General features: G+C 67.3%; 52 protein-coding genes, 2 tRNA genes and 2 rRNA genes (2 of these 56 running past the window's edge). 31 read left to right on the plus strand and 25 right to left on the minus strand.

Going from position 1 to position 55,088, the window contains the following annotated elements; genetic code table 11:
* The 5 genes from SI859A1_RS19755 to SI859A1_RS19775 form a co-directional block, all read left to right on the plus strand.
* A 23S ribosomal RNA gene (locus SI859A1_RS19755) occupies positions 1 to 2,784 on the plus strand; it begins 38 nt to the left of the window's first position.
* An 88-nt stretch (positions 2,785 to 2,872) separates the two neighbouring features.
* Positions 2,873 to 2,987: ribosomal RNA gene (gene rrf / locus SI859A1_RS19760) — 5S ribosomal RNA — on the plus strand.
* 258 nt (positions 2,988 to 3,245) lie between these two features.
* Entirely contained in the window at positions 3,246 to 3,455 is a 210-nt protein-coding gene (locus SI859A1_RS21540) for a YMGG-like glycine zipper-containing protein (protein ID WP_040326072.1), read from the plus strand.
* 210 nt (positions 3,456 to 3,665) lie between these two features.
* Positions 3,666 to 5,333, plus strand: a complete 1,668-nt coding sequence (locus SI859A1_RS19770) for a long-chain-fatty-acid--CoA ligase (protein WP_040326073.1) — start codon at positions 3,666 to 3,668, stop codon at positions 5,331 to 5,333.
* A 249-nt stretch (positions 5,334 to 5,582) separates the two neighbouring features.
* Positions 5,583 to 5,659: transfer RNA gene (locus SI859A1_RS19775), tRNA-Met, on the plus strand.
* 181 nt (positions 5,660 to 5,840) lie between these two features.
* On the opposite strand, the gene SI859A1_RS19780 is transcribed toward SI859A1_RS19775, so the two are convergent.
* Complete coding sequence (locus tag SI859A1_RS19780) at positions 5,841 to 6,671, minus strand: helix-turn-helix domain-containing protein (protein ID WP_040326074.1); 831 nt, start codon at positions 6,669 to 6,671, stop codon at positions 5,841 to 5,843.
* A gap of 132 nt (positions 6,672 to 6,803) precedes the next feature.
* Between SI859A1_RS19780 and SI859A1_RS19785 the strand changes: the two genes are divergently transcribed.
* Together SI859A1_RS19785 and SI859A1_RS19790 are read left to right on the plus strand one after the other, a co-directional pair.
* Positions 6,804 to 7,205 carry a hypothetical protein gene (locus SI859A1_RS19785; protein WP_040326075.1) on the plus strand — a complete coding sequence of 134 codons (402 nt, stop codon included), beginning with the start codon at positions 6,804 to 6,806 and terminating at the stop codon, positions 7,203 to 7,205.
* A gap of 20 nt (positions 7,206 to 7,225) precedes the next feature.
* Positions 7,226 to 7,567 (plus strand): DUF1330 domain-containing protein, encoded by a 342-nt coding sequence (locus SI859A1_RS19790; protein ID WP_040326076.1) that lies wholly within the window; start codon positions 7,226 to 7,228, stop codon positions 7,565 to 7,567.
* Positions 7,568 to 7,742: 175 nt separating this feature from the next.
* On the opposite strand, the gene SI859A1_RS19795 is transcribed toward SI859A1_RS19790, so the two are convergent.
* Positions 7,743 to 8,117 carry a hypothetical protein gene (locus SI859A1_RS19795; RefSeq protein WP_040326077.1) on the minus strand — a complete coding sequence of 125 codons (375 nt, stop codon included), beginning with the start codon at positions 8,115 to 8,117 and terminating at the stop codon, positions 7,743 to 7,745.
* A 214-nt stretch (positions 8,118 to 8,331) separates the two neighbouring features.
* Positions 8,332 to 8,406 (minus strand) — tRNA-Gly (locus SI859A1_RS19800).
* Positions 8,407 to 8,858: 452 nt separating this feature from the next.
* Between SI859A1_RS19800 and SI859A1_RS19805 the strand changes: the two genes are divergently transcribed.
* From SI859A1_RS19805 to SI859A1_RS19820, 4 genes are all read left to right on the plus strand, one after another.
* On the plus strand, positions 8,859 to 9,377 hold the full coding sequence (locus SI859A1_RS19805; protein ID WP_009211428.1) for a prolyl-tRNA synthetase associated domain-containing protein: 519 nt from the start codon (positions 8,859 to 8,861) through the stop codon (positions 9,375 to 9,377).
* Positions 9,374 to 10,438: a thioredoxin gene (trxA, locus tag SI859A1_RS19810; protein WP_009211429.1), complete on the plus strand. Its 1,065-nt coding sequence runs from the start codon at positions 9,374 to 9,376 to the stop codon at positions 10,436 to 10,438. The genes SI859A1_RS19805 and trxA overlap by 4 nt, the downstream gene beginning before the upstream one ends.
* 146 nt (positions 10,439 to 10,584) lie before the next feature.
* Positions 10,585 to 11,271 (plus strand): LON peptidase substrate-binding domain-containing protein, encoded by a 687-nt coding sequence (locus SI859A1_RS19815; RefSeq protein WP_009211430.1) that lies wholly within the window; start codon positions 10,585 to 10,587, stop codon positions 11,269 to 11,271.
* A 95-nt stretch (positions 11,272 to 11,366) separates the two neighbouring features.
* Complete coding sequence (locus SI859A1_RS19820) at positions 11,367 to 11,567, plus strand: Trm112 family protein (RefSeq protein ID WP_024351947.1); 201 nt, start codon at positions 11,367 to 11,369, stop codon at positions 11,565 to 11,567.
* Between the two features lie 80 nt (positions 11,568 to 11,647).
* Here the strand turns inward: SI859A1_RS19820 and SI859A1_RS19825 are convergent, their stop codons facing one another.
* The 9 genes from SI859A1_RS19825 to SI859A1_RS19860 all read right to left on the minus strand — a co-directional run bounded on the left by SI859A1_RS19825 (position 11,648) and on the right by SI859A1_RS19860 (position 19,797).
* Entirely contained in the window at positions 11,648 to 11,959 is a 312-nt protein-coding gene (locus SI859A1_RS19825) for a hypothetical protein (protein ID WP_040326078.1), read from the minus strand.
* A 187-nt stretch (positions 11,960 to 12,146) separates the two neighbouring features.
* Positions 12,147 to 12,311 (minus strand): hypothetical protein, encoded by a 165-nt coding sequence (locus SI859A1_RS21700; protein ID WP_154653377.1) that lies wholly within the window; start codon positions 12,309 to 12,311, stop codon positions 12,147 to 12,149.
* Positions 12,311 to 14,047: a sulfate adenylyltransferase subunit CysN gene (gene cysN, locus SI859A1_RS19830; protein ID WP_009211432.1), complete on the minus strand. Its 1,737-nt coding sequence runs from the start codon at positions 14,045 to 14,047 to the stop codon at positions 12,311 to 12,313. Before cysN ends, SI859A1_RS21700 begins: the two co-directional genes overlap by 1 nt.
* A gap of 1 nt (position 14,048) precedes the next feature.
* Entirely contained in the window at positions 14,049 to 14,951 is a 903-nt protein-coding gene (cysD, locus tag SI859A1_RS19835; RefSeq protein ID WP_009211433.1) for a sulfate adenylyltransferase subunit CysD, read from the minus strand.
* Positions 14,948 to 15,736, minus strand: coding sequence for a phosphoadenylyl-sulfate reductase (locus tag SI859A1_RS19840; RefSeq protein ID WP_009211434.1), 789 nt, complete (start codon positions 15,734 to 15,736; stop codon positions 14,948 to 14,950). Before SI859A1_RS19840 ends, cysD begins: the two co-directional genes overlap by 4 nt.
* A 4-nt stretch (positions 15,737 to 15,740) precedes the next feature.
* The gene (locus SI859A1_RS19845) at positions 15,741 to 16,244 is read right to left on the minus strand and encodes a DUF934 domain-containing protein (RefSeq protein WP_040326079.1); all 504 of its coding nucleotides are present in this window, start codon (positions 16,242 to 16,244) and stop codon (positions 15,741 to 15,743) included.
* Positions 16,241 to 17,929, minus strand: a complete 1,689-nt coding sequence (locus SI859A1_RS19850; RefSeq protein WP_009211435.1) for a nitrite/sulfite reductase — start codon at positions 17,927 to 17,929, stop codon at positions 16,241 to 16,243. The genes SI859A1_RS19845 and SI859A1_RS19850 overlap by 4 nt, the downstream gene beginning before the upstream one ends.
* A gap of 72 nt (positions 17,930 to 18,001) precedes the next feature.
* Positions 18,002 to 18,352, minus strand: coding sequence for a DUF2849 domain-containing protein (locus SI859A1_RS19855; protein ID WP_050767639.1), 351 nt, complete (start codon positions 18,350 to 18,352; stop codon positions 18,002 to 18,004).
* A gap of 194 nt (positions 18,353 to 18,546) precedes the next feature.
* Positions 18,547 to 19,797, minus strand: a complete 1,251-nt coding sequence (locus SI859A1_RS19860; RefSeq protein ID WP_040326080.1) for a ubiquinone biosynthesis hydroxylase — start codon at positions 19,795 to 19,797, stop codon at positions 18,547 to 18,549.
* A gap of 140 nt (positions 19,798 to 19,937) precedes the next feature.
* Here SI859A1_RS19860 and tesB point away from each other — a divergent pair, with 140 nt between their 5' ends.
* The 4 genes from tesB to SI859A1_RS19880 all read left to right on the plus strand — a co-directional run bounded on the left by tesB (position 19,938) and on the right by SI859A1_RS19880 (position 24,419).
* Positions 19,938 to 20,804, plus strand: coding sequence for an acyl-CoA thioesterase II (tesB, locus tag SI859A1_RS19865; protein WP_009211437.1), 867 nt, complete (start codon positions 19,938 to 19,940; stop codon positions 20,802 to 20,804).
* A gap of 239 nt (positions 20,805 to 21,043) precedes the next feature.
* Complete coding sequence (locus tag SI859A1_RS19870; RefSeq protein WP_029703667.1) at positions 21,044 to 21,382, plus strand: P-II family nitrogen regulator; 339 nt, start codon at positions 21,044 to 21,046, stop codon at positions 21,380 to 21,382.
* A 17-nt stretch (positions 21,383 to 21,399) separates the two neighbouring features.
* Positions 21,400 to 22,770: an ammonium transporter AmtB gene (locus SI859A1_RS19875; RefSeq protein WP_009211439.1), complete on the plus strand. Its 1,371-nt coding sequence runs from the start codon at positions 21,400 to 21,402 to the stop codon at positions 22,768 to 22,770.
* Positions 22,771 to 23,054: 284 nt separating this feature from the next.
* The gene (locus SI859A1_RS19880) at positions 23,055 to 24,419 is read left to right on the plus strand and encodes an ammonium transporter (protein ID WP_009211440.1); all 1,365 of its coding nucleotides are present in this window, start codon (positions 23,055 to 23,057) and stop codon (positions 24,417 to 24,419) included.
* Positions 24,420 to 24,504: 85 nt separating this feature from the next.
* On the opposite strand, the gene SI859A1_RS19885 is transcribed toward SI859A1_RS19880, so the two are convergent.
* Entirely contained in the window at positions 24,505 to 24,774 is a 270-nt protein-coding gene (locus SI859A1_RS19885; RefSeq protein ID WP_040326081.1) for a GNAT family N-acetyltransferase, read from the minus strand.
* Positions 24,775 to 24,983: 209 nt separating this feature from the next.
* On the opposite strand from SI859A1_RS19885, the gene SI859A1_RS19890 reads away from it, so the two are divergent.
* From SI859A1_RS19890 to SI859A1_RS19905, 4 genes are all read left to right on the plus strand, one after another.
* Positions 24,984 to 27,839, plus strand: a complete 2,856-nt coding sequence (locus tag SI859A1_RS19890) for a DNA translocase FtsK (RefSeq protein ID WP_009211442.1) — start codon at positions 24,984 to 24,986, stop codon at positions 27,837 to 27,839.
* A gap of 166 nt (positions 27,840 to 28,005) precedes the next feature.
* Positions 28,006 to 28,650 carry an outer-membrane lipoprotein carrier protein LolA gene (locus SI859A1_RS19895; protein ID WP_009211443.1) on the plus strand — a complete coding sequence of 215 codons (645 nt, stop codon included), beginning with the start codon at positions 28,006 to 28,008 and terminating at the stop codon, positions 28,648 to 28,650.
* 267 nt (positions 28,651 to 28,917) lie between these two features.
* On the plus strand, positions 28,918 to 29,556 hold the full coding sequence (locus tag SI859A1_RS19900) for a hypothetical protein (protein WP_009211444.1): 639 nt from the start codon (positions 28,918 to 28,920) through the stop codon (positions 29,554 to 29,556).
* 174 nt (positions 29,557 to 29,730) lie between these two features.
* Positions 29,731 to 30,537, plus strand: a complete 807-nt coding sequence (locus SI859A1_RS19905; protein ID WP_009211445.1) for an exodeoxyribonuclease III — start codon at positions 29,731 to 29,733, stop codon at positions 30,535 to 30,537.
* Between the two features lie 32 nt (positions 30,538 to 30,569).
* On the opposite strand, the gene SI859A1_RS19910 is transcribed toward SI859A1_RS19905, so the two are convergent.
* Entirely contained in the window at positions 30,570 to 31,025 is a 456-nt protein-coding gene (locus SI859A1_RS19910) for a cyclic nucleotide-binding domain-containing protein (protein ID WP_009211446.1), read from the minus strand.
* 227 nt (positions 31,026 to 31,252) lie between these two features.
* Entirely contained in the window at positions 31,253 to 31,936 is a 684-nt protein-coding gene (locus SI859A1_RS19915) for a response regulator transcription factor (RefSeq protein WP_009211447.1), read from the minus strand.
* 112 nt (positions 31,937 to 32,048) lie between these two features.
* On the opposite strand from SI859A1_RS19915, the gene SI859A1_RS19920 reads away from it, so the two are divergent.
* Together SI859A1_RS19920 and SI859A1_RS19925 are read left to right on the plus strand one after the other, a co-directional pair.
* Positions 32,049 to 32,582 carry a L,D-transpeptidase family protein gene (locus SI859A1_RS19920; RefSeq protein WP_040326810.1) on the plus strand — a complete coding sequence of 178 codons (534 nt, stop codon included), beginning with the start codon at positions 32,049 to 32,051 and terminating at the stop codon, positions 32,580 to 32,582.
* Between the two features lie 133 nt (positions 32,583 to 32,715).
* Complete coding sequence (locus tag SI859A1_RS19925) at positions 32,716 to 35,040, plus strand: FdhF/YdeP family oxidoreductase (RefSeq protein ID WP_040326811.1); 2,325 nt, start codon at positions 32,716 to 32,718, stop codon at positions 35,038 to 35,040.
* Between the two features lie 63 nt (positions 35,041 to 35,103).
* Here the strand turns inward: SI859A1_RS19925 and SI859A1_RS19930 are convergent, their stop codons facing one another.
* From SI859A1_RS19930 to tsaD, 6 genes are all read right to left on the minus strand, one after another.
* On the minus strand, positions 35,104 to 35,769 hold the full coding sequence (locus SI859A1_RS19930) for a class I SAM-dependent methyltransferase (RefSeq protein ID WP_009211450.1): 666 nt from the start codon (positions 35,767 to 35,769) through the stop codon (positions 35,104 to 35,106).
* A 76-nt stretch (positions 35,770 to 35,845) separates the two neighbouring features.
* The gene (locus SI859A1_RS19935) at positions 35,846 to 36,070 is read right to left on the minus strand and encodes a DUF3072 domain-containing protein (RefSeq protein WP_040326082.1); all 225 of its coding nucleotides are present in this window, start codon (positions 36,068 to 36,070) and stop codon (positions 35,846 to 35,848) included.
* A gap of 86 nt (positions 36,071 to 36,156) precedes the next feature.
* Positions 36,157 to 36,594 (minus strand): EVE domain-containing protein, encoded by a 438-nt coding sequence (locus SI859A1_RS19940; protein ID WP_009211451.1) that lies wholly within the window; start codon positions 36,592 to 36,594, stop codon positions 36,157 to 36,159.
* 8 nt (positions 36,595 to 36,602) lie between these two features.
* Positions 36,603 to 36,896, minus strand: coding sequence for a YciI-like protein (locus tag SI859A1_RS19945; RefSeq protein WP_040326083.1), 294 nt, complete (start codon positions 36,894 to 36,896; stop codon positions 36,603 to 36,605).
* 63 nt (positions 36,897 to 36,959) lie between these two features.
* Entirely contained in the window at positions 36,960 to 37,940 is a 981-nt protein-coding gene (locus SI859A1_RS19950) for an NAD(P)H-dependent glycerol-3-phosphate dehydrogenase (protein WP_009211452.1), read from the minus strand.
* Complete coding sequence (gene tsaD / locus SI859A1_RS19955; protein ID WP_040326812.1) at positions 37,937 to 39,013, minus strand: tRNA (adenosine(37)-N6)-threonylcarbamoyltransferase complex transferase subunit TsaD; 1,077 nt, start codon at positions 39,011 to 39,013, stop codon at positions 37,937 to 37,939. Before tsaD ends, SI859A1_RS19950 begins: the two co-directional genes overlap by 4 nt.
* A 209-nt stretch (positions 39,014 to 39,222) precedes the next feature.
* Here tsaD and hemC point away from each other — a divergent pair, with 209 nt between their 5' ends.
* Complete coding sequence (gene hemC / locus SI859A1_RS19960; RefSeq protein ID WP_009211454.1) at positions 39,223 to 40,158, plus strand: hydroxymethylbilane synthase; 936 nt, start codon at positions 39,223 to 39,225, stop codon at positions 40,156 to 40,158.
* Positions 40,159 to 40,174: 16 nt separating this feature from the next.
* Positions 40,175 to 40,873 carry a uroporphyrinogen-III synthase gene (locus SI859A1_RS20560; protein WP_050767641.1) on the plus strand — a complete coding sequence of 233 codons (699 nt, stop codon included), beginning with the start codon at positions 40,175 to 40,177 and terminating at the stop codon, positions 40,871 to 40,873.
* On the opposite strand, the gene SI859A1_RS19970 is transcribed toward SI859A1_RS20560, so the two are convergent.
* Positions 40,870 to 42,006: a hypothetical protein gene (locus SI859A1_RS19970; RefSeq protein ID WP_060567685.1), complete on the minus strand. Its 1,137-nt coding sequence runs from the start codon at positions 42,004 to 42,006 to the stop codon at positions 40,870 to 40,872. The genes SI859A1_RS20560 and SI859A1_RS19970 overlap by 4 nt on opposite strands.
* A 13-nt stretch (positions 42,007 to 42,019) precedes the next feature.
* Between SI859A1_RS19970 and SI859A1_RS20565 the strand changes: the two genes are divergently transcribed.
* From SI859A1_RS20565 to SI859A1_RS20000, 6 genes are all read left to right on the plus strand, one after another.
* Entirely contained in the window at positions 42,020 to 43,150 is a 1,131-nt protein-coding gene (locus tag SI859A1_RS20565; protein WP_050767644.1) for a COG4223 family protein, read from the plus strand.
* A 9-nt stretch (positions 43,151 to 43,159) separates the two neighbouring features.
* Positions 43,160 to 44,785 carry a heme biosynthesis protein HemY gene (locus SI859A1_RS19980; protein WP_009211457.1) on the plus strand — a complete coding sequence of 542 codons (1,626 nt, stop codon included), beginning with the start codon at positions 43,160 to 43,162 and terminating at the stop codon, positions 44,783 to 44,785.
* A gap of 38 nt (positions 44,786 to 44,823) precedes the next feature.
* Positions 44,824 to 45,291: a tellurite resistance TerB family protein gene (locus tag SI859A1_RS19985; RefSeq protein ID WP_009211458.1), complete on the plus strand. Its 468-nt coding sequence runs from the start codon at positions 44,824 to 44,826 to the stop codon at positions 45,289 to 45,291.
* A 4-nt stretch (positions 45,292 to 45,295) separates the two neighbouring features.
* Positions 45,296 to 46,084 carry a glutamine amidotransferase gene (locus tag SI859A1_RS19990; RefSeq protein WP_009211459.1) on the plus strand — a complete coding sequence of 263 codons (789 nt, stop codon included), beginning with the start codon at positions 45,296 to 45,298 and terminating at the stop codon, positions 46,082 to 46,084.
* A 185-nt stretch (positions 46,085 to 46,269) separates the two neighbouring features.
* Positions 46,270 to 47,469 carry an alpha/beta hydrolase family protein gene (locus tag SI859A1_RS19995; protein WP_009211460.1) on the plus strand — a complete coding sequence of 400 codons (1,200 nt, stop codon included), beginning with the start codon at positions 46,270 to 46,272 and terminating at the stop codon, positions 47,467 to 47,469.
* Complete coding sequence (locus SI859A1_RS20000) at positions 47,466 to 48,053, plus strand: protein-S-isoprenylcysteine O-methyltransferase (RefSeq protein WP_009211461.1); 588 nt, start codon at positions 47,466 to 47,468, stop codon at positions 48,051 to 48,053. Before SI859A1_RS19995 ends, SI859A1_RS20000 begins: the two co-directional genes overlap by 4 nt.
* A gap of 42 nt (positions 48,054 to 48,095) precedes the next feature.
* Here the strand turns inward: SI859A1_RS20000 and SI859A1_RS20005 are convergent, their stop codons facing one another.
* The 3 genes from SI859A1_RS20005 to SI859A1_RS20015 form a co-directional block, all read right to left on the minus strand.
* Positions 48,096 to 49,328: a multidrug effflux MFS transporter gene (locus SI859A1_RS20005; RefSeq protein WP_009211462.1), complete on the minus strand. Its 1,233-nt coding sequence runs from the start codon at positions 49,326 to 49,328 to the stop codon at positions 48,096 to 48,098.
* 155 nt (positions 49,329 to 49,483) lie between these two features.
* Complete coding sequence (locus tag SI859A1_RS20570) at positions 49,484 to 50,002, minus strand: MarR family winged helix-turn-helix transcriptional regulator (protein ID WP_009211463.1); 519 nt, start codon at positions 50,000 to 50,002, stop codon at positions 49,484 to 49,486.
* A gap of 109 nt (positions 50,003 to 50,111) precedes the next feature.
* Complete coding sequence (locus SI859A1_RS20015) at positions 50,112 to 51,311, minus strand: IS256 family transposase (protein WP_009207891.1); 1,200 nt, start codon at positions 51,309 to 51,311, stop codon at positions 50,112 to 50,114.
* Between the two features lie 314 nt (positions 51,312 to 51,625).
* Between SI859A1_RS20015 and SI859A1_RS20020 the strand changes: the two genes are divergently transcribed.
* Together SI859A1_RS20020 and SI859A1_RS20025 are read left to right on the plus strand one after the other, a co-directional pair.
* Positions 51,626 to 53,683, plus strand: a complete 2,058-nt coding sequence (locus SI859A1_RS20020) for a M3 family metallopeptidase (RefSeq protein WP_009211464.1) — start codon at positions 51,626 to 51,628, stop codon at positions 53,681 to 53,683.
* 146 nt (positions 53,684 to 53,829) lie between these two features.
* Positions 53,830 to 55,088: the 5' portion of an alkaline phosphatase D family protein gene (locus tag SI859A1_RS20025; protein ID WP_040326085.1), read on the plus strand. The gene runs 325 nt beyond the window's last position; only the first 1,259 of its 1,584 coding nucleotides appear in the window; it begins with the start codon at positions 53,830 to 53,832; the stop codon falls past the right edge of the window.

Genomic DNA, 55,088 nt, shown 5'->3' on the forward strand with positions numbered 1-55,088 from the left:
ATGCACAGGCGATGAAGGACGTGATACGCTGCGATAAGCCATGGGGAGCTGCGAATAAGCTTTGATCCGTGGATTTCCGAATGGGGCAACCCACCTTTGACGCCTGTTAAGTTCAAGCGGTTGGCAAGACTTCGTGTTTTGCGAACCGTTTGGATTAACAGGTGTCTATAAAAGGTATCTAGCTCTGAATACATAGGGGTTAGAAGCGAACTCGGGGAACTGAAACATCTAAGTACCCGAAGGAAAGGACATCAACCGAGACTCCGTCAGTAGCGGCGAGCGAACGCGGACCAGGCCAGTGGCCATCGAGAGAAGAAGCGGAACAGGTTGGAAAGCCTGGCAAGAGTGGGTGATAGCCCCGTACGCATAATGTCTCCGATGGTCCTCGAGTAGGGCGGGACACGTGAAATCCTGTCTGAAATTAGGGGGACCACCCTCTAAGCCTAAGTACTCGTGCATGACCGATAGCGAACCAGTACCGTGAGGGAAAGGTGAAAAGCACCCCGACAAGGGGAGTGAAATAGTACCTGAAACCGAATGCCTACAAACAGATGGAGCTCAAGGTTCGTCCTGGGTGACATCGTACCTTTTGTATAATGGGTCAGCGACTTAGTCTGGCGAGCAAGCTTAAGCCGATAGGTGGAGGCGTAGCGAAAGCGAGTCTGAACAGGGCGTTCAGTTCGTCGGATTAGACCCGAAACCGAGTGATCTAGCCATGAGCAGGTTGAAGGTGCGGTAACACGCACTGAAGGACCGAACCCATATCTGTTGCAATAGATCGGGATGACTTGTGGCTAGGGGTGAAAGGCCAATCAAACTCGGAAATAGCTGGTTCTCCGCGAAATCTATTTAGGTAGAGCGTCGGATGAACACTCCAGGGGGTAGAGCACTGAATGGGCTAGGGGGTCTCACCGACTTACCAAACCTAATCAAACTCCGAATACCTGGAAGTGCTATCCGGCAGACACACGGCGGGTGCTAACGTCCGTCGTGGAGAGGGAAACAACCCTGACCACCATCTAAGGTCCCCAAGTTATGGCTAAGTGGGAAAGGATGTGAAGATTCCAAAACAACCAGGATGTTGGCTTAGAAGCAGCCATCATTTAAAGAAAGCGTAACAGCTCACTGGTCTAATCAAGAGTCTTTGCGCCGAAAATGTACCGGGGCTCAAGCCATACACCGAAGCTGTGGGCTCGTCTTTGACGAGCGGTAGCGGAGCGTTCCGTAGGCCTGTGAAGGCGGACCCGTGAGGGCTGCTGGAGGTATCGGAAGTGCGAATGCTGACATGAGTAACGATAAAGGGAGTGAGAGACTCCCTCGCCGAAAGTCCAAGGGTTCCTGCTTAAAGTTAATCTGAGCAGGGTTAGCCGGCCCCTAAGGCGAGGCCGAAAGGCGTAGTCGATGGGAACCACGTTAATAATCGTGGGCCTGGTGGAGAGTGACGGATCTCGTGTATCGTACGGTCTTATTGGATTGATCGTGCGGTGAAGAGGTTCCAGGAAATAGCCCCACCGTATAGACCGTACCCGAAACCGACACAGGTGGACTGGTAGAGTATACCAAGGCGCTTGAGAGAACTATGTTGAAGGAACTCGGCAAATTGCACGCGTAACTTCGGAAGAAGCGTGACCCCCATTTACGCAAGTGGGTGGGGGTGGCACAGACCAGGGGGTAGCGACTGTTTATCAAAAACACAGGGCTCTGCGAAGTCGCAAGACGACGTATAGGGTCTGACGCCTGCCCGGTGCTGGAAGGTTAAGAGGAGGGGTGCAAGCTCTGAATCGAAGCCCCAGTAAACGGCGGCCGTAACTATAACGGTCCTAAGGTAGCGAAATTCCTTGTCGGGTAAGTTCCGACCTGCACGAATGGCGTAACGACTTCCCCGCTGTCTCCAACATAGACTCAGTGAAATTGAATTCCCCGTGAAGATGCGGGGTTCCTGCGGTCAGACGGAAAGACCCCGTGCACCTTTACTATAGCTTTACACTGGCATTCGTGTCGGCATGTGTAGGATAGGTGGTAGGCTTTGAAGCGTGGGCGCCAGCTCGCGTGGAGCCATCCTTGAAATACCACCCTTATCGTCATGGATGTCTAACCGCGGTCCGTTATCCGGATCCGGGACAGTGTATGGTGGGTAGTTTGACTGGGGCGGTCGCCTCCTAAAGAGTAACGGAGGCGCGCGATGGTGGGCTCAGACCGGTCGGAAATCGGTCGTCGAGTGCAATGGCATAAGCCCGCCTGACTGCGAGACAGACAAGTCGAGCAGAGACGAAAGTCGGTCATAGTGATCCGGTGGTCCCGCGTGGAAGGGCCATCGCTCAACGGATAAAAGGTACGCCGGGGATAACAGGCTGATGACCCCCAAGAGTCCATATCGACGGGGTTGTTTGGCACCTCGATGTCGGCTCATCGCATCCTGGGGCTGGAGCAGGTCCCAAGGGTTTGGCTGTTCGCCAATTAAAGCGGTACGTGAGCTGGGTTCAGAACGTCGTGAGACAGTTCGGTCCCTATCTGCCGTGGGTGCAGGAGAATTGACAGGATCTGACCCTAGTACGAGAGGACCGGGTTGGACGTACCTCTGGTGGACCTGTTGTGGCGCCAGCCGCAGTGCAGGGTAGCTATGTACGGTCGGGATAACCGCTGAAGGCATCTAAGCGGGAAACCCACCTGAAAACGAGTTCTCCCTATCAGAGCCGTGGTAGACCACCACGTTGATAGGCCGGGTGTGGACGTGCGGCAACGCATGAAGCTTACCGGTACTAATCGCTCGATCGGCTTGATCATTCTCATTCGTCAATGCCCACCCCCAAAAGGGTGCGCAACACAAACACAATGCCCTCTCAAGACCAGCTTCCAACTTGCCATTTGCCGACCTGGTGGTTCTAGCGGGGCGGCCGCACCCGATCCCATTCCGAACTCGGCCGTGAAACGCCCCAGCGCCCATGATACTTCGTCTCAAGACGCGGGAAAGTCGGTCGCCGCCAGGTCTGCAAATCGCAAGTTGCTACAAGAGACCCTTCTTCACACCGCACCACACAAAGCCCCTCGCGCCCCCCAGCCGAGGGGCTTTTTGCGTTCGGGGGCGCGGAGTAAGGGTCGCAATATGCTGCGACCCTGACAGATCCGTGATTCGTCGGCAGCACCAAAAGCCGTGCCACGTTCTTGCCGCATCATTCTGTCGGCTTAGTTCTTTCGGGATACCGCATTCGCGACGAATGGCGGGCCTTCGCAGGGAGAATTGCGGCATGAACACCAAGCTCTACACCGTCACCGTCGTCATGGCCGTGATGCTCGCGGCAGCCGGCTGCAGCCGGACCCAGAAGACCATCGGCGGCGCGGCGGTCGGCGGCGTCGGCGGCGCCGTCATCGGCAATGCGGTGGGCGGAACCGGCGGTGCGGTCATCGGCGGCATCGGCGGAGCGGTCGCCGGCGGCGCGGTCGGCCGGAACCTCTAGTCGGGTTACCCCGACCGTCCAGAGCGATCCGGCCCCCTTGCCGGCCGGGTCGCCATCGGTGCGCGGCCGCCTCCGGTTGGCGACTGCGATCGCCGGGCATTTCCGCCTTCGGAGAAAGGCCGCCGAATTTCCGTTGACGTAAACGGTAGAGCGTTCCGTTTCTCCCCAGTCTGCGCTATCGGTATGGGCGGACAACGGGAGGTGTCGAGAATGCAGAAACCCTGGTTGCAGATCTATCCGGAGGGCGTTCCGGCCGAGCTGCCGGATTTCCCCTATCATTCCCTCGGCGAACTGCTGAGCGAAGCGTTCATCCAGCACAAGGATCAGCCGGCGTTCCACTTCATGGGCGCCACCATGCGGTTCAAGGAGCTGGACGAGCAGTCACGCCATTTCGCCGCCTTCCTGCAGTCGCTAGGACTGCAGAAGGGTGACCGGGTCGCGCTGATGATGCCGAACCTGTTCCAGTATCCGGTGGCGGTTGCGGGCGTCCTGCGGGCCGGGCTGATCGTGGTCAACACCAACCCGCTCTACACGCCCCGGGAGCTGTCGCATCAGCTGCGCGATTCCGGCGCCAAGGCGATCGTCATTCTCGAGAACATGGCCTCGACCCTCGAGGCCTGCCGGGCCGAAACGCCGGTCGAGCATGTCATCGTGACGCCGATGGGCGACATGCTGCCGACATTGAAGCGGCACCTGGTCAATTTCGTCGTGCGCAAGGTCCGCAAGATGGTGCCGGCCTACAAGCTGGACGGCGCCATCGCCTTTCGCGACGCCATGGCGCGGGGCAGGGCGGCAAGCTTCACCGCGGTCGCCTCGGAGCGCGACGAGCCGGCGGTGCTGCAGTATACCGGCGGCACGACGGGCGTTTCCAAGGGCGCGACGCTGACCCACGGCAACATCATCGCCAATGTCCTGCAGTCGGAAGCCTGGCACGCGCCGGCGCTGAAGAACATGCCGGCGAACGAGCAGATCACGACGGTCTGTGCGCTGCCGCTCTACCATATCTTCGGTTTCACCGTGAACATGATGCTGTCGATGCGCACCGGCGGCTGCAACATCCTGATTCCCAATCCGCGCGACATTCCCGCGACGCTGAAGGAGCTGAAAAAGTATCGCTTCCACTCCTTCCCGGCGGTCAACACGCTGTTCGGCGCCCTGGCGCGGCATCCCGACGCCAAGAGTGTCGACTGGTCGCATCTGCGCCTGTCGGTGGGCGGCGGCATGGCCGTCCAGGCGGCGACGGCGGAGCTGTGGCGCAGGCAGACCGGATGTTCGATCTGCGAGGGCTACGGCCTGTCGGAAACCGCGCCGTCGGCCTGCTGCAATCCGACCGATTCCACCGAATACAGCGGCACGATCGGCGTTCCGATTCCCTCGACCGAGTTGAAGATCCTCGACGAGGAGGGCGGCGAGGTGCCGATGGGCGAACGCGGTGAGATCGCCATTCGCGGTCCGCAGGTCATGGTCGGCTATTGGAACCGTCCCGATGAGACCGCGAGGGTGATGACCGCCGACGGCTTCTTCCGCACCGGCGATATCGGCGTGATGGACGAGACGGGCCGCTTCAGGATCGTCGATCGCAAGAAGGACATGATCAACGTCTCCGGCTTCAACGTCTATCCGAACGAGATCGAGGAGATCGTCACGCGGATGCCCGGCGTCGTGGAAGCGGCGGCGATCGCGATCCCGGACGAGAATTCCGGCGAGGCGGTGAAGCTGTTCGTCGTAGCGAGCGATCCGGAGCTGACGGCGGACAAGGTCAAAGCGTTCTGCCGGGACAATCTGACCGGCTACAAGCGGCCGCGCGAGGTCGAGTTCCGCGACGAGCTGCCCAAGAGCGGCGTCGGCAAGGTGCTGCGGCGCGAATTGCGCAACTGAGCCGCCGCGACTGAACCATCGGCGGCAGCGGCGGCGGTGACTTCGGCCCGAGGGCAGGTGGCGACGCTTCTCAAGCGACGCCACCTCTGCTAGCCTTTCGGGCCTGACAGGAGGGATCGGCCCGCGAGCGTCGCGTGAGCCGGAGAGGTTTCGTTTTCTCGAAATTCCACGAGATTTCCTCTTCACATTCATCCGCCTGTCGCATATATGGAGGTCACCGGCGACGCGGAACGCGCCGCACGGCAATGGCGCGGGGTGGAGCAGCCCGGTAGCTCGTCAGGCTCATAACCTGAAGGTCACAGGTTCAAATCCTGTCCCCGCAACCAAGTTTCAAACACTCCCGCGAGCCTCGGCTCCGGGAGTGTTTGTCGTTTGAGGCCTGCTTTGGCCCGCTACCCCGTCGTTCCTGGCCCCTTGATCCGTAGGCGATCGTCCGACGTGCCCTGAACCGGCCTCGCTCGCCCGGTCCGCCTTGCAGTCCCCGCCGTGACCACCCCACAGACCAATCTATTCCCGCGGCCCGGATGGGGCGTCCTCGACGCTGCCGGCGAGTGTCGCCATGGCGTCGGCCGTCTGCCCGTTCGCTGGGAAGAAGCTTTCGATGGCGATTCCGGCCAGGGTGACGTCGGTGGCCGTGCCGAACACCGTGGTAGTGCTCAGGAATGTCAGCGGCCCGTGCGGGCTGGTAATGATCAGCGGCACGGCCACCACCGTTTCGGGCGGTTCCGGGTTCGGTGACATGTCGACCGCAATAGGCGCCGGATAGGAGTCGAGCTCCTTCAGGAGGGCGGCCAGTGCCGGGTCGGCCGACAGGGCGACGTCGCGGGCGAGCCGCCGCAGAAGATGCCTGCGCCATTCGGCGAAATTCACGATCCGCGGGGCGAGCCCCTCCGGATGCAGGCCGAGGCGCAGGACATTGACCTCGCCGACGAGGAGGTGCTCCGCGACCCCGGCCGTCAGGACCTCGATCGCAGCATTGGCTGAGAGCAGCGTCCAGTGACGGTCTACGGCCAGGGCCGGATGGGGCGCGTGGCCGGCCAGGATCCGGTCGATAATTTCTCTGGCGGCGGTCAGTTCGGCGTCCGCCAGATCGTGCTGCGGGAAGATCGGCGCAAAGCCGGCCGCAAGGAGAAGGGCGTTGCGCGCCTCCAGCGGCATGTCGAGATGGTCCGCAAGGCGCAGGAGCATCGCACGGCTCGGCGCCGACCGACCCGATTCCAGAAAGCTGAGATGGCGTTGGGAAATGCCGGCGTCGAGGGCGAGGGCCAACTGGCTGAAGCGCCGCTGCTGGCGCCATTGGCGCAGGAGATCTCCAGCGGATTGTCGTGCGCGTGTCATGGCCGTGTCTCCATCGCCCCGGCTGTCCTCCGCAATGACCTCGGACGTAATCGACAGAGGTCCCTTGCGCGATGAGGATCGCCGGCAGCCGCCCGGCGGATCGGGCCGCATCGCTCAGGAAAGGCTGAACCGATGGAACGCAACCCGCGCATTCCCACCCTCCGCACCCTGCTGACCCTCGATGCGGTCACCTGCACCCTGATGGGCGGTCTCCTCCTGGCCGCCTCCGGCCCGCTCGCCGGCATGACGCAGATTCCCGCCGGCTTTCTTTCGGGCGCCGGCATGCTCCTTCTCCCGGTCGCCGCCTTCATGGTCGCCGTCGCCCGGCTTCGACCGATACCGGGCTGGGCGGCTCGCATGGTCGTTCTCGGCAATGCCCCGTGGGTCGTCGCGAGCGTGGCCCTGCCGGCAAGCGGCGTTCTCGCGCCCAATCTCCCTGGCTGGGTCTGTCTCCTCGCCCAGGCCGTCGTCGTGGCTCTGCTCGCCGTTCTCGAGTTCGAGGCGGCGCAGCGGTTCGGCCGGGCACTGGCGTGAAAACGAACAGGGAGGCCGTCATGCCCGCCTACGCCATCGCCCATCTGCGCAATGTCACGCTGAACCAGGGGATTGTCGACTATCTTGAGCGGATCGACGCCACGCTGGTGCCGTTTGGAGGCCGGTTCCTCATCCATGGTGGCGCGAAGGAGCTTTGCGAGGGAGAGGTGACGGACGACATCGTCATCCTCGCCTTTCCGGGCATGGGCCTGGCGCGAGCTTGGTACAATTCGCCGGACTATCAGGCCATCAGGCCCCTGCGGATGCGGGGCGCGGAGGGCGAGATCTTCCTGATCGAAGGTGTCGGCGACGATCACCGGGCGACCGACATCCTGCCCGCAGAGAAGGCCGACAGGGTCTGACCCGTTCGTGCGGCTGGCGGTCGTCGCCATGGCTTGCCGACCGGGGGGAGTTGCCGGGAACGCCCTTCCGGCCCGCTCGGCGCGATCATGTTCGGAGTGTCGGCTTGATCCAAAAGGCCACCCGGCGGGGTGGGCGGAGCATCACCCCGCCGCTTCGCCGGGCGACAACGTCGGTCTAGCAATTGGCAGCGATGCCGTCGGCGTCCTCGGCGGCACGCGCCGTCCGGCAGGCGGCGCTGCGGGTGGCGTTGTTCAGCCCCTCCCTCGCGTCGTCGAGAGCCTTGCTGCCGGCCTCGCGGGCCTGGTCTATCGCCGGTCCGGCGGCCTCGGACAGGTCTTCCAGCGCCGAGCGGGCCGCTTCGCCGGTCTGACGCCCGGCCTCGCCGATTGCCTCCATGGCTTCGCCGGTCTCGCGTTCGGTCGTCGACGGCGCGGGAGCCGGCTCGCTGGTGGTGGACACGGCTGGATCGGCGGCGTCGGTTTCGGTTTCGTCGCTGCAGGCCGACAGGGCCAGAAGGGCCGTCAGGGCGATGGGAACGAGCTTGTTCATGATGGAAACTCCTTTGCCCTGCCATCTAGGCGGCCGGTGCAGGAGGTCACGGGGCGTTGCGGAGAATGCGGCCGGCGCTCGTGCGGCCGGAGAAATGCCGCTTCGCGGCGGGTAGGTTCGCACGACACGCCGAAACAGACGCGGTCACGCGCGAACGAAGCCGGCCAGAACCGTATCGCGATCAACGCAGTCAGAAATGTCGAGATGGGAAAATTGGAGCGGGCGATGGGATTCGAACCCACGACCCCAACCTTGGCAAGGTTGTGCTCTACCCCTGAGCTACGCCCGCCCGCTCCGTGCGGCGCCTGAGCGCCGCGGACGAGCGGTGTATGCCCCAATCGCCGGTGGATTGCAACAGCGAAATGACGGGAATCGAACGGGATTTTCGTGGCGTGCCGCGCGGGCCGGAACGCGCGAGATTCCGGGTGTTTGGTAAGGGATCCGGCGGGGTGCCGAAGCCAGGGGGTGCGAGCGCGCGGCGGTCGGGAAGGGTCGTGAGGTACGACGGGCGCTGCAGGAGGGCGGAAAGGGCCGCGGCCGGACCGAGCTCGGAAGCAGGACGGAGACGACGATCCTCTTCAGGGATCTTTCGGACTGGACCCGAGGTGAGCCGCTCATGCGATGTCGTGCATCCGGTGCTGTGGTGATGTCCGACGGCGTAGCGGTTAGCGCCAGGTCTTCGCAAGCGGGCGCAGGTGCGGTAACGCGGCGCTGTGCGCCAATCGCAAGGGGAGACGCCTGATGAAGGACCGCGACGCTCTGATGGCCTATCTCGACGGGCTCGGCATCGCCACCACGACCGTGGCACATCCGCCGCTGCACACGGTGGAGGAGAGCCAGGCGCTGCGCGGCACGATCGCCGGCGGGCATACCAAGAACCTGTTCCTGAAGGACAAGAAGGGGACGATCTTCCTGGTCGTCGCCGAAGAGAGCCGGACGGTCGATCTGAAAAGCCTGCACAAGCGCATCGGCGCGTCGGGGCGGCTGTCCTTTGCCAGCGCGGAGCAGATGCGCGCGCTGCTTGGCGTCGAGCCGGGATCGGTGACCGCCTTCGGCGTCGTCAACGATCGCGACGGCACGGTCCGCCTCGTGCTTGATGAAGGCCTTCTGATGCACGATATGGTGAACTGCCATCCCATGACCAACGAAGCGACGACGACGATCGCGACGGCGGACCTGATGGCGTTCTTCCAATCAACGGGGCACGAGCCGCTTGTCATCGGGCTCGAGGCGCCGGCCGGCGACGGACAGGCAGAATGAGCGACAATCCCTACGCCCCCTACGGCGGCAATTCCTATGGCGGCTACGGCCAGCAGTCGACCACGCCGGCGGTGCCGTCCGCCGCCGCGCCGCGCCAGCTAGCGGCCCCGGCGGCACCCGCCGCTCCAACGACCACGCTGCAGGGTTTCGGCGACGCCTCCGCCCCGGCGGCGGCCGACCTCGTCAAGGACACGACGACGGCGCAGTTCCCGGCCGACGTCATCCAGGAATCGCGCAACCAGCCGGTGCTCGTCGATTTCTGGGCGCCCTGGTGCGGTCCCTGCAAGCAGCTGACGCCAATCCTGGAGCGCGCCGTCGCAGCCGCCGGCGGCAAGGTGAAGCTGGTCAAGATGAATATCGACGACCATCCGTCGATCGCCGGCCAGCTCGGCGTGCAGTCGATCCCGGCGGTGTTCGCCTTTGTCGGCGGGCAGCCGGTGGATGGCTTCATGGGCGCGCTGCCCGAGAGCGAGATCAAGGCCTTCATCGAGCGCGTCACCAAGGGCCAGGGCGGCGGCGGCAACGATCCGGTGGCCCAGGCGATGGAGCAGGCGAACCAGCTTCTGGCCGATGGCGACGCGGGCGGTGCGGCGCAGATCTTCGGCGCCGTCCTGCAGCACGAGCCGGGCCATGCCGGCGCCACGGGCGGCCTGGCCGAATGCTATCTGGCGACCGGCGACGCGGCCCGCGCCAAGGCGCTGATCGACCAGTACGACGCCGCCGGCGAGGGGACGACCGAGGACCCGGCCGTGGAAGCGGTGCGCACCAAGCTGAAACTCGCCGAGGAGATCGCCCAGCTCGGCGATCCGGTGCTGCTGCAGCAGCGCATCGAGAGCGATCCGGACGACCACCGGGCGCGCTACGACCTGGCGCTGATCGCCCAGGCCAAGGGCGACCGCCAGACGGCGGCGGGGCACCTTCTGGAGATCATCCGCCGCGATCGCAGCTTCGACGACGATGCGGCCCGCACCAAGCTCCTGGAGTTCTTCCAGGCCTGGGGGCCGACCGATTCGGCGACCAAGGACGCGCGGCGGCGCCTGTCGGGCCTCCTGTTCTCCTGACATCCTGCCCCGGACCGCGCCAGAAAGCGCGGTCCGGTCCGGCTTTGCGGGGTGAGGCAGGGCGCGCCGTGCCTGCCGCCTTCTGCCGCATCCCTTGAGATCGCCGGCGACCGATCCAACTTCGGTGTCTGACACGGAGACATCGTTTGGTTCACGCTGGCAATATCAACTACCGGACCGCTTCGGACCTGCCGGACACGGTCCCGGTGTTCCCGCTCTCGGGAGCCCTGCTCCTGCCGGGCGGTCAACTGCCGCTCAACATCTTCGAGCCGCGCTATCTGGAGATGATCGACGACGCCATGGCGGGCGCGCGCATCATCGGCATGATCCAGCCCAGCCTCGGCGGCGGCGCGCGTCCCGACGGCGAACCCGAACTCTGCCAGGTCGGCTGTTTCGGCCGGATCACCTCGCTGACCGAATCGGGCGACGGCCGCTACATCCTCAATCTGCATGGCGTGGTGCGCTTCCGGACCCTGGAAGAGCTGGACACGCGCGCGCCCTATCGATGCTTCCGGGTCAAGCCGTTCCTCGGTGATCTCGATTTCGGCAAGGGCGCGGAAGAGGTGAACCGCGACGCGCTCCTGAAGGCGTTCCGGCAGTACCTTGACGCCAACCAGCTCGAGGCCGACTGGGAAAGCGTCACCCGGGCGTCGAACGAGACGCTGGTCAATGCGCTCTGCATGATGTCGCCCTATGGTGCGGCCGAGAAGCAGGCGCTGCTGGAAGCGCCGGATCTGAAGACGCGGGCCGAGACGCTGATCGCGATCACCGAGATTTCGCTGGCCCGCGATGGTGACGGCGGCGACGGTTCGCCGCCGCACACGCTGCAATAGGCGGGTCATGCCCGGCGGACGGCGATTGCAGCCGGTTGGCCGGCGGGCGATAAGATGCGCAACCGCCGCCGCAACGCCGCGCTGAAGGACACGCCATGACCGAGACGAGCCCCCGGCACCAGGCCGGCCAGCCGGACCCCAAGCTGCTCGAGCTGCTGGTCTGCCCGCTGACCAAGACGACGCTCAGCTACGACCGGGAGCGCAACGAGCTGGTGTCGGAGGCGGCGCGGCTCGCATATCCGATCCGCGACGGCATCCCGATCATGCTGCCGTCCGAGGCGCGCACCCTCGACTGAGCCGCGTTGATCTTTGACGACATGAAAAAGGGCCGGTCGCTGATGCGCCGGCCCTTCGTGCATTGTCTGGATATGCGCGCTTACTGCTGCTTGGTCTCGGGCGCCGGCGTGGCCTCTTGGGCCTGCGTCAGCACATCGTTCTGCGCCATGACGAGGGCGCGGATGCAGCCTTCCTCGTCCTTGGAGGTCTGGGCGGCGCGCGCCGTCTCGACGTGATCCTCGGCCGTCTCGGTCTTCAGGCCGGCCTGGTCGGCCTGGCCGATCAGCGATTCGATCTGGGGCAGGGCCTCGGCGCAGGTCGGGGTCTTCTGCGGCGCGGTCTGGGCTTCCTGGGCGAAGGCGCCGCCGGCGCCGAATGCGAGAACCGTGGCGGCGAGAAGGGTGGTCTTCATGAGGTCACTCCGTCGATGCGGATCGAAGGCTCCGATCCGTCCATGGCCAGAACCTCGGCGCGGTGGATGGCGGAGACGTGACTGCGAGGTGCTCATTCAGGGACGATTTTCGGGCAGGGGCCATGCTGCGGCCATCTCCCCGCCGTGCCGGTTAACGGCCTGGGCGGGGAGGATCGCGCTCATCCGGTCAGCCGAGCCAGTCCAGCACGAAGGCGGCGCAGACCGCGATCGAGGCGACCAGCAGCATCAGCTCGATCAGCGGCAGCCGACGCCGCACCCGCCGCGAGCGGCGAATGTCGTCGCTCGGGTTGCCGCGATCGTCCGTGCAGGGTCCGATCGTGCCTGCCGCCATCAAATGCCGGCTCCGTCGCCCACCGTGGTCGGGTCGGCGCCGTTCTTTCCGGGCAGATCACCGCCGCCGGTCAGGAGCGCCAGGAACGGCCGCAGCACGAAGTCGATCGCCGCCAGGAGAATGGCCAAACCGATTCCCAGCCCGAACAGCAGCGCGAGGATGCCGATCACCACCGCACCGGCCGCCCGGTAGCGGATCAGCCTGCCATGGCCCTTGCGATGCTCGCCCTCGGCGGCGCCGAACCACATGGCCTGCGCCCGGGCGAAGGCTGAGAGCGGCGCCTCGGTCGGAACGGCCTGGGTGACCTCGTCCGAAGCGGAGACCGTGCGCACGATGCCGAGCGCCATGGTCTCGTTGGTCAACGAATCGATCAGGATGAAGGAGCCGAGCTCGCGGTTTTCCTCGTAGGTCGTCGCCATCACCGGCCGGTCGAAGCCGAGGGTGATCTGGCCGATCTCGTTCATCAGGAGAACATTGGCCGCACCGGATTCGAAGGTGTGGATGTCGATGGCGTTGTCGAGGCTGCGCACCGAGGCGGGCGTCGTCGAGGTGGCGAGGCGCGCCACGTAGCGGCCGCCCGAAATCAGGGGCCGGTCGGCCATCCAGAGGATGTCGGCGGTCACGGTCTTCTGGGCCGCGATCGTGTCGGAGGGCCCGACGAGGACATCGCCGCGCGAGACATCCACTTCGCCGGCAAGGGTCAGGGTGACGGCCTCGCCGGCTTCGGCGCTGGCGACTTCGCCGTCGGGACCCCAGACCGCCTTGACGGTGGTGGTGCGGCGGCCGGGCATGACGGCGATCGCGTCGCCGGGGGCGACACGCCCGCCGACGATGGTGCCGGCAAAGCCGCGGAAGTCGAGATTTGGACGGTTGACCCATTGCACCGGCAGGCGGAAGGGCGCCGCGCCGGCGTCGAAGGTCTCCGGCGTTGCCGTTTCCAGGCGCTGCAGCAGCGTCTGGCCGTCATACCAGGGCATGTTCGGCGACGGGGCGGCGATGTTGTCGCCATTCTTGGCCGACAGCGGCACATAGGAGACGTCGGCGAAGCCGAGCTGCGGCAGGATCGCCTCGTAGTCGCGCCGGATCGCCTCGTAGCGTTCCTGGCTGAAATCGACGAGGTCCATCTTGTTGATGGCGATCACGACGCTCTTGATGCCGACGAGCGAGGTGATGAAGGAGTGCCGCCGCGTCTGCGGCAGGATGCCCTTGCGCGCATCGACGAGGATGACGGCGAGCTCGGCCTGCGAGGCGCCGGTCGCCATGTTGCGGGTGTACTGCTCGTGGCCCGGCGTGTCGGCGATGATGAAGGCGCGGTTGCCGGTCGAGAAATAGCGATAGGCGACATCGATGGTGATGCCCTGCTCGCGCTCGGCCGAGAGGCCGTCAACCAGCAGCGCGAAGTCGAGATCCTCGCCGGTCGTGCCGAACTTGCGGGAATCGCGCTTCAGCGTGTCCATCTGGTCGTCGAAGACCGCATTGGTCTCGAAGAGCAGGCGGCCGATCAGGGTCGACTTGCCGTCGTCCACCGAGCCGCAGGTGATGAAGCGCAGGAGGGATTCGGCCGGCGCCAGCACGGGCTGCATGGCGGCCTGGGGATCGACCACGGCCACGTCGCCATCGTCGGACGCGGGGCCCGCGAAGCGTTCGTCCTCGGCGATCACGGCGGGATTCGCATGGCCGGTGAGGGCGGTGTCGACCGCATCCTCGCGGGGGCGTTTCTGCACGGCGATGGTCATGTCAGAAATAGCCTTCCTGCTTCTTCTCTTCCATCGAGGCGCCGGAATCCTGGTCGATGACCCGGCCCTGGCGCTCGGAGGTGCGGGAGCCCCGCATTTCTAAGATGACGTCCTTGAGATCGGCCGCTTCGGATTCCACCGCGCCGGTCAGCGGGTAGCAGCCAAGGGTGCGGAAGCGGACCATCATGTTCTCGACGGTCTCGCCCGGGCGCAGTTCCATGCGCTCGTCGTCACGCATGATCAGCGCGCCGTCGCGGCGCACGATCGGCCGGGTCTTGGCGAAATAGAGTGGCACCACCGGGATGTTCTCCAGGGCGATGTAGTCCCACACATCCTGCTCGGTCCAGTTGGACAGCGGGAAGACGCGGAAGCTCTCGCCCTTCTTCTTGCGGGTGTTGAACAGCCGCCAGGGCTCCGGCCGCTGGTTCTTGGCGTCCCAGCGATGCTCGGCCGAACGCAGCGAGAAGATGCGCTCCTTGGCGCGGGACTTCTCCTCGTCGCGGCGCGCGCCGCCGAAGGCCGCATCGAACTGGTACTTGTCGAGGGCCTGCTTCAGCGCCTGGGTCTTCATCACCTCGGTGTGCACGCGGCTGCCCGAGGCGAACGGGCTGATGCCGTCGCGCACGCCGTCCTGATTGGTGTGGACGATGAGGTCGAGGCCCAGCTCGCGCGCCCGGCGGTCGCGGAACTCGATCATCTCGCGAAACTTCCAGGTCGTGTCGACATGAAGCAGCGGGAAGGGCGGCTTGCCGGGGGCGAAGGCCTTCATGGCGAGATGCAGCATGACGGCCGAATCCTTGCCGATCGAATACATCATCACCGGGTTGTCGGCGGTCGCCGCAACCTCGCGAATGATGAAGATCGACTCGGCCTCGAGCCGCTGCAGATGGGTCATGTGCTTCATTGCGGGAGCCTTTCGAAGGCCGCGTCCCCTTCGGCGGGACGGTTGTTGTCGGCGCGCATGGGCCGGCCGTCGTCATCGACATGCAGGCCGCATTCGCGCTTGGTCTCTTCTTCCCACCACCAGCGGCCGGCCCGCTCGGGCTCGCCCGGCCGGATGGCGCGGGTGCAGGGCGCGCAGCCGATCGACAGGAAGTTCTGCGCGTGCAGCGCGTTCACCGGCACGCCCCCGGCGGCGGTGAAGGAGGCGATGCGCTCGCGCGTCCAGTCGAAGATCGGGTTCGCCTTGATCAGCCCGCGGGCGCCGTCGAAGGCGACGTAATCCATGTCGGAGCGGTTGGCCGACTGGTCGCGGCGCAGGCCGGTGATCCAGCCCGCCGCCCCGGCCAGCGCCCGGCCGAGCGGCTCCACCTTGCGCACGCCGCAGCAATTCTTGCGAAATTCCGGCGCGTAGTAGAAGCCGTCGATGCCCTGATCGTTGACCAGTTCCTCCAGCGCCTCGGCCTGCGGATACATCGCGCGGATGCGACGGCCGTATTTCTCCTCGGTCTCGCGCCACAGCGCGTAGGTCTCGGGAAACAGCCGGCCGGTGTCCAGCGTCTTCACCTGGATCGGCAGATCGTTCGAGAAGATCAGATGGGTGATCATCTGGTCCTCGATGCCGAGACTGGTGGTGAAGACGACGGGGCCGTCGACGCGCGCGACCATCGCCTGCAGGCGTTCGAGCGGCGTCAGGCCCGCGAATTCACCGTTCAGTGTCGCGGCCAGATCGGGCAGGGTTGCGGTCATCGTTTCAAGCCTCGCGGGCGGCCAGCCGTTTTCTCAGAATGCTGCGGTCGTCGCCGTAGCCGTTCTGGTAGTGGCGGCTCATGGTGTCCTTGGCCTCCATCCACTGCTGGACGGGCTGGCGGTTGGCCATGGTCTCGGGCAGCTCCACCTCGTCGAAGCCGCAGGCCAGCGCATCGGCGAACTGGTCGGCGATGAGCGGGCCCGACGCGCGCAGCGTGCCCGCGAAGCCGGCCCGGCGCAGACGCTTGGCCAGCGAGAAGCCACGGCCGTCGGAAAAAGCCGGGAACTCCACCACGACCAGATCGACGTCCGCCAGCAACGGCGCGATGTCGTCCACCGCGGCGTTGTTGGGCACCGACAGGCCGAAGCGGCGGCCGGCGAGCCGGTCCTTCGCCGCCTCGGCCAGGGCCAGCGGCACGATCAGCGCCCCGTCCGTGCCGAGGGCCTCGATGCTGTCGACGCGCCGATAAGTGTCCGAGGTCTCGCCGGTCTCGCGGATCAGGGTCATTCGGCTGCCTCCGTCGCGGCCTGGCGGGAAGCGATATAGGCGGTGAAGCCGGCCTTGAACGGCTCCAGCCCGGCGCGGCGCACGGTCTGGATGAACTCCTCACCCTCCCGGCGCTCGCCGAGATAGACCTCGACGATGCTCTCGATCGCGCCCGGCACGTCCTCGGCGTCGATGCCGGGGCCGAGGCGCTCGCCCAGGGCGGCGTTTTCCGTGGCGTCGCCGCCGACGGTGATCTGGTAGTTCTCCTTGCCGGCCTTTTCGAGGCCGAGAATGCCGATGGCACCGACATGGTGGTGGCCGCAGGCATTGATGCAGCCGGAGATCTTGATCGGCAGCGGGCCGATGTTGCGCTGGCGGTCCTCGTCCTGGAACGTCCGGGCGATCTCCTGGGCGATCGGGATCGATTTCGCCGTGGCCAGCGCGCAATAGTCGAGGCCGGGGCAGGCGATGATGTCGGTGACGAGGCCGGCATTGGCCGTCGCCAGTCCCGCCGCCTTCAGCGCCGCATAGACCGCCGGCACGTCGTCCTTCTTCACATAGGGAAGGACGAGGTTCTGCGAATGGGTGACGCGCAGCTCGGACAGGGAATGGCGCTCGGCGATGTCGGCGAAGACGCGCATCTGCTTGGCGGACATGTCGCCCGGCACCTCGCCGATGGCCTTCAGCGAGATGGTCAGGGCGATATAACCCGGCTGCTTGTGGGCAAAACCGTTCTGCGTGACGAAATGGTCGAGGCCCGGATCGGCGCGGCGCGCGGCCTCCAGCGTCTCGGAGGTGTCGGGCAGGGTCTCGTAGGCCGGCGGCGCGAAATAGGCGGCGATGCGCGCCACCTCGTCCTCGGGCGCATTGATCGTCGGGCCGTCGAGCTGGGCGTATTCGGCCTCGACCCGGCGGCGGAATTCCTCCTCGCCGGTCTCGTGGACGAGGATCTTCACCCGTGCCTTGAACTTGTTGTCGCGCCGGCCCTCGGAATTGTAGACCCGCATGATCGCCTCGAGATAGGCAAGCAGCTCGTCGCGCGGAATGAAGTCGCGAACGATCTTGCCGATCATCGGCGTGCGGCCGAGACCGCCGCCCACAACGACCTCGTAGCCGGGCTCGCCGTCCGGGCCGCGCTTCATCTTCAGCCCGACATCGTGGACCATGATCGCGGCGCGGTCATGCTCGGCGCCGGTGACGGCGATCTTGAACTTGCGCGGCAGCCAGGTGAATTCGGGATGCAGGCTCGACCACTGGCGGATCAGCTCGGCGGTCGGGCGCGGATCCTCCACCTCGTCGGCGGCGACACCGGCGAACTGGTCGGCGGTGACGTTGCGGATGCAGTTGCCGGAGGTCTGGATGCAGTGCATCTCGACATCGGCGAGCATGTCGAGGATCGCCGGCACGTCTTTCAGCTTCGGCCAGTTGAACTGCAGGTTCTGGCGCGTGGTGAAGTGGCCGTAGCCCTTGTCGTAGGTCTCGGCGATGTTGGCGAGCTGGCGCAGCTGCCTGGAGCTCAGCGTGCCGTAGGGCACGGCGATGCGCAGCATGTAGGCGTGGAGCTGGAGATAGAGTCCGTTCTTCAGCCGCAGCGGCTTGAACTCGTCTTCCGAGAGCGAGCCGTCCAGCCGCCGGGCCACCTGACCACGGAACTGGGCCACGCGTTCGCGCACGAACTCCTCGTCGAACTCGTCATAGCGATACATGCTGTGTCCTCTTCAAGCTCGTCTCGGCGCCGGTCCGGCCGGCTGCCATCCCCTGTCGCGCCGATGCGCGGCTCAGGCGGGCGTCTCGTATTCGGCCTGCTTGCCCATGTCCGGATGGATCGACGGGCCCTTCTGGCGCATGGCGTCGCGGAAATGCCGGGCGACCGGCAGGCCGGACCCCCCGATGTCGACGGGAACGAGATAGGGATCGACCACCATGTTGGCGGCGAGCGCCGCCTTGCCCTCGGCTTCCATCGCGTCGGCCGTCTCGGCATCATAGGCGACGCGGGCCTTGGAGGGGTCGAGCGTCCAGCCGCTCTCCGCCAGGAAGACGACGTCACCTTCCAGAAGGTGATTGGCCATCACGATCGCCGGCAGCTTGTCGCCCCTGACCTTCGATCCGGCGCGGTGATCCTTCGCCATGTCGGTTGCTCCCTGCCATCGGCCGCACAAGGCCACGTCGCGTTGACCCTACATAGGCGTATTCGATCCGGGGATCGGCGGCGGGCATTGCCGAGCAGCGGCAAGGCGGGAAAGAATTTGCTGCCGGGGGCGTGCGGGGCGATAGAATCGTTCCAGGCGCCCCGAAACAGCTCTGCTTTGCCGTCGCGGGGCCCTCAGATGGCCTCGCCCTGGAGGAGACGCGGCGAGGCGCCGGAATGCAGGCCGGCGGCCTGGCCGATGAAGAAATCCTTCAGCCGCGGGGTGCGGTCGACCAGCGACAGGCCGAAACTGCGGGCCGCGCGCAGGATGCCGTTGTCGTTGGAGAACAGCCGGTTCAGGACGTCGGTGGTGATGCCCATCTGCACCGTGTCGAAGCGCCGCCAGCGCTGGTAGGTCTGCAAGGTGTCGAGGGCGCCGATGTCGAGCCCGAGGCGGGCGGCCTCGACGACGGTCTCGGCCAGCGCCGCGGCGTCCTTGAAGCCGAGATTGAGGCCCTGCCCGGCGATCGGGTGGATGCCGTGGGCCGCATCACCGGCCAGCGCGATGCGCGGGCGCACGAAGTCGCGGGCCAGCGTCAGGCCGAGCGGGAAGGCGCGGCGGCCTCCCTCGACGGTCAGCGCGCCCAGCTTGTGACCGAAGCGCTGCTCCAGCTCCAGCTCGAACATCATGTCGTCGGAGGCGACGAGGCGGTCCGCCTCGCGGGTCGGCTCGGTCCAGACCAGCGACGAACGATTGCCCTTCAGAGGCAGGATGGCGAAGGGGCCGGAGGGGAGGAAATGCTCCTCGGCGCGGCCGTGATGGGGCCGCTCGTGGGCGACGGTCGCGACGATGCCGGACTGGCCGTAGTCCCAGTGAACCGTGCCGATGCCGGCCATGTCGCGGATCGCCGAGCGCACGCCGTCGCAGGCGACGAGAAGTCGCGCCTCGATGGCGCCGCCGGAGGCGAGTTTGACGCGGATCGAGGCCGGCTTCTGGTCGATGCCGGACACCGCGGTGGCCGCGCGGATCTGGATGCCGAGGGCGTCGGCACGTTTGCGCAGGGCGCCGTTGAGGGCAACATTGGGCAGCATGTGGGCGAAGGGCTCGCCGGGCCGCGCCTCGCCGCCGAAGGTCAGGAAGACCGGCCGCACCGGATCGGAGGTGCGGGAATCGGTGACGATCATCTCGGTGATCGGCTGGGCCTCGTCGGCGACCTCCTGCCAGATGCCGAGCTGCTCCAGCATGCGGATGGCGGCGGCGGCCACGGCCGAAGCGCGGCCGTCGCGCTGCCAGACGCCCTCGGGCGCGGCGTCGACGAGGACGATCTTCAGCGAGGGCGCGGCATCCGCGATCGCCACCGCCGTCGTCAGGCCGACATAGCCGGCGCCGGCGACCACGATGTCGGCGTGCTCGGGCGTGGAATCGGCAAGGGTGTCGTCGGACATGCAAGGCTCCTGATATCGCGCACGCGCGAGGGCGGCGGGGCAGATTCGGTCCGAAACCGGTTGACCATCTGGCGGTTTGTGGTGCAACGCCGGGTCAGGCGAACGGCGGCGATCTGTCCGCGTACCGGAGTGAATCTAGGATGACAGAGGCCGTTGAAAAGCTCCTCGAGACCCTCGACCTGGAGCGGATCGAGGAGAATCTCTTCCGTGGCACCAGTCCGGACCAGAGCTGGCAGCGGGTCTTCGGCGGCCAGGTGATCGCCCAGGCGCTGGTCGCCGCGCAGCGCACCGTGCCAGCCGACCGCTTCTGTCATTCACTGCACTCCTACTTCATGCGACCCGGCGACCCCGCCACCCCGATCATCTACGACGTCGACCGGATCCGCGACGGCGGCTCCTTCACCACCCGCCGGGTCGTCGCCATCCAGCACGGCCACGCGATCTTCTCGCTGTCGGCCTCGTTCCAGAAGGACGAGGAGGGGCTGGACCACCAGGCGACGATGCCGGACGTGCCGGGGCCGGACGAGGTGCCGCATGGCGAGGATCTGAACGAGACGATCCTGAAGCGGGCGCCCGAAGCGGTGCGGCGCTACTGGGAGCGGCCGCGGCCGATCGAGTTCCGGCCGATCTCCTTCGACCATTATCTGACGACGGACAAGCTGGAGCCGGTACAGCGGGTCTGGGTGCGCTGCCCGGGCGAGATCGGCGACGACCGGGCGCTGAACGCGGCGGTGCTGGCCTATCTGTCGGACATGACGCTGCTCGACACCTCGCTCTTCGCCCATGGCCTGTCGGTGTTCGACAAGCGCATCCAAGCCGCCAGCCTCGACCACGCCATGTGGTTCCACCGGCCGGTGCGGGTCTCCGACTGGCTGCTCTATGCCCAGGACAGCCCGTCCTCGTCCGGCGCCCGCGGGCTGACCCGCGGCTCGCTCTATTCCGCCGACGGCATTCTGACCGCGTCGGTCGCGCAGGAAGGGCTGATCCGGCCGCGCCGGGGCGCCTAGAAAACCACCACGACCACCCGGCCTGCATATAAAATGTGCAGATCGGGCTGAAGCCGCGTGCCTCAAAAAGTGGCGCCCGGGGGCCCCGGCCAGAAAAATCGCGTGATTGGCGGTTGTTCGACCCGTTTGGCACGGACCTTGTTTTCCTTTGAGTCAGTCAACCGTCGGGCGCATGACGCTCCCGGCATTCGCTGGCTCAACTCGGCGGTGCTCCCAGCCGCCCAAGGTTCGAGGTGAACATGAAAATCGTGATGGCGATCATCAAGCCATTCAAGCTGGACGAGGTGCGCGAAGCACTGACCGGCATAGGCGTCCAGGGGCTGACGGTCACCGAGGTCAAGGGCTACGGGCGCCAGAAGGGCCACACCGAAATCTACCGCGGCACCGAATATGCGGTGAGCTTCCTGCCCAAGCTGAAAATCGAGGTCGCGGTCGCGGTGGATCTGGTCGACCGGACGGTGGAGGCGATCCAGACCGCCGCCAAGACCGGCCAGATCGGCGACGGCAAGATCTTCGTCTTCGGCATCGACCAGGCGGTCCGCATCCGGACCGGCGAAGTCGACGTCAACGCACTGTGAGAGGAAGCGACCGGACCATGAAGTTCACGAAACTCCTATTCGTCGCCGGCACGCTGACCGGCCTGGCGGCCACCGCCGCCTTCGCCCAGGACGCCGCGCCAGCGGCAGCGGAAGCCGCGGGCCAGGGCTCCGACGCCGCCGCTGCCGCCGTCGCCTACGCTACCGAGCCGAATGTCGCCTACATCTTCAACACCCTGCTGTTCCTCGTGGGCGGCTTCCTGGTGATGTGGATGGCGGCGGGCTTCGCCATGCTCGAGGCCGGCCTTGTGCGTTCCAAGAACGTCTCGATGCAGTGCCTGAAGAACATCGCGCTCTACTCCATCGCCGGCATCATGTACTGGATCGTCGGCTACAACCTCATGTATACGGGCGTCGATGGCGGCTATTTCGGCTCCTTCGGCACCTACAGCTTCGACGCGGTGGGCGGCAACAACCTCGCCACCGGCTATTCGACGGCCTCCGACTGGTTCTTCCAGATGGTCTTCGTGGCCACCGCCGCCTCGATCGTCTCGGGCACGCTGGCCGAGCGCATCAAGCTTTGGCCGTTCCTTGCCTTCACGGTCATCCTGACCGGCTTCATCTACCCGATCGCCGGTTCCTGGCAGTGGGGCGCCGGCTGGCTGTCGGTGATGGGCTTCTCCGACTTCGCCGGTTCCACCCTCGTCCATTCGGTCGGTGGCTGGGCCGCGCTGGCGGGCGCGCTGCTCCTGGGTGCACGCAAGGGCCGCTTCGCCGCCGACGGTCGTGGTGTCGCGATGCCGGGTTCCTCCATCCCGCTCGCCACGCTGGGCACGTTCATCCTGTGGCTCGGCTGGTTCGGCTTCAACGGTGCCTCGCAGCTGGCCATGGGCACGATCAGTGACGTGTCGGACGTGTCGCGGATCTTTGCCAACACCAACCTGGCCGCAGCCGGCGGCGTCGTCGCCTCGATGATCCTGCTGCAGGTCATCTACAAGCGGGTCGACGTCACCATGGTGCTGAACGGTGCCCTGGCGGGCCTCGTGTCGATCACGGCGGAGCCGCTGCAGCCCTCGCCCCTGTCGGCGATCCTGATCGGTGCCGTCGGTGGCGTGATCGTGGTCTTCGCCGTGCCGCTGCTCGACAAGCTGAAGATCGACGACGTGGTCGGTGCGATCCCTGTCCATCTCCTCGCCGGTATCTGGGGCACCATGGCCGTGCCGCTGACCAATGCGGAGACGAGCTTTGGCGTGCAGCTGATCGGCGTCCTCGCCTACGGTGTCTTCACCTTCGTCGTCAGCCTGGTCGTCTGGGCGATCCTGAAGGCGGTGATGGGCATCCGGGTCAGCGAGGAGGAAGAGGCCCTCGGCCTCGATCGAACCGAGGTGGGCGTGGAAGCCTATCCGGAGTTCTCGGTCGGCCGCGCCTGATCCGAACCTGGCGAACGAAGCGAGAAGGGGGCCCCTGCGGCCCCCTTTTCACGTTGGGGGCAGAGATGCCGAACACGTGACCGCAATGCCTAACAAAGCGTCACTCTGGCCGTGAAACAGGCAGATTGCGCGGCCGCGGCGACGGAAATCGCGGCAGATCGGCCAGTTTCGAGGCGCTGCGGGCTGTCTCGGGGATATGGCACGGCTCTTGATTGTCTGCCCGCGGGAGCGCCGCGACGCTTCCTCTTCGGCCTCTTCAGGGGCGCACTGGAAAGAAGAGCGACATGGTCACCACTTCCCGTCTGAAACGCCATCTGCCGGCCCTGGCCGCAGGCCTCGGCCTTGCCGCGGCGCTTGCCTGTCCGGCGCTGGCCCAGGAGGCCGCGGTGGCCGATGTGGCTGCGGCGGCGGCGCCCGTCGTCGAGAAGGGCGACGTCGCCTGGATGATGACCGCGACGCTGCTCGTCCTGTTCATGACGCTGCCGGGCCTTGCGCTGTTCTATGGCGGGCTGGTGCGGGCCAAGAACATGCTGTCGGTGCTCATGCAATGCACCGTCATCGCCGGCGTCGTGATGATCATCTGGGTGGTCTACGGCTACTCCATGGCGTTCGGCGGCGGCACCAGCCCGTACTGGGGCGGCTTCGGCAAGCTGTTCCTCGCCGGGGTGACCGTCGATTCCACCGCCTCCACCTTCACAGACGGGGTCGCGCTGCCGGAATATCTGTTCATTGCCTTCCAGATGACCTTCGCGGTCATCACGCCCGCCCTGATCGTCGGCGCCTTCGCCGAGCGCATCAAGTTCTCGGCGGTGATGCTGTTCACCGTGCTCTGGGTGACGCTGGTCTATTTCCCGATCGCCCACATGGTGTGGGACGGCTCGGGCCTGATCTACAACTGGGGCGCGCTCGATTTCGCCGGCGGCACGGTCGTTCACATCAATGCCGGCATCGCGGCGCTGGTAGGCTGCCTGTTCGTCGGCAAGCGCGCCGGTTTCGGCCGCGACATGATGGCTCCCCACTCGATGACGCTGACCATGGTCGGCGCCTCGATCCTGTGGGTCGGCTGGTTCGGCTTCAACGCCGGCTCGAATCTCGAGGCGACCGGGGGCGCTGTACTGGCCATGCTGAACACCTTCACCGCCACGGCCGGCGCGCTGGTCGCCTGGTGCGTGATCGAGACGATGATGCGCGGCAAGGCCTCGATGCTGGGCGCGGCCTCCGGCATCGTCGCCGGTCTCGTCGCGGTGACCCCGGCCTGCGGTACCGTCGGGCCGGTCGGCGCCATCGTCCTCGGCGCGATCTCCAGCGGCATCTGCTACTTCTTCGTCGATGTCGTGAAGAACAAGTTTGGCTATGACGACAGCCTCGACGTCTTCGGTATCCACGGTGTCGGCGGCATCGTCGGGGCGATCGGCACCGGCATCTTCACCGCGTCCTGGCTGGGTGGGACCGGCGGTGAGGATTTCTCGATCGTCGCGCAGACCACGACCCAGGTCTGGGCCGTCCTCGTCACCATCGTGTGGTGCGGCGTCATCTCGGCGATCCTGTTCAAGCTGGTCGACATGACCGTCGGGCTGCGGCCGACCGCCGAGGCCGAGCGCCAGGGCCTCGATCTCTCCTATCACGGCGAGGTCGCCTACCACTCCTAAGCCACCCTCCCGGGGCTGAGTCGACGGGGGCGGGCGCAAGCCTGTCCCCGTCGGCGTTTGCAAGGGGCGGCGGCCGGCGCCGGGCTTAAAGAAGTTCGCGGTATTCGGGATGGCGGCGGAACTGCGCCTGAACGTAGGAGCATTGCGGCACCACGGTCAGGCCGGCGCCGCGAGCCCAGTCAGCCGCCGCGGCCAGCAGTTCGGCGGCGATGCCCTGGCCGCGTTCGCTGGCCGGCACATAGGTATGCTCGAAGATCGCCGTCGTGTCGCCGGCCATCGTGTAGGTCAGCTCCGACTCGCCGCCCGGCGTCGTGAAGCGACCCTTGCCGCCGTGGTTCTCGTGGCGAATGTCCATGCTTCTGCTCCGTCTGTCACTGTCGTGCCGCGAGATGGGGCCCGACGCTCGGCGTGGCAAGCCGGCAGCGGTTCCGGCGGGCTTTGTCGCGGCCGCCGCAACTTCCTCTTAAGCTTAAACGGGTCTTAACCAGCCGCGCCTACTCTCCGCCTCAAGCAGTGGACCCGCCGCTTCGGGCCGGTCCGCCACGACGAGACAGGCAGGATACGATGGCATCGACGGCGAGTGGCGACAGCCAAACCTCCTTCATCCGGCGGCAGGGCGAACTCTGCGGCGCGGCAGGTCTGATCGGCCTTGCCGGCTATCTGGGCGTTGCCTGCGCCACCTGGACGGTCAGCGATCCGTCGCTGAGCCAGTCGAACCAGAACATGGTCGAGAACTGGGCCGGCCCGGCCGGTGCCGTGGTTGCCGATCTCGCCATGCAGATCTTCGGCCTGGGCGCGGCGCTGCTCGTCGCGCTGCCGGCCATCTGGGGCCTTCTGTTCCTGTCGGGTCTGTCGGTCGATCACATCTGGCGCCGCGCCTGGTACGCGCTGGCCGGCATCGTGCTCGCCTCGGCCGCCCTGGGCTGCCTGCCGGCCCCGGCCGGCTGGCCGCTGCCGATCGGGCTCGGGGGCGTGGCCGGCGACATCGTGCTGAAATTCCCGGCGCTGGCCACCGGCGCCTATCCGAGCGGTCTTCTCGGCTTCGTCTTCGCGGCGATGATCGCCGCACCGGCCGGCTGGCTGTTCCTCAACGGCGCGGGCCTGATCGATCGCAACCGCGCCAAGCCGGTGGCCGACAATCGCCGCCGGCCCATCCAGGACGAGGATGAGGAGGCGGGCGAAAGCCGCGTGGCGCTGGCCATCGGCGCGCTCGCCCATACCGCCTATTCGGTCCGCTCTTCGGTGCAGCGTCACCTGGAAGCCCGGCGCGCGGCGCGCGAGCCGGCGGAATTCGGCGATCGCTTCGACGACTGGCAGGACGACGACTTCGCGACGCCGCAGGCCGCGCCGCAGCCGCAGCCGCAGATGCAGAGCGGGCGCGAGATCCGCGTCGCCGCGCAGGCCGAGACCGGCGCCGGCTATCACGACCCGATGGCGGATTATCCCGAGGACGACGGCATGACCGATGCCGGAAACTGGCAGGATGACGTGCCATATGGCGACGAGTCGGCGGCCTATGACGGCAGCTTCGACGGGCCGCAGCCGGCCCTGGACGACGATGCCATGGTCGTGGGTCCCGCCGACCGCGTGTCGCCCAACGCCGCACCGATCCCCGAGGAAAGCAGCGGCTGGCGCGGGCTTCTGGCCGGCAACATCGTCGCCTTCCCGGGCCGCAAGGCTCCGGCCGCCGAAGCGCCGCGCAGCGAGCCGCGGGGCCGCGCCGAAGGGCAGGGCGCACCCGCCCGGCCGCCGCAGCGCGCCGCCGCGCCGCAGCCCGATGCCGGCGTGCGCGTCGTGCCGCAGGCCACCGTTACGGCCGACCAGCAGCGCCTGCGCACCGGCTCCGGCCGCGCCACGGCCCTGAAGCCGGTCACCACGGTCGCCGACCCGGTGCGCTTCGAACTGCCGTCGATCGAATATCTGACGCCGCCCAAGCCGCGCAGCCGCGACAGCTCGCTGTCGCCCGAGGCGCTGCAGGAGAATGCCCGCCTGCTTGAGGGCGTCCTGGAAGATTTCGGCGTCAAGGGCGAGATCATCGAGGTCCGTCCGGGCCCGGTCGTCACCCTCTACGAACTGGAGCCGGCGCCCGGCATCAAGTCGTCGCGCGTCATCGGCCTGTCGGACGACATCGCTCGTTCGATGAGCGCCATCGCCGCCCGCGTCGCTGTCATCCCCGGCAAGAACGCCATCGGCATCGAATTGCCGAACCAGCGCCGCGACACGGTCTATTTCCGCGAGATGATCGGCTCCGACGCGTTCATCCAGAACAAGGCCAAGCTGCCGCTGGCGCTGGGCAAGACCATCGGCGGCGAGCCGGTGATCGCCGACCTCGCCAAGATGCCGCATCTCCTGGTCGCCGGTACCACCGGCTCGGGCAAGTCGGTGTCGATCAACACCATGATCCTGTCGCTGCTCTACCGGATGACCCCGGCCGAGTGTCGCCTGATCATGATCGACCCCAAGATGCTGGAACTGTCGATCTATGACGGCATCCCGCATCTGCTGGCCCCGGTGGTCACCGACCCGAAGAAGGCCGTCGTCGCGCTGAAGTGGACCGTCCGCGAGATGGAGGACCGCTATCGCAAGATGTCCAAGGTCGGCGTGCGCAATATCGACGGCTTCAATGCCCGGGTGAAGACCGCCATGGAGAAGGGCGAGACGATCTCGCGCACCGTCCAGACCGGCTTCGACCGCGAGACCGGCGAGCCGATCTTCGAGACCGAGGAATTCGACCTGTCGCCGCTGCCCTACATCGTCGTCATCATCGACGAGATGGCCGACCTGATGATGGTCGCGGGCAAGGACATCGAGGGCACCGTCCAGCGCCTCGCGCAGATGGCCCGCGCCGCCGGCATCCACGTCATCATGGCGACCCAGCGTCCGTCGGTCGACGTCATCACAGGCACGATCAAGGCCAACTTCCCGACCCGTATCTCCTTCCAGGTGACGTCGAAGATCGATTCGCGCACCATCCTGCAGGAGCAGGGCGCCGAGCAGCTTCTGGGCATGGGCGACATGCTGTTCATGGCCGGTGGCGGCCGCACCCAGCGCGTCCACGGCCCGTTCGTCGACGACGCCGAGGTGGAGGACATCGTCAATCACCTGAAGAGCCAAGGCGTGCCGGACTATCTCGACTCGATCCTCGAGGAGGACGAGGAAGATGGCGGCGGCGACGGCGGCTCCAGCGGCGGTTCGGGTGGCGGCGAGCCGGACGAGGGCGCCGATCTCTACGACCAGGCGGTCGCGATTGTCCTGCGCGACGGCAAGGCCTCGACCTCCTACGTCCAGCGGCGCCTGTCGATCGGCTACAACCGCGCCGCCTCGATCATCGAGCGGATGGAGCGCGAGGGCGTCGTCGGCGCGGCCAACCATGCCGGCAAGCGCGAAATCCTGGTGCCGACCGAAGACGACCGCATGTGATCGCTGGAGGGCGCGCGAAACAAGGCCAGTGCGCCGCACGCGCGCCCCATTGCTCCCCCAGACTGACGTCCAAGGAAGGGCCCCCCGCGCCGAAACGGCTCCGGGGCCCTATATCCCCCGCATGAGACGAAGGGCGGACTTCGGAACAAGGGAAGTATCCATCACCATGGCCAAGACATTCGACACCATCTCCCGCTTCGCCACGACCCGCGCCCTGGCTGCGACGCTTGCCGTCGCCGCGGTCTGCGGTCCGATGGCGGCCGGCCCTGCTGCGGCGCAGGCCGGTGCCCAGCAGATCGCCGATCATTTCGCCGGCATCCCCTCGATGCACGGCGATTTCGTACAGTTCGATCCGAACGGCCGGCAGACCGAGGGCAAGTTCTATATCGAGAAGCCCGGCAAGGTGCGCTTCGACTACACGCAGCAGCCGCTGCGGGTGATCGCCGACGGCTCCACCGTGGCGATCAACAACAAGAAGCTGAACACCTGGGACACCTATCCCCTGTCGAAGACGCCGCTGAAGCTCTTGCTCGACCGGCGGATCGACCTCTCCCAGGCGAATATCCAGAGCGTGAAGGAAGAGCCGGACCTGACGACCATCGTCATGGGCGACAGCTCGATCTTCGGCAATTCCCGCATCACGCTGATGTTCGATCCGAAGAGCTACGAGCTCAAGCAGTGGACGATCCGCGACCAGCAGGGCAAGGACACCACGGTGATGATCTACAACGTCAAGCATGGCGGTGACATCGCCGAATCGACGTTCAAGATCCCCTATACCGCGATCGCCCAGGGCCAGACCGGCAACTGATACGGCCCGTGCCGCGGGGCTGGCAAGGCCGGCCCTGCGGCCTTCCTCTGGTTTCGCTTCGGCTGCCGCGGATGCGATCCTGCGGCGCCGAGACCAGCATCGCGCCGCGTATCGCAACGCAATATCTCGCTCGAAACAGATTCCCCAAGGTTACTTTCCGTTAATCAAGGGATTAACGCAAGATGGGTGGTCTGAAACGATTCGACCTCCGACTGGCTTAACCACTCGACGACTGCGGTTCGGCAGTCACGAGAAAAGGACACAGTCATGAGTGCAGCAACACCTCGGTTCATCCTTTCTACTCTTCTTGTCGGGTCGGCCCTTGCGGTCGCGTCACCCGCACTGGCGCAGGTCGGTGCCGGCGTCGGCGCCTCGGTTGGCGGCGGCGGCGGCATCAGCGCCGGGGCCGGCGCATCGGTCGGCGGCGGTGTCAGTGCCGGCGGTGGTGCGTCGGTGGCCGGCAGCAACGGCGTCAGCGCCGGAGCCGGTGCGTCCGTCGGTGGCGGCAGTGGCGTGAACGCGGGCGTCGGGGCTTCGGCCGGTGGCGGCGACGGGGTCAATTCGACGGCCACGGCGTCGGTGGGCGGTGGCCGCGGTGCGGACGCCGACGTGTCCGCTTCGCTCGGCGGCGGAACGCCTCTCAATACGACGGGCCGGGTGACCATCGGCGGCACGGCGCAGCCGGGTGCGACCGTCGCCCCCGCACCCACCAGCCCGCAGAATCCCAATTCGGGTGTCGCGCAGGGTTTCGATGGAGACGAGGCGCGCTACTATGCGGCCTTCGAGGGCATGTCGCGGTCGGAGCAGACGGCGATGGTGCGCCGCTGCACCGGCATCATGGCCGATCCGAACGCCTTCGATCGCGGTCTCGTGGCGCTCTGCAAGGTCGTGCAGCAGGCCCGCTGACAGGACCTTCGGCCGGCCGGGCTCACGTCAGGGCTTCGCCGGCCGCAGCCTTCTCCGCGATACCCTGCTGGACCGGCGCCGCCTCGTGTGGCGCCGGTTGCGCGAGCGGCAAGACTTGAACGGTGCCGGCAGGCCGCCTAAGCGGGAGCCCCATCCTTCTCGCCGGAACTGCCCATGCCCTTCACCATCGCGACCTGGAACATCAATTCGGTGCGCCTGCGCATGCCCCTGGTGCAGCGGCTCCTGGAAGAGCGGAAGCCGGATATCCTGTGTCTGCAGGAGACCAAGTGTCCGAACGACCAGTTTCCGGAAAAGGCCTTCAAGGCGCTCGGTTACGAGCACATCGCGATCCATGGCCAGAAGGGCTATCACGGCGTCGCCACGGTTTCGAAGCAGCCCTTCGACGACATCGTGCGCCAGGATTTCTGCCAGATCGGCGATGCACGCCATTTGTCGACGCGGCTGAGCATCGGCGGGCGGCGGCTGCGAGTGCACAATTTCTATGTGCCGGCAGGCGGTGACGAGCCGAATCCGGAGGTCAACGTCAAGTTCAAGCACAAGCTCGACTTCATCGAGGAGATGCGGCTGATCAGTGCCGAGGCGGAGCCGGGCGTCTCCTCGCTGCTCGTCGGCGATCTCAACATCGCGCCCTTCGAGACCGACGTCTGGTCGCACAAGCAGCTTCTGAAGGTGGTGTCGCACACGCCGATCGAATGCGAGGGGCTGCTGCGGGCGCAGGCCGACGGGCGCTGGACCGACCTGATGCGCCATCACGTGCCGATGGACGAGCAGCTCTTCACCTGGTGGAGCTACCGCTCCAAGGACTGGGCGGCGTCCAATCGCGGCCGGCGCCTCGACCATATCTGGGGATCGCAGGATCTCGCGCCCGCCCTGACCGCGATCGACGTGATGAGCGCCGCACGCAGCTGGGAGCGGCCCTCCGACCACGTGCCGGTGCTGGCGAGCTTCGACATCGCCTGAAAGCGGGGCGCCTTCGCGGGCGCGGCCCGCGCTCAGCCCGTGAAGCGGTGCTCCATGGCGAGGATGTCGCCGGTCATCTCGGCAAGCCGGTCCTTCAGCTTGGCATGGAGACCCGCGGCATAGTCGGGATATTCCTCCAGCATGCGCCGGAACAGCGGCCGGGTGATGCGGATCAGTTCGCAGTCGGTGAGCGTGCGGGCGCTGGTCGGGCGCCGGGTCTCGGTGATCAGGGCCATTTCGCCCAGCAGCGTGCCGGGGCCGTAGGTGCCGACGACGGTCTGGTGCGCCGGCCGGCCGCGCAGGAGTGCGATCTCGCCCGAGACGATGACCAGACCGGCATCGGAGCGGGCATCCTCCCGGAACACGAACTCGTCGCGGTGCAGCCGCCGACGCTCGGCGCCGAAGGCCAGCAGCCGCAACTGGTCGGCATGCAGATCCTCGAACAGGGGCACGTTGCGCAGGACGGCGATGTCGCTTTCGAGACTCATCTGGTCGGCGCACCGATCTCCTGCCGGGTTCGCGGCGGCCCGTTGACCAGCACCGTCGCAGCTCTGGCTGCCCGTCGTTTCGTTGCCCGGCGCACCCGGACCTGTTCGCCCGCCATGGGAGCGTTAGCCAATGGTTATACGGGACCGGCGAATCGATGGAAACTCACGACCTGCCGCTTCCGGCCGGCCGGCGGCGCTCATCCGCAGCTTTCCGCGGTCGGGGGGCATCAGGGAACGAGCTTGTAGCCGCCCGATTCGGTGATCAGGATCCGCGCGCTGGACGGGTCCGCCTCGATCTTCTGGCGCAGCCGGTAGACATGGGTCTCCAGCGTGTGGGTGGTAACGCCGGAATTGTAGCCCCAGACTTCCTCCAGCAACACGTCACGGGTGATCACCCGGCGGTCGGCGCGGTAGAGATAGCGGATGATCGCCGTCTCCTTCTCGGTCAGGCGGATCTTGCCGCCCTTGTCGTCGAGAAGCACCTTCTGGCTGGGCTTGAAGATGTAGGGGCCGACCTGGAAGGTGGCGTCCTCGCTGTTCTCGTGCTGGCGCAGCTGGGCGCGGATGCGAGCCAGGAGCACGGCGAAGCGGAACGGCTTGGTGACGTAGTCGTTCGCCCCCGCCTCGAGGCCAAGAATGGTATCGGCGTCGGTGTCCTGTCCGGTCAGGATGATGATCGGCGCCTTGAACCCGGTCTTGCGCAGGACCTTCACCGCCTCGCGGCCGTCCATGTCGGGCAGGCCGACATCCATCACCACGAGGTCGATCAGCCCGGCCCGCGCGGCATTGATGCCCTTGGTCGCGTCGGGCTCCTGCAGGACCGTGAACTCCTCGTGGAGGGAGAGCTGGTCGGCCAGGGTCTGCCGAAGATCGGTGTCGTCATCGACGATGAGAATGCTGCGTACGCTCATGCGATATCGTCGCCCGGTTTTCTCTGCCGTCGCTCCGACGGAGCGGCTCGCGGCTGTAACAATTCGTGATAGACATAGGCGGTTTTCCCGCCGTGTCATGGTCCAGTTGCGAATGATTCCAAAAAAACCGGTGCTGATGGTCCGGCGCGCGCCCGGCAATCCCCGTCGCGGCATCCTGTGTGCCGGGCCTTTGCGCCTGCCCTGCGCGCTCGGCCGCTCGGGCACGACGATCTTCAAGCGGGAAGGCGACGGTGCGACGCCGGTCGCCGCGATGGACGTGCTGTCGGCCTGGCACCGGCCGGACCGGATGGCGCGCCCGGCCACGCCGCTGCCGATCCGGCGGATCCGGGCCGATGTGGACGGATGGTGCGATGCGCCCGACCACGCGGCCTACAATCGCCATGTCCGGCTGCCGTTTCCTGCGAGCGCCGAGCGAATGGCGCGCGCCGACCGGCTCTACAATTTCGTCGTGGTGCTCGACTGGAACATCCGGCAGCGGGGCCGGGGCCGCGGCAGCGCGATCTTCCTGCATGTCGCCAAGCCCGGCTATCCACCGACGCAGGGCTGCGTCGCGGTGGCGCCGGCCGACATGCTGCGGCTGGCACCGTATCTGAGGCGCGGCGCAAGGCTGGTGGTGCAGCGCTGATGCGCGGCGTTCGCCAGCGGCCCGACAATTCGTCACATGCAACCGCGTGCGAGCCTGCGGAGTTGACCCGTCAGGCTTACGGTTTGCCGGGAGTGGCCCCTGGGCGCTCCTGACAGGTTGCATGGAGACGGACATGGAACGCAGCGAAAACACCGACAATCCGACCATCGAACAATACGACCAGCCGACCGGCGGCTGGGGCTCGGTCAAGTCGCTCCTGTCCCACGCCAAGGACGAGGGCATGCTGGCGTCCACCCTGTGGGCGACCCTGCAAAAGCAGAACAAGGCCGACGGCTATCAATGCGTCTCGTGCTCCTGGGCCAAGCCCGCCGAGCCGCATACCTTCGAATATTGCGAGAACGGCGCCAAGGCGACCATCTGGGAAACGACACCGAAGCGTTGCGACCGCGAGTTCTTCGCGAAACATACGGTGAGCGAGCTTCTGGAGTGGACGGACCACGATCTGGAGAAGCAGGGCCGGCTGACGACCCCGATGCGCTACGATCGCACGCTCGACCAGTATGTGCCGGTGAAGTGGGAGGACGCCTTCCGCGAGATCGCGGCCGAGCTGAACGCCATCGATCCGAAATCGGCGGTGTTCTACGTCTCGGGCCGCGCCGCGCTCGAGACCTCGCATATGTGGCAGCTCATGGCGCGGATCTACGGGTCCAACAACCTGCCGGATTCCTCCAACATGTGCCACGAGTCCACGTCGGTCGGCCTGCCGGAATCGATCGGCTCGCCGGTGGGCACGGTCACGCTGGACGATTTCGACCAGTGCGACATGATGTTCTTCTTCGGCCACAACACCGGCACCAATGCGCCGCGGCTGCTGCACTGGGTGCAGGAGGCGCGCAAGCGCGGGGCGCCGGTGATCACCTTCAATCCGGTGCTGGAGCGCGGCCTGATGCGCTTCAAGAACCCGCAGTCGCCGACGGAGATGCTGTCCCCCGACGAGGGGACCAAGATGTCGAGCGACTATTACCAGGTGCGCGGCGGCGGCGACATCGCGGCGATGACCGGCATCGCCAAGGCGGTCTTCGCCCTCGACGATGCGGCCCAAGAGACCGGCCGGCCGCGGGTGCTCGACGTCGATTTCATCGAGACGCACTGCCACGGCTTCGACGAGTTCGAGCGCTTCGTGCGGCAGGCGGACTGGGACGAGATCGTACGCTGCTCCGGCCTGCCGCGGGACGAGCTTGAGCATGTCGGCCGGGTCTACGCGAAGGCCGAGAAGGTCATCGGCAATTACGGCATGGGCCTCACCCAGCACCGACACGGCATCGAGAACGTGCAGATGCTGGTCAATCTGCTCCTGATGCGCGGCATGATGGGCAAGCCGGGGGCCGGCATCTCGCCGATCCGCGGCCATTCCAACGTACAGGGCCAGCGCACCGTCGGCATCACCGAGAAGCTGAAGCTGATCCCGGTGGAAAAGTTCGAGGAGTTCTACGGCTTCACGGTTCCCAAGGAGGACGGTCTCGACACGATCGGAACCTGCGAGGGCATTCTCGACGGATCGGTGAAGGCCTTCGTGGCGCTGGGCGGCAATTTCTCCCGCGCCATTCCCGATACGGCCCGGATGGAGGATGCCTGGCGGCGCATGCGCCTCAATGTCCAGATCTCCACCAAGCTCAACCGCAATCACCTGCTGACGGCGGAGATCAACTACATCCTGCCCTGCATCGGCCGGATCGAGCGCGACACGCAGGCGAGCGGGCCGCAGACGGTTTCCATGGAGGATTCCACCGCCTGCATCCATGCCTCCTTCGGCCACCGCGAGCCGGCGTCGCGCGAGCTCCTGTCGGAGCCCAAGATCGTCGCCGAACTCGCCAAGGCGCTGGTACCGGGCAAATCGACCGTTCCGTGGGATGAATGGGTCGGCGACTACGCCAAGGTCCGCGACGCGATCGAGCGGGCCTATCCGACCGATTTCCGCGACTTCAACAAGCGCATGGGCACGCCCGGCGGGTTCCACCGCGACATCGGCGCCTCCTATCGCGAATGGCGCACAGAATCCGGCAAGGCGAATTTCCTCACCCCGGACACCTTCGACGTCGACCCCGACATCGATACGACCAGTGCCGATGTGCTGCGGCTGATCACCCTGCGTTCGAACGATCAGTTCAACACGACGATCTACGGCTATGACGACCGCCTGCGCGGGGTGTTCGGCACCCGCATGGTCATCCTGATGAACGAGGAGGACATGCAGCGGCTGGGTCTTCGGAACGATGATCGCGTCGATGTCCAGACCCATACCGACGACGGGATCGTCCGCAAGGTCGAGGATTACCGGGTCCATGCCTGGGCAATGCCGAAGGGCAATTGCGGCGGCTATTATCCTGAGTTGAACGCGCTGCTGCCGCTGTGGCACCATTCCAAGCGGGCCCATGTGCCGGCCGCCAAGTCGATCCCCGTGCGGCTGACCAAGCGGGGCCGGCAGGCCGCGGCCTGAGCCGGCTCCCGGACTTCTGTCGCTGACGGCCAGGGAATCATGCGCGAGACGGACGCCTGTCGATCAGGCGCCCGTCCACCGCCAGACATTGGTGCGCTTAATCTCGGCATCCTCCAGGGCCCGGGTGACCGGCACCTCGTAGGTCGCCAGCCGGCTGACACGATCGGCCGGCAGATAGGCCCGGCCCGGATCGCCGACGAGAATAGCGGTGCCCTCGGCGCTCAGCCGGTCGAACCACGGCGTGATCCGCCGGGCCATGTCCGCGTCGAAGAACACGTCGCCGGCAAGCAGGATGTCGGCCTGCGGGATCTCGCCGATAATGTCGCGCGCCTCGAAGCCGACCGGCGTTTCGTTGAGGGCGGCGTTCAGGCGGATCGCGGCGGCACAGAACGGGTCGATGTCGTAGCCGGTGACGGTCGCCGCGCCGGCACGCGCCGCGGCGATGGCGACGAGCCCGGAGCCGGTCGCGAAATCGGCGACGCGCCTGCCCCGGACGAGCTCGGGCCAATCGAGGACATGACGGGCAAGCGCCTGTCCGCCGGCCCAGGCAAAGGCCCAGAAGGGCGGCGGCAGGCCGATCGCGTCCAGTTCCGCCTCGGTCTTCAGCCACAGATCATGCGCCTCGTCGGCCAGATGCAGCCGGATCTCCGGGACATGGGGCGGGGCGAGGATCGCCGTGTTGGCGCGGATGAAGCGCTCGGCATCGGCGGGGACGATGCGATCCATCATGCCGGAGCGCTTGGCTGCACGGGTGTTGACAGGGGGGGGCCGCCGGGGCGGCCCGCACCGTTCTGCAGGAAGCCGATCAGGCTTCGCTCTTCACCCGATCGCTCTCGGCGCGCAGCTTGTCGATGAGGATCGACGCATCGGCCTTGCTCAGCGTCTCGTCGAAGGGGTGGCCGGTCTCCTCGCAGAGGGTCTTGAGATAGGACCCCTGTGCCCCGGTCATGGGCTCGCCGCCCGTCGTCCAGGTTTCGGGGTCCTTCTCGGTGTTCGAGCCGGTGTCGACCTTGGCGTTCGCAGTATCCATGACGTGTCTCCGAAGATTGTGTTGTTCCGGAAATGTTCATGGCGCGGCTCCGTTCCTCCAACGTCGCAGCAATGCCGTTACTGCGGCTATTTGCCCTTGGCCCTGGCGGGGTCGAGCCCGCCCATCTCGCAGACTTTGCGGAACTCGTCCGGTTCGACCGGCTGCACCGACAGGCGGGAATTGTTGACCAGCACCATGTCCTTCAATGCCGGCTCGGCCTTGACCGCATCGAGGGTCACCGGATCGGGCACGTCCATCACCGCCTTGATGTCCACGCACTCCCACTTGCCGTCCTTGGCGGTGGAATCGGGATGGGCCTCGGCGATCACCTCGACGATGCCGACGACGGCCTTGCCCTCGTTGGAATGGTAGAAGAAGCCGCGGTCGCCGACCTTCATCTCGCGCATGAAGTTGCGGGCCTGGTAGTTGCGGACACCGTCCCACTCCTGCCCCTTGTCGCCGGCCTTTTTCTGATGGTCGAAGGACCATTTGAACGGCTCGGACTTGAACAGCCAGTAGCGCATGCCTTCGCTCATGCCGTCGCTGCCGGGTTCTTGATGGCCCAGTTCCAGGGGCGCACGTCGACCCTGGCGAAGAGCCCGGCCAGCGCATAGGGGTCCTTCGCCGCTGTCGCCCTGGCCGCCTCCAGCGAGTCCGCCTCGATCACCACCAGACTGCCGCAGGGCTTGTCGTCGGGGCCGAGGAACGGGCCGGCGAATTTCAGTCCGTCGCCGAGACCGTGCAGGAACGCCAGATGGTCGGCGCGGGTGTCGAGGCGCAGCTGCAGGCTGTCCGGCTTGTCGTCGCAGAGAATGGCAAAGAGCATCGGGTGATCCTTGTCTGGTGGGTCAGAAAAACGGCACGCAGGCGAACGCCCGGTGCCGCGGGTTCAAACGGTTTCCCGCTTCAAAGGGCGGGCGAGCAGGGCCTCAATCGCCGCGTCGATGTCGAGCTGGCCGGCGAGGATCGCGGCGACGGTGGCGATGATCGGCGCGTCGATGCCGTGCTCCTGTGCCAGACGGGCCGCGATCTCGGCGGTGAACACGCCCTCGGCGAGCTTCAGCCCGGCGCGGTCGTCGCCGCGGCCGAGCGCCATGCCATAGGCGAAGTTGCGCGACTGGGCGCTGGAGCAGGTGAGCACCAGATCGCCGAGGCCGGAGAGGCCCATCAGCGTATCCGGGCGGCCGCCGAGCGCGGCGCCCAGCCGGCGCAGCTCGACGAAGCCGCGGGTAACGATGGCGGCCTGGGCGGAGGCGCCGAGGCCACGGCCGGCGACCGCGCCGGCGGCCAGCGCCAGGACGTTCTTCAACGCGCCGCCCGCCTCGACGCCGCGCATGTCGGCGGTGGCATAGCCGCGGAAGGTGTCGGTGGACAAAAGCCGCGCCGCCGCGTCGGCGGACTCTTCGGTCTCGGCCGCGATGGTCACGGCGGTGGGCAGGCCGCGCGCCACGTCGGCGGCAAAGCTCGGGCCGGAGAGGACGGCGCGGGGGCGGCCGGGCAGCACCTCGGCCAGAACATCGGTGGCAAAGCGGCCGGTCTCGCACTCGATGCCCTTGGAGCAGAGGATCGCCAGCCCGTCGCCCGCAATGTGCGGAGCGAGTTCGGCGGCGACGGTGCGCAGGCTCTGGGCCGGCACGACGAAGAGGACGGTGCGGGCGCCGGCAAGCGCTTTGGCCGGGTCGCTAGTGGCGGTCAGGCCTGCCGGCAGCATCGTGTCGGGCAGATAGCGCGGGTTGCGCCGGCTCTCGTTGATCGCCGCGACGGTCCCGGCGTCGCGGGCCAAGATCCGCGGTGCGTGGCCGGCGCGGGCATAGAGGCAGCCCAGCGCGGTGCCCCAGGCGCCGCCGCCGATGATGGCGAAGTGGCTCATGCCTTGGCTCCCCGTCGGCCGAAGCCGATCATCGGCGCCGAATCCCCGTCCAGGGGCCAGCGCGAGCGCACCGGTGCATCAAGGCCATCGACCATGCCGGCCTCGAAACGCTCCAGCCCGGCATAGGCGATCATCGCCGCATTGTCGGTGCACAGCGCCAGCGGCGGCGCGACCAGCCGAACGCCGGTTCGCGCGGTCTGGGCCTCGAGCGCGGTGCGGATTGCCCGGTTGGCGGCAACGCCGCCGGCCACCGCCAGCACCGGATCGGCGAGATCGGGAAAGCGGTCGCGGAACTGCGTCAGGGCGCGGCCGACCCGATCGGCAAGGCTGTCGGCGGCGGCAGCCTGGAAACCGGCGCACAGATCGTCGACATCGGTCGGCGACAGCGGCGCGGCGGCCTGCGCCGCCATGCGCAGGGCCGTCTTCAGGCCGGAAAAGGAGAAGTCCAGCCGTGGATTGCCCTTCATCGGGCGGGGCAGGGCAAAGCGCTTCGGATCGCCGGCGGCCGCGCGCCGCTCGACATGCGGCCCGCCGGGATTGGGCAGGCCGAGCAGCTTGGCGGTCTTGTCGAAGGCCTCGCCCAGCGCGTCGTCGATGGTCGTGCCCCAGCGCTCATAGGCGCCGAGCCCGCGCACCAGCACGATCTGGCTGTGGCCGCCGGAGACCAGCAGCAGGAGATAGGGATAGGCGAGGCGATCGGTGAGGCGCGGCGTCAAGGCGTGGCCTTCGAGATGATTGATCGCCAGGAAGGGCAGCCGGCGCGCGGCGGCGATGGCCTTGCCGGTCATGGCGCCGACGATCAGGCCGCCGACAAGGCCGGGGCCGGTGGTCGCGGCGACGGCGGACAGCTCGTCGAAACCGATGCCGGCTTCGTCCATTGCCGCCTTCACGATGCCGTCCAGCGCCTCGACATGGGCCCGCGCGGCGATCTCCGGCACGACACCGCCGAAAGCGGCATGTTCCTCGACCTGGCTCAGCACCACGTTGGAATGGATCACCGGCGCGCCCGCATCGTCGCGCCCGACGACCGACGCGGCGGTCTCGTCGCAGCTCGTCTCGATGCCGAGGATCAGGGGGCGGGGCGGATTGGCAGGCGTCACGTTCGGTCCGGGCGGTAATGGCGTGCTGCCGACATAGGCGATCGGCGCGCGTCCCGCCACCGTCGATCGCCGCTCGGAACCGGTCGGCGGCGGTCGAAATTCCGGCCCGGACGGTTCCGGTGGGCGACCGGTCGTCCTATGAACGAGCCGACGACATGTAAAGCGAACTGACGGGGCAGACCATGGCCAGCGACATCATCCGGATCGGCACGCGCGGCAGCCAGCTTGCCAAGGCGCAGGCGAGCGAGGTGCGCGCCCGCCTGATGGCGGCGCACGATCTGCCGGAGGAGGCCTTCGAGATCGAGGTGATTTCGACCACCGGCGACCGCATTCTCGACCGGCCGCTGTCGGAGGTGGGCGGCAAGGGGCTGTTCACCAAGGAGATCGAGGCGGCGCTGATCGACGGGCGTGTCGATATCGCCGCGCATTCGTCCAAGGACATGGCGACCGCTTCGCCGGAGGGTCTGGAGGTCTCCGCCTATCTGCCGCGCGAGGATGTCCGCGACGCCTTCATCGGCCGCACGGCGGCGACCATCGACGAACTGCCGCACGGGGCGACCATCGGCTCGGCCTCGCTGCGCCGCCAGTCTCTGCTGAAGCGGATGCGCCCGGACCTGAAGGTGATTACCTTCCGGGGTAACGTCCAGAGCCGGCTGCGCAAGCTGGAAGAGGGCCAGGTGGACGCCACGCTGCTGGCGCTGGCCGGCCTCAACCGCATGGCGATGCAGGACGTCGCGACCGAAATCCTCGAGGTCGAGCGCTTCCTGCCGGCGCCGGGACAGGGGGCGATCTGCATCCAGAACCGGATCGGCGACGAACGGGTGCACGGCCTCGTCGCGGCGATCGCCGACCCGCGGACCACCGTGGCGCTGACCGCCGAGCGAGCCTTCCTCGCTGAACTCGACGGCTCCTGCCGCACGCCGATCGCCGCCCATGCGGTGCTGGCCGAGGACGGGACGGTCACCCTGCACGGCATGATCCTGACGCCGGACGGCAGCCGGATGCACGAAACCCGGCGCACCGGCATCGCCGCGGACGCCGAAGCGCTCGGCCGGCTGGCGGGGCGTGACGTGCTGGACGCAGCGGGGCCGGGCTTCTTCGACGGCTGGGGCGCCTGACGCCGCGGGGCGGGCCATGGCCCGGGTGCTGATCCTGCGCGCGGCGGACGCGGCTGTGCAGACGGCCGAGGCGCTCGCCGCGCGGGGCCATCGGCCGCTCGTTCTGCCGGTGGAATCGATGCGGACAATCGGCGGCCCCGCTCCGACGGGCGACTTCGCCGCGCTTGCCGCGACCAGCATGCGCGCCGTGCCGGCCCTGGCGAAAGTGTTTTCGGGCGACGGGCGCCCGGTCTTCGCGGTCGGCGAGCGGACCGGCTCGGCGCTGCTGGCGGCCGGCTTCACCGATGTGCGGGTGGCGGCGGGGGAGGCCGAGGATATTGCCCGGCTGGCCCGGGACGCAGGGCTCGGCGAGACCGCGACGATCCTCTATGCCGCCGGACGACCACGCACCGGGACGCTGGAAACGGCGCTGACGGCGGCGGGAATCGGCTGCCATGTCTGGGAGGTCTACGAGACGGTGGCCCATCGCCCGGAGCGGAGCGCCGTCGCAGCTGTCCTGGACGAGGGGCCACCCGACGCGGTGCTGCTGCTGTCGGCTGGGCAGGCGACGGCCTATGGCGAACTGGTCGCGACCTGTCCCGATCTCTTTCAGCCGGCGCCGAAGATCCTGGCGCTGTCGGCGCGAATTGCCGCGGCCTTGCCCGCAAATCTCGCCGAAACGGTACGCCTATCTGACGACACGCGGCTTGCCTCGCTTTTCGAACGGCTCGACTAACCTAGTTGAAGGATCAGGTTTGATGCGGCGCTTGCGCGGCCCGTGCGAATGAAGGACGAATAGCGTGAATGCGTGCGGTGCGGAAATCGACCCGATATCCCTGCCAAGCCCGGTGAGAATGGAGCAGTTTCGATGACCAACCGTCCCCGGCGCTCAAGGCCGAGCAAGACGCGCGGCCAGACGATCGATCTCAAGGCGGAAAAGAACGAACCGGTGACCGACAAGAACAACGACGACACTGGCGCGACGGCCTCTGCCAAGCCCGCCGGCCCGACCGACGCATCAAAGGATGGCAAGACGGCGCCGAAGACCGGCGCTGCATCCACGGCGTCCGCCGGCACGGCGAAGAGCGAGGTGAAGTACACCTCGAGCCGCGGTGCGAGCGAGCCCAAGGCCGGCGATGCGACGGCATCGGGTCCGGCCGGGACCGGTGCGGCCAAGGCCGAGCCGTCGAAGCCGGCAGCGACATCGTCGCCGGCCGCCAAGCCCGCCAGCGATCCGAAGGCCTCCGACAAGACCGGCTCCGCCGGGGCGGCGACCGCTGCAACGCCGGCGTCGGCCAGCGCTGCGACCGGCGCCAAGCCGAGCGACGCCAAACCGGCAACCGCGCCGGCCTCTGCCGCAACGGCCGCCAAGCCATCGAGCACGACGGCGTCCCCGGCGACCGGCACGGCGGCGAAGCCGGCAACGGGCAGCGCGACCGCAACACCGACGACGGCATCGGCGACCGGGACTCCGGCGGCCACCGCGGGCAAGGACGCATCGAAGCCTGCGGCTTCCAGCGGCGCGGCTTCGCCGACGTCCGCGGCTTCCGGTTCGGCGCCATCCTCCGCAAGCGGTGGATCTGCGACCACCACCGGCAGCTCGCCTGCCAAGCCGACATCCGCTCCGGCGTCGGCAACCGCCTCGACTGCAACCGCCGGCAAGCCCGCCTCGACGGGTTCGGGCGGCACCGGTTCGACCACGGGCGCTTCGCGGCCCGCATCGGCAACGCCAACCACGACGGGCACCCCGGCTGCCGGCAGCAAGCCGGCTTCCGCCGCAACGGGGTCCACGACGTCCTCGTCCGGCAGTTCCAGCCCGAGCGCGGCGTCCCGCACGACCGGTACTACGGCTGCATCGACCGGCCGCACGACGACGTCGGCTGTGACCGACCGGTCCTCCGGGCTCGGCTTCGGCGGCGCAGCTGCGGCGGGCCTTGTCGGCGCGATCGTCGCCCTGGTGGGCGGCGCAGCGCTGCAGTCGGCCGGATATCTGCCGAATTTCGGTGCGACCGAGCAGACCACCGGCGAAAGCTACGCCAGCCAGAGCGCGCTGCAGGATCTCGATGGCGAAGTGGCGGCCCTGCGCGAACAGTTCGCGGCGCTGCCGGCGACACCGGCTGGCGATAACGCGGACACGCAGGCCCTGACGGGCCGCGTCGATGCGCTGGAACAGGCTGCCGCCGCACCGGCGGACGACAGCGCCGCACAGGCGGCGGAAGCTGCCCGCACGGCCGCGGAGGGTGCGACCCAGACCGCGACGGCGGCCCAGCAGGCCTCCGACCAGGCCGGCCAGACCGCCAGCGCCGCGCAGGAGGCGGCGACAGCGGCCCAGTCGAGCGCCGATGCCGCCGCCAAGGCAGCCAGCGATGCGCAGGCGACGGCCGCCAGCGCTCAGGAGGGCGTCGCCGCGATCAACGAGACGATTGCCGGCTTCGACAGCCGGATCGCCGCTGTCGAAGCGCGCAACCTGCAGGCCTCCAAGGCGTTCGCCGCGGCCAATCTGAAGGCCGCCATCGACGCGGGCGGGCCGTTCATGCAGCAGCTCGAGAATTACGCGCAGATCGCCGGAGGCGCGGGTGCGACCGAGGAGTTGCGGGCCCTTGCGGCGGATGGCGTGCCGACCGAGCGCGAGCTGGCGACGCGCTGGCCCGAGGTCGAGGACCGCATCGCCAGCCAGCTGACGCCGGTTGCGCCGGATGCGCCGGTGGGCGACCAGCTTCTGTCGGGCCTGCGCTCGCTGGTGCAGGTGCGGCCGGTGGAGCCATCGGCTTCGGCAGAGCCCGGCGAAGGCGGACCGAACGAGAGCCTGGCGCGGCTCGACGCGGCCATCGGTGCGGGCGATCTGGCGGGCTGGACGGCCGAATGGCAGACGCTTCCCGACGCGGCCAAACAGGCCAGTCAGGATTTCGCCGATCAGGTCGAAGCCCGGCAGACCGCCGACCGGGTCATCGCCGACGCGCTCGCGTCGGCCACGGCGCCGGCCCAGCCGGCTGCCCAGGACAATCAGGGCTAAGGAACAGACATGCTGCGAATCCTCGCCTTCCTTCTCGTCGTTCTGGCCGCCGGCATCGGTTTTGCCTGGCTGGCTGACAATCCGGGAAGCGTCACCTTCGTCTGGCAGGGCCAGCAGGTGGGCACCAGCCTGATGGTCTTCCTCATCGGCCTCGGGGTCCTGATCTTCGCCGTGCTGCTCGTCGTCTGGCTGGTGCGGGCCTTCTTCAAGACGCCCGGCGCCATCGGCAACTGGTGGAGCACGAGCCGGCGCGACCGCGGCTACAAGGCCCTGTCGAGCGGCATTATCGCCGCCGGCGCCGGCGATGCCGTGCTCGCCCGCCGCATGACCAAGCGCAGCGACAAGCTGCTTGGCACGCGCCGCGAGCCGCTGATCCGCTTCCTCGACGCCCAAACGGCAATGATCGAGGGTGATCACGCCCGTGCCCGCTCCGCCTTCGAGCAGATGGAGCGCGATCCCGAGACCCGGCTTCTCGCTCTGCGCGGCCTGTTCCTCGAAGCCGAGCGCGTTGGCGACGAATCCGCTGCGCGCCACTATGCCGAGCGCGCCGTGCGGATTGCGCCGCATGTTCCCTGGGCCGGTGGCGCCGTCCTGGAGTCGAAATGCCTTGCCGGCGACTGGGACGGGGCGCTCGCCATCCTGGACGCTCAGAAGAACACCCGGCTCGTCGATCGTGACGAATCCAAGCGGATGCGCGCCGTGCTCCTGACCGCCAAGGCGATGACGCTGTCGGAGCGCGATCCGGCCGGGGCCAAGACCGCCGGGCTGGAGGCGCAAAAGCTCGCGCCCGACCTGCCGCCTGCGGCGCTGGTCGCCGCCGAGGCGCTGTTCCGTCTTGGCGATTTGCGCCGCGGTTCGAAGGTGCTGGAGACCAGCTGGATCAGCCAGCCGCATCCCGACATCGCCGAGGCCTATGTGCATGCCCGGCCGGGCGATTCGCCCGAGGACCGGCTGAAGCGGGCCCGCAAGCTGCACGGCCTGCACAGCGGCGCGGAAGCCGAGATGAGCCTGGCGCGTGCGGCGCTCGATGCCGGCGAATTCGATCTGGCCCGCAAATCCGCAATGGCTGCAGCCGATGCGGAGCCGCGCGAGAGCACCTATCTGCTGCTCGCCGATATCGAGGAAGCGCAGACCGGCGAAGTCGGCCGGGTGCGCGAGTGGCTGGGACGCGCCATCCGCGCGCCGCGCGATCCGGCCTGGACGGCCGACGGCGTCGTGTCGCGCAACTGGGCGCCGATCTCGCCGGTCACCGGACGTCTCGACGCCTTCGAATGGAAGGTGCCGGTCGAGCGGATCGGCGATGGCGACGGTCCGATGATCGACGCGCATGATGGCGAGGTCGATCACGGTCCTGCAAAGACGATCGGTGCCGAGGCGAAAACGCCCGAGCCGACCGCACCGGCAGCCGTGCCTGCCGCAACGCCTGCGCCGGCCAAGCCGGCGGCGGCCGAACCGGCAAAGCCGGCCTCGCCTCCCGCGGCGAACGGCGGCGGAACTGGCGGAGCGGCGACCCAGCCGGCCGCCAAGGATGCCACAAAGCCGGCGGAACCGCGCAAGCCCGAGGCAGTTGACCCGCCGAAGGAAACCAGACCCGCGCCGACCAGCGAAGAGCGCAAGGAAGCGCGGTTCGGCTGACGGCTCTTGAGGCCGACGGCCGCTCACGGCGAGGAACGATGTTCGAAGCATTCCGCGATTTTCTGCGCAATATCGGGGCCGGGCCGGCGGAAAGCCGCAAGGACCCGGAAGACGATCTGCGCGTGGCGACGGCCGCGCTCCTGTTCCACATCGTGCGGGCGGACGGCGTGGTGACCGATGACGAGCGCACCCGCCTGCACGACGTCCTGCGCGAGGAATTCGCGCTGGCGCCCGACGAGGTCGACCGGATCGTCGCGGCGGGGGACGAGGCCGACACGGAGGCGGTGGATCTCTATAACTTCACTTCGGTCCTGAAGAACCGGCTGGGGGAGGCCGAGCGGATCCGCTTCGTCGAGCTGCTGTGGGAGGTGACCTATGCCGACGGCTCGGTTCACGAACTGGAAGACAATCTGATCTGGCGGGTCTCCGACCTGCTCGGCGTCTCGACGCGGGACCGGATGTTGATGAAGCGGGAGGCAGCGACGAGAAGCGGGGTCGGCGACTGATTTCATGGCCTATTACGACAACAGCATCAGTGACGGCGCCGATACGGTCGCGCAGGCCATTGCCCGGCATGCCTATACGCTGGAAACCGACGATCCCCGTCCGATCCTCGTCGTCCTGCACCAGGAAAGCTCGACGCCGGGGCGTGTCGGCCAGGTCTTCGACGCCCATGGCGTGCGCATGGACATCCGCCGGCCGGTGATGGGCGATGCCCTGCCGGAGACGCTGGACGGCCATCGCGGGGCGGTGGTCTTCGGCGGCCCGCCCAGCGCCAACGATACCGACGCCCATCTCGTGCGCGAGATCGAATGGATGAAGGTGCCGCTTGCCGAAGAGCGCCCGTTTCTCGGCATCTGCCTCGGCGCGCAGATGCTCGCCAAGCATCTCGGCGCCGGTGTCGGCAGCCATCGCGAGGGGCTGGCCGAGGTGGGCTTCTATCCGCTGAAGGCGACGCCGCAGGGCCGGGCGCTGCTGCCGCACTGGCCGGAGATGGTCTATCAGTGGCACCGTGAAGGCTTCGACCTGCCGTCGGGCGCGACGCTGCTGGCCGAAGGCGACTGGTATCCGAACCAGGCGTTCAGCTACGGCCCGAATGCCTATGGCGTTCAGTTCCATGCCGAGCTGACCTTGGCGATGATGCATCGCTGGACGACCCGCGGCCATGCGCGGCTGACGTTGCCCGGCGCCCAGGGACGACGCCAGCATTTCGACGGGCGGGCGATCTACGACGCGCCGGTCCGACGCTGGCTGGAAGAGTTCCTCGCCCGCATCTTCGGGGCGCATCCGAAGGCCTGAACCCGTCGCGGCGAACGCGGCGACCGGCGTCGGACGCACGGGGCGGATGCTCGGCCGTCCTGCGTGCATCTTTGCAAATGCTGCGACGTAGCGTAGCGATCGGCTGAAGGGCGCGGGCATCGCGTGGAAGGCTGCACGTCAGGCCGGACATTCGGTCCGCCATGTGTGCGGCCGCTGGAGATGGCATGATCGAGAAGCGGCTGGTGTTCGTGTTTCCCGGCTTCGAGCCCATGCCGATCACCGCGCATATGGACCGCTTCGCGCGCGCTGCGGCCCGGACGGCTCCGCTCTGGGACACGCGGCTGGCCATCGAGCCGACCGATCGCCGCGCCGAGAGCGAGGCGGCGACCCATCACGGCGTGCTGCGGGCCGAACTGACCGGCCATGGCTGGCGCACCCATACCGATCTCGTCTTCTGCGACTGGAGCGACCTCATTCTGGCCTATGCCGGACGCTCGTCGCTCCGGCGGCTCTTCAGCGGGCTGGCCGGTCTCGGCGACTTCCTCGTCACCGGGACGGTGTTCCGGTATGCCCGGGTGAGCTGGCGCTATCTGTTCTTCTATCTGTTTCCGCTGGTCGTTCTGGCCGGCATCCTGTTCGGCGGCTGGATCATCGGTCGCCTCGTTGTAGCGCTTGCCCCGCTGCCGGGACCTGCGGGCCTGCTCGTGGCCGTTCTCGCCGGGCTCGCGACGGCCTGGGCGCTTCTGCTCTATGCCAACCGCCGGCTGCACGTGCTCACGGCGATGGACGACTGGGCGATGGCCCGCGATTTCTGCCGCGACCGCAATCCCGCCATTGCGCGCCGGATCGACGCCCATGCCGAGGCCATGCGTCATGCGGTGGCCGGGACGGAGGCGGACGAGATCGTGATCGCCGCACACAGTCTCGGCGCGAGTCTGGCCGTCCTCGCGCTGGGCCGGGCGCTTGCGGCGGGGCTGCGCCGCGACCGCCCGCTGCAGGTGCTGACCGTCGGCTCGAGCCTGATGAAGACCGCCCTGCACCCGGCGGCCGGCGCCCAGCGCCGGGCGGTGCGCGAGATCGTGGTGACCCATGCAGTGCCCTGGATCGACGTGCAGGGCCTGTCCGACCCGATCAATTTCTACAGATCCAATCCGGCCCGCTCGCTGGGCATCAAGGAGGGCGAGGCGCCTGCGGTGGTGCGGATCCGCTTCAAGCGGCTGGTGACGACGGCCACCTACCGGCGCATCAAGCGCGATTTCTTTCGCCTGCACCGGCAAATCGTCCTCGCGGTCGAGCGGCGCAGCGCCTATTCGTTCCACATGCTTCTGCTCGGACCCCGCCCGCTGGTCGATTACGGCCGCCTCGAAACCGTCGACCTGCCACCGCTATCTCCACCGGCGACGGGCGAAGGAGCGCGGCCGTGACGCCGGCGCTCGTCGGATCGGTGGCCTGGGCGCTGATGGTCGCGGGCTGGTACGTGATCCGCTACCCGTTCGAGCGTCGGGCCAAGCGCGCCCGTGTCGAGCGCAGCCGCCGCGGGCCCGCGGAAACCCTGCGCATGGCGATCTCGCTGACGGGGCTCGGCATCCTGCCGGGCGTGTTCGTCGCCACCGGCTGGCCGAGATCCGCGACCTACGATCCGGCCTGGTGGCAGATCGCTCTGGGGCTCGGCGCCATGGCGGGCGCGCTCGTCCTGTTCCGCAAGACCCACAAGGCGCTGGGCAAGATGTGGTCGGTCTCTCTCGACATCCGGGAGAAGCACAGGCTGGTGACGTCCGGCATCTACCGGCGGGTGCGGCACCCGATGTATTCGGCCTTCTGGACGATGGCGCTGGCGCAGGCGCTGCTGGTGCCCAACTGGATCGCCGGGCCGGCGGGGCTGATCGGCTTCGGCATCCTCTTTGCGGCCCGTGTCGCGCCGGAAGAGCGGATGATGGAAGAGGCCTTCGGCGACGAGTACCGCGCCTACCGGGCCCGCACGGCACGGATCATTCCCGGCATTTTCTGACCCGGCCCCGATGACCCACGGACCGCGGGGCGAGCCAGTGCCTCAGCCGCGGCCGTCGTAGCTGAGTTCCGGCGCCGGCACTTCGGGGGCGGGCTCCGGCTCTGCCAGATGCGGACGCGTCCGATAGACCGCGTAGGAGCCGATGGCGATCGCCCCGAGGGCGGGGATGACGATCTGGGTGGCCAGCACCGGCTCGCCAATCGCTGCGCAGATCGCGCCGCCGACGAGGCCCGCTCCCATCTGGATGAAGCCCATCATCGCCGAGGCGGCGCCCGCCATGTGCGGGAACGGCGCCAGCGACGCGGTGGTCATGGCCGGCATGACGAAGGCGATGCCGAAGGCGTAGAGGCCGACCGGCACCATGATCGACAGGTAGGTCACCGGCAGGACCGCGATCGACAGGGCGATCGACAGAGCGCCGGCGCCGATGAAGCCGAGACCGACCGGCACGAGGCGATAGGCGCTGGTGCGGGTCATCAGGTAGCGCATCGCCAGCGAGCCGGAGAAGAACATACCGGACTGGCCGAGCATGCCGATGCCGTATTCGGTCGGCGTCAGCCCGGCGCGCTCGATCAGCACGAAGGGCAGGACCGTGGCGAGGGTGTAGAGCGCGCCGACCGAGCCCGCGACGGTGAGGCTGGTGGCCATGAAGTGGCGGTTGGTGATCAGCTGCCGGTAGGAGTGCAGGATCGCCTTCGGCTGGATGCGACTGGGATCGGGCACGACGGTCTCGCGCATGGCGCCGAGGGTGACGCCGATGACGATCAGGCCGAAGAACATCATCACGACGAAGATCGCGTACCAGCCGGCGAGCTCCAGCGTCAGGCCGCCGATGGTCGGGGAGACGGCGGGACCGAGCGCCAGGATGATGCCGATGGTGTTCATGATCCGCGAGGAGGTCTCACCCTCGAACTGGTCGCGGACGATGGCGCGGGCGGTGGCGACGCCCACCGACGCGCCGACACCCTGCAGGATGCGGGCGGCGATCAGCATCTCGACATTCGCTGCGGCCATGGCGAGGATCGCGCCGGCCAGGTACAGCACCATGAAGCCGAGGGTGGTGACGCGCCGTCCGAAGGCGTCGGACATCGGCCCGCAGACGAGCTGGGTCAGCGCGAAGCCGGCGAAATAGACCGCCAGCGACAGCTTGATCATCGATTCGGTGGTGTCGAACTCGGCGACCAGCGTCGGCATGGCGGGCGTGTAGAGCGCCATGGAAATCGGGCCGATCGCCACGAGGCAACCGCCGATGAGGCTGGTCCGGCGCTCCGACATGATGGGCGCGCGGGCAGTTTGTGCGGTCAAGGCGGCGGTCCGTGGTGAGGGGCTGTCCGGGAAAGGGACGGCAACGCCGCGCGATCGCGCGCCGTTCCGTCCCGATGACCGCCATCTAGGGCCGCCGCGCCGTCCCTGCCAGACGTAAGGGAGCCTTAGGCTGCGCCCTTGACCCGCATGTCCGCAACATCGGCGAGGGGCTCCGGCTCGTCGCGGTCGTCGCCGTCGCTCAGCGGCACGTTGGTCAGGTTCGCCCGCATCTTGCGCATGATGAGGTCGACGGTCCTGCGCTCGTCCTCGGACAGGCCGCTGACGGTGCGCTCGTAGACCGCAAGGGCGACGGGCCGGGCTTCCTCGAACACCCGCTCGGCGGAACTGGTCGGCGCGATGACCTTCGCACGGCGGTCGTTGGGATCGACCGAGCGGCTGATCAGGCCGCGCGCCTCGAGCCGGTCGAGATAGGCCGACAGGGTCATCGGTTCGACGCCCATCCGTTCGGCCAGAACAGCCTGGCGCGAGCCGCTGTAGCGGCCGACATAGGCAAGCGCCCTGATTTCGCCCGGTGTCAGTTCCATTCCGGCGTCGATGACCGCTTTCTCGAAGGCCTGCCGATACAGCCGCCCGAGGTCCACGATAACAAAGCCAAGGGCGTTGCCCGGTAGAAGTTGCGACATTGGTTGCGGCCCTTGTTTCACGTTTTCCGGTGAGCCGTCCCGGGATAGTGTCCCACCATGTGGTGTAGCTGACGGCGATGGCCGTGCGGTTCCGGCCAAGCCGGATTGATCAGCGTGCCACGGCTGGCAGGCTAACGAACGGATCATCGCTCAGGGGAGCGACGGATTCCAGTGTCATGTACCTGGCCCGCTGAACCGCCCACTCATCATTTTGCTCGAGCAGCAGCGCGCCGACGAGGCGCTGGATGGCCTCATCGTTGGGAAAGATGCCGACGACGTCGGTGCGCCGCTTGATCTCGCCGTTCAGCCGCTCGATCGGATTCGTGCTGTGCAATTTGGCCCGATGCTCCCTAGGGAAGGTCATGTAGGCCAGCACGTCGGGCTCGGCCTCGTCGAGGATGGCAGCGAGCTTCGGCACCTTTGGCCGGATCTGGTCGGCGACGGAGCGCCATTGCTGGCTGGCGGCCTCTGGCGTCTCTTGGGCAAAGGCGGTGGCGATGAAGGCGGAGACGACACGACGGCCGCTCTTGCCAGCATGGGCCAGGACGTTGCGCATGAAGTGCACGCGGCAGCGCTGCCATGTCGCCGTTAGCACCTTGGTGACCGCGGCTTTGATGCCCTCGTGAGCGTCGGACACGACGAGCTTCACGCCGCGAAGGCCGCGTCGGGTCAGCTTTCTCAGGAACTCGGTCCAGATCGGCTCGGCTTCCGAGGTGCCGATCTCCATGCCGAGAACCTCACGCCGGCCATCGGCGTTGACGCCGACGGCGATGATCACGGCAACCGAGACGATGCGGCCGCCGCGGCGGACCTTGAGGTAGGTGGCGTCGATCCAGAGATAGGGCCAGTCGCCTTCGATCGGCCGCTCCAGAAAGGCTTTTACCTTGCCGTCGATCTCTTCACACAGCCTCGACACCTGGCTCTTGGAGATGCCGGTCATGCCCATCGCCTTGACCAGGTCGTCGACCGAGCGCGTCGAGATGCCCTGGACATAGGCCTCTTGAATGACGGCCGTCAGGGCCTTCTCGGCCATGCGCCGCGGCTCCAGAAAGCCGGGAAAGTAGCTGCCCCTGCGCAGCTTTGGGATGCGCAACTCGACTGTGCCGGCTCTCGTCTGCCAGTCCCTGTCGCGGTAGCCATTGCGCTGGGCGAGGCGCTCGGCACTCTTCTCGCCATAGCCGGCGCCAGTCGCGGCACCGACCTCCAGTTCCATCAGCCGCTCGGCGGCAAAGCCGATCATCTCGCGCAGCAGATCGGCATCAGGGGTCTTCTCCAGAAGGCTGCGCAGGCCCATCATGTCATTGGTCATCAGGGGATCTCCGGTTGCAGTTAGGTCTCGCAACCCAAGCCTAACCGGAAACCGCTGGTGACCACCGCGCCGCCAATCTCGTCCTACAGCGCGATGAAAGGCGCGGACGAGATTGGCGACGCTATCGCCGAGCTACACCACCTATGGGGACACGACCCGTCCCGGCTCTGAATGACATTACTCGCTCAATGCCGGGGCGTAGGATCTCACCCTGTCGGCGCGACCAGAATAGCACGATGGTCTTTCATCTGAACCCTGTCCGCATCATCTACACGTGGAACACGCGCATGGCAGAGGCGGATAAAGGCAGACAGATGAACGATTTGCACCACGCAGTCCCGCTCGAAGGTAACCATCCTGACGCATTAGCCAGCGAAGTACCTGACTTCAATCAATTCCGTCCCGAAGATTTTCCGGACGCGTTTCGCGCCGCCATGGGCGAGCATCTGTCTGAAATCACGGCGATCGCCGAGAACCCGGCGCCTGCCGATTTCGACAATACGATCGCTGCCCTGGAGCGCGCCGGCCGGAAGCTGGAGGAGGTGGCGCGGATCTTCTTCACCCTCGCCGGTGCCCATACGAACCCGGCATTGCAGGGGATCGAGCGCGACGTTTCGCCGCTTCTCTCGCGTCATTCGTCCCAAATCACTCTCAACGCTGCGCTTTTCGCCCGTATCGATGCGGTCCATGCCGATCGCGACGCAGCGGCGACTTTGACCCCGGAAGACCGGCGGCTTCTCGACCGGATCCATGCGGGCTTCGTGCGCAGCGGCGCGCGGCTCGAAGGGGCCGATCGCGAGCGGCTGGCCGAGATCGACGCCGAACTCTCGTCGCTCGGCACCCGCTTCTCCCAGAACATTCTGGCCGACGAACACAATTGGGTGATGAGCCTCGAAAAGGACGATCTGGCCGGTCTCCCGGACGATCTGATCTCGACCATGGCCGGTGTTGCCGCCGATCGCGGGCTCGAGAACTACGCCGTCACCCTGTCACGCTCGGTGGTCGTGCCGTTCCTGTCCTACTCGACGCGGCGCGACCTGCGCGAAAAGGCCTTCCGCGCCTGGACGAACCGCGGGGAGAACGAGGGCGCGTCCGACAACCGGCAGATCATGGCCGATATTCTCCGGCTGCGGGCCGAGAAGGCGCGGCTGCTCGGCTTCGACAGTTTTGCGGCCTACAAGCTGAACGACACGATGGCCAAGACGCCGGTCGCCGTGCGCACGCTGCTCGAAGAGGTCTGGGAGCATGCCAAGACGCGCGCGGCCGACGATGCGGCGGCGCTCCGCCAACTGGCCGGCGAGCGCGGCGACAATCATCCGCTGGAGCCCTGGGACTGGCGCTATTACGCCGAGCAGCGGCGGCAGCGGGAGTTCGCCATCGACGAGAGCGAGCTGAAGCCGTATTTCGAGCTCGACCGGATGATCACGGCCGCCTTCGACGTGGCCGACCGGCTGTTCGGCCTCTCCTTCACGCCCTTGCCCGCGGCCAAGGCCTGGCACCCGGATGTGCGGGTGTGGGCGGTCGCCGACCGCGACGGCCGGCCGCGCGGGCTCTTCCTCGGCGATTACTTCGCCCGGCAGTCGAAGCGGTCCGGCGCCTGGATGAGCGCGCTCCGCAGCCAGCACAAGCTCGATGGCGGGCAGCTGCCGATCATCTACAATGTCTGCAATTTCGCCAAGCCGAGCGCTGGCCAGCCGGCGCTGCTGTCGCTCGACGACGCCCGCACGCTGTTTCACGAATTCGGCCATGCGCTGCACGGACTCCTGTCCGACGTGACCTGGCCGTCGCTGTCCGGCACGTCGGTGGCCCGCGATTTCGTCGAGCTGCCCTCGCAGCTCTACGAGCACTGGCTCACCGTCCCCTCCGTGCTCGCGGACCATGCACGGCACGTGCGGACCGGCGAGCCGTTGCCCAAGCCGCTGCTCGACAAGATGCTGGCCGCCAAGAGCTTCGACGCGGGCTTCGACACCGTCGAATACACCGCCTCGGCCTTGATCGATCTCGGCCTGCACGAATTGCGCGAGGTGCCGGACCAGCCGCTGGCGGTCGAGCGGGCGATGCTGGAAGAGCTGGGCATGCCGCGCGAGATCGTCATGCGGCACCGCTCGCCGCACTTCGCTCATATCTTCTCGGGCGACGGTTATTCGGCCGGCTACTACTCCTACATGTGGTCGGAGGTGCTCGACGCCGACGCCTTCGAGGCGTTCGAGGAGACCGGCGACCCGTTCGATCCCGAGACGGCGGGGCGGCTCCTGGAGCATGTCTATTCGGCCGGCAATTCGCGGGACGCTGCGGATCTGTACACCGCCTTCCGGGGCCGCATGCCGACCTCCGCGGCGCTGTTGCGCAAGCGCGGTTTCGTGACCGGCTGAGGCCCGGGCCGACCTTTGCGGCGGCCGGCCCGGAATTTCGCTGGCGCCGCCGCAGTTTGGAACGACTTGAAAGTTTCGCAGGGTTGCAATCGCCCTGCCACGCAAGACGGCGATGGTGCGGGCCTCTTTCAGCCGGAGGTTCCCCGATGTCCGCGAAACGCTTTCCCCTGTCCCGCCGCCGCTTCCTCGCCTCGTCGGGGGCGGCGGCGCTCGTCGCCGGTTCCGGCCTAGCCATGCCGGCGATCAGCCGTGCGGCCAGCCGCCCTGCCTTCACCCACGGCGTCCAGACCGGTGACGTCAATGCGACCTCCGGCATGGTGTGGACGCGGGCCGACCGGCCCTCGCGCATCGATTTCGAATGGGCGACGACCGAGAGCTTCGCCAATGCGCAGAAGCTGCACAGCCTGACGACGCTGCCGGAATCCGACTTCACCGCCAAGCGCCTGATCGCCGGCCTCCCATCGGACCAGGAAATCTTCTGGCGCGCCGTCGCCACCGATCTCGGCGACGTCAACGGCGTCTCCGAGCCGATCGTCGGGCGCTTCCGCACGGCGCCGGCGTCGCGCCGCTCGATCCGCTTCGCCTGGTCCGGCGACACGGTCGGGCAGGGCTGGGGTATCGACGAGAGCCGCGGCGGCATGACGGCCTATGCCACCATGGCAAAGCACGAGCCGGACTTCTTCCTGCATTCGGGCGACACGATCTATGCCGACGGTCCGCTGAAGGAGAGCGTGGAACTTGCCGACGGCAGCGTCTGGAAGAACCTCCTCATCCCGGAGAAGGAAAAGGTCGCCGAGACGCTGGACGAGTATCGCGGCCAGTGGAAATACAATCTCATGGACAAGAACGTCCAGGCGATGAATGCGCGCGTGCCGACCTTCTTCCAGTGGGACGACCATGAGGTCATCAACAACTGGTCCTCGGCCAAGGATCTGACCGCCGACGACCGCTATGCGGTCAAGGACATTGCCCTTCTGGCCGCCCGCAGCGCCCGCGCCTTCCACGAGATGACGCCCATCGGCTACGTCGCCGAGGAGCCCGGCCGGGTCTATCGCAAGATCGCCTATGGCCCGCTGCTCGACGTGTTCTTCCTCGACCTGCGCTCCTATCGCGGCGGCAACACCGAGGGCCTGGAAACGGACGCTTCCGAGGCGACGCAGATGATGGGCGCCGAGCAGATCGCCTGGCTGAAGCGGGAACTGGCCCAGTCCGACGCCACCTGGAAGGTGATTGCCTCCGACATGCCGATCGGCCTCGTCGTCTGGGACAATGTCGGCGACAGGAAGCTGGTCGAGGCGGTGTCCAACAACGACGGCGGCGCGCCGAAGGGCCGCGAGATGGAATTCGCCGACCTCCTGCGCTTCATCAAGTCGGCCGGCATCGCCAACACGGTCTGGCTCACCGC

The sequence above is a fragment of the Aurantimonas manganoxydans SI85-9A1 genome (genome assembly GCF_000153465.1).
Classification (GTDB): domain Bacteria; phylum Pseudomonadota; class Alphaproteobacteria; order Rhizobiales; family Rhizobiaceae; genus Aurantimonas; species Aurantimonas manganoxydans.

What these genes read in the sequence shown, in the direction of transcription:
- SI859A1_RS21540 (WP_040326072.1), top strand. Translation starts at nt 3,246, where the DNA reads ATGAACACCAAGCTCTACACCGTCACCGTCGTCATGGCCGTGATGCTC.
- SI859A1_RS19770 (WP_040326073.1), top strand. Translation starts at nt 3,666, where the DNA reads ATGCAGAAACCCTGGTTGCAGATCTATCCGGAGGGCGTTCCGGCCGAG.
- SI859A1_RS19780 (WP_040326074.1), bottom strand. Translation starts at nt 6,671, where the DNA reads ATGACACGCGCACGACAATCCGCTGGAGATCTCCTGCGCCAATGGCGC.
- SI859A1_RS19785 (WP_040326075.1), top strand. Translation starts at nt 6,804, where the DNA reads ATGGAACGCAACCCGCGCATTCCCACCCTCCGCACCCTGCTGACCCTC.
- SI859A1_RS19790 (WP_040326076.1), top strand. Translation starts at nt 7,226, where the DNA reads ATGCCCGCCTACGCCATCGCCCATCTGCGCAATGTCACGCTGAACCAG.
- SI859A1_RS19795 (WP_040326077.1), bottom strand. Translation starts at nt 8,117, where the DNA reads ATGAACAAGCTCGTTCCCATCGCCCTGACGGCCCTTCTGGCCCTGTCG.
- SI859A1_RS19805 (WP_009211428.1), top strand. Translation starts at nt 8,859, where the DNA reads ATGAAGGACCGCGACGCTCTGATGGCCTATCTCGACGGGCTCGGCATC.
- trxA (WP_009211429.1), top strand. Translation starts at nt 9,374, where the DNA reads ATGAGCGACAATCCCTACGCCCCCTACGGCGGCAATTCCTATGGCGGC.
- SI859A1_RS19820 (WP_024351947.1), top strand. Translation starts at nt 11,367, where the DNA reads ATGACCGAGACGAGCCCCCGGCACCAGGCCGGCCAGCCGGACCCCAAG.
- SI859A1_RS19825 (WP_040326078.1), bottom strand. Translation starts at nt 11,959, where the DNA reads ATGAAGACCACCCTTCTCGCCGCCACGGTTCTCGCATTCGGCGCCGGC.
- SI859A1_RS21700 (WP_154653377.1), bottom strand. Translation starts at nt 12,311, where the DNA reads ATGGCGGCAGGCACGATCGGACCCTGCACGGACGATCGCGGCAACCCG.
- cysN (WP_009211432.1), bottom strand. Translation starts at nt 14,047, where the DNA reads ATGACCATCGCCGTGCAGAAACGCCCCCGCGAGGATGCGGTCGACACC.
- cysD (WP_009211433.1), bottom strand. Translation starts at nt 14,951, where the DNA reads ATGAAGCACATGACCCATCTGCAGCGGCTCGAGGCCGAGTCGATCTTC.
- SI859A1_RS19840 (WP_009211434.1), bottom strand. Translation starts at nt 15,736, where the DNA reads ATGACCGCAACCCTGCCCGATCTGGCCGCGACACTGAACGGTGAATTC.
- SI859A1_RS19845 (WP_040326079.1), bottom strand. Translation starts at nt 16,244, where the DNA reads ATGACCCTGATCCGCGAGACCGGCGAGACCTCGGACACTTATCGGCGC.
- SI859A1_RS19850 (WP_009211435.1), bottom strand. Translation starts at nt 17,929, where the DNA reads ATGTATCGCTATGACGAGTTCGACGAGGAGTTCGTGCGCGAACGCGTG.
- SI859A1_RS19855 (WP_050767639.1), bottom strand. Translation starts at nt 18,352, where the DNA reads ATGGCGAAGGATCACCGCGCCGGATCGAAGGTCAGGGGCGACAAGCTG.
- SI859A1_RS19860 (WP_040326080.1), bottom strand. Translation starts at nt 19,797, where the DNA reads ATGTCCGACGACACCCTTGCCGATTCCACGCCCGAGCACGCCGACATC.
- tesB (WP_009211437.1), top strand. Translation starts at nt 19,938, where the DNA reads ATGACAGAGGCCGTTGAAAAGCTCCTCGAGACCCTCGACCTGGAGCGG.
- SI859A1_RS19870 (WP_029703667.1), top strand. Translation starts at nt 21,044, where the DNA reads ATGAAAATCGTGATGGCGATCATCAAGCCATTCAAGCTGGACGAGGTG.
- SI859A1_RS19875 (WP_009211439.1), top strand. Translation starts at nt 21,400, where the DNA reads ATGAAGTTCACGAAACTCCTATTCGTCGCCGGCACGCTGACCGGCCTG.
- SI859A1_RS19880 (WP_009211440.1), top strand. Translation starts at nt 23,055, where the DNA reads ATGGTCACCACTTCCCGTCTGAAACGCCATCTGCCGGCCCTGGCCGCA.
- SI859A1_RS19885 (WP_040326081.1), bottom strand. Translation starts at nt 24,774, where the DNA reads ATGGACATTCGCCACGAGAACCACGGCGGCAAGGGTCGCTTCACGACG.
- SI859A1_RS19890 (WP_009211442.1), top strand. Translation starts at nt 24,984, where the DNA reads ATGGCATCGACGGCGAGTGGCGACAGCCAAACCTCCTTCATCCGGCGG.
- SI859A1_RS19895 (WP_009211443.1), top strand. Translation starts at nt 28,006, where the DNA reads ATGGCCAAGACATTCGACACCATCTCCCGCTTCGCCACGACCCGCGCC.
- SI859A1_RS19900 (WP_009211444.1), top strand. Translation starts at nt 28,918, where the DNA reads ATGAGTGCAGCAACACCTCGGTTCATCCTTTCTACTCTTCTTGTCGGG.
- SI859A1_RS19905 (WP_009211445.1), top strand. Translation starts at nt 29,731, where the DNA reads ATGCCCTTCACCATCGCGACCTGGAACATCAATTCGGTGCGCCTGCGC.
- SI859A1_RS19910 (WP_009211446.1), bottom strand. Translation starts at nt 31,025, where the DNA reads ATGAGTCTCGAAAGCGACATCGCCGTCCTGCGCAACGTGCCCCTGTTC.
- SI859A1_RS19915 (WP_009211447.1), bottom strand. Translation starts at nt 31,936, where the DNA reads ATGAGCGTACGCAGCATTCTCATCGTCGATGACGACACCGATCTTCGG.
- SI859A1_RS19920 (WP_040326810.1), top strand. Translation starts at nt 32,049, where the DNA reads ATGATTCCAAAAAAACCGGTGCTGATGGTCCGGCGCGCGCCCGGCAAT.
- SI859A1_RS19925 (WP_040326811.1), top strand. Translation starts at nt 32,716, where the DNA reads ATGGAACGCAGCGAAAACACCGACAATCCGACCATCGAACAATACGAC.
- SI859A1_RS19930 (WP_009211450.1), bottom strand. Translation starts at nt 35,769, where the DNA reads ATGATGGATCGCATCGTCCCCGCCGATGCCGAGCGCTTCATCCGCGCC.
- SI859A1_RS19935 (WP_040326082.1), bottom strand. Translation starts at nt 36,070, where the DNA reads ATGGATACTGCGAACGCCAAGGTCGACACCGGCTCGAACACCGAGAAG.
- SI859A1_RS19940 (WP_009211451.1), bottom strand. Translation starts at nt 36,594, where the DNA reads ATGCGCTACTGGCTGTTCAAGTCCGAGCCGTTCAAATGGTCCTTCGAC.
- SI859A1_RS19945 (WP_040326083.1), bottom strand. Translation starts at nt 36,896, where the DNA reads ATGCTCTTTGCCATTCTCTGCGACGACAAGCCGGACAGCCTGCAGCTG.
- SI859A1_RS19950 (WP_009211452.1), bottom strand. Translation starts at nt 37,940, where the DNA reads ATGAGCCACTTCGCCATCATCGGCGGCGGCGCCTGGGGCACCGCGCTG.
- hemC (WP_009211454.1), top strand. Translation starts at nt 39,223, where the DNA reads ATGGCCAGCGACATCATCCGGATCGGCACGCGCGGCAGCCAGCTTGCC.
- SI859A1_RS20560 (WP_050767641.1), top strand. Translation starts at nt 40,175, where the DNA reads ATGGCCCGGGTGCTGATCCTGCGCGCGGCGGACGCGGCTGTGCAGACG.
- SI859A1_RS19980 (WP_009211457.1), top strand. Translation starts at nt 43,160, where the DNA reads ATGCTGCGAATCCTCGCCTTCCTTCTCGTCGTTCTGGCCGCCGGCATC.
- SI859A1_RS19985 (WP_009211458.1), top strand. Translation starts at nt 44,824, where the DNA reads ATGTTCGAAGCATTCCGCGATTTTCTGCGCAATATCGGGGCCGGGCCG.
- SI859A1_RS19990 (WP_009211459.1), top strand. Translation starts at nt 45,296, where the DNA reads ATGGCCTATTACGACAACAGCATCAGTGACGGCGCCGATACGGTCGCG.
- SI859A1_RS19995 (WP_009211460.1), top strand. Translation starts at nt 46,270, where the DNA reads ATGATCGAGAAGCGGCTGGTGTTCGTGTTTCCCGGCTTCGAGCCCATG.
- SI859A1_RS20005 (WP_009211462.1), bottom strand. Translation starts at nt 49,328, where the DNA reads ATGTCGGAGCGCCGGACCAGCCTCATCGGCGGTTGCCTCGTGGCGATC.
- SI859A1_RS20570 (WP_009211463.1), bottom strand. Translation starts at nt 50,002, where the DNA reads ATGTCGCAACTTCTACCGGGCAACGCCCTTGGCTTTGTTATCGTGGAC.
- SI859A1_RS20015 (WP_009207891.1), bottom strand. Translation starts at nt 51,311, where the DNA reads ATGACCAATGACATGATGGGCCTGCGCAGCCTTCTGGAGAAGACCCCT.
- SI859A1_RS20020 (WP_009211464.1), top strand. Translation starts at nt 51,626, where the DNA reads ATGAACGATTTGCACCACGCAGTCCCGCTCGAAGGTAACCATCCTGAC.